This is a genomic window from Dyadobacter jiangsuensis (assembly GCF_003014695.1).
GTDB lineage: Bacteria > Bacteroidota > Bacteroidia > Cytophagales > Spirosomataceae > Dyadobacter > Dyadobacter jiangsuensis.
The window spans coordinates 115,343-173,013 of sequence record NZ_PYAS01000008.1 but is presented as its reverse complement, the minus strand read 5'-3'; the positions used below and the strand labels follow the sequence as shown (position 1 = coordinate 173,013).

Annotated in this window: 51 protein-coding genes and 2 riboswitches (2 of these 53 running past the window's edge); of the genes, 36 read left to right on the top strand and 15 right to left on the bottom strand. The window is 51.3% G+C overall.

The genetic code is table 11. The annotated features are described in order from the left end of the window. From CLV60_RS17650 to CLV60_RS35190, 10 genes are all read left to right on the top strand, one after another. On the top strand, positions 1-1,385 hold the 3' portion of the coding sequence (locus tag CLV60_RS17650) for a DUF7133 domain-containing protein (RefSeq protein WP_106596696.1). 847 nt of this gene lie to the left of the window's left edge; only the last 1,385 of its 2,232 coding nucleotides appear in the window; the start codon falls outside the window, past its left edge; the stop codon is at positions 1,383-1,385. 29 nt (positions 1,386-1,414) lie between these two features. Further along, positions 1,415-3,634, top strand: a complete 2,220-nt coding sequence (locus CLV60_RS17645) for an outer membrane protein assembly factor BamB family protein (RefSeq protein WP_106596695.1) — start codon at positions 1,415-1,417, stop codon at positions 3,632-3,634. A 17-nt stretch (positions 3,635-3,651) separates the two neighbouring features. Further along, positions 3,652-5,016 (top strand): enolase C-terminal domain-like protein, encoded by a 1,365-nt coding sequence (locus tag CLV60_RS17640; RefSeq protein ID WP_106596694.1) that lies wholly within the window; start codon positions 3,652-3,654, stop codon positions 5,014-5,016. 211 nt (positions 5,017-5,227) lie between these two features. Continuing rightward, entirely contained in the window at positions 5,228-5,728 is a 501-nt protein-coding gene (locus CLV60_RS17635) for an RNA polymerase sigma factor (RefSeq protein WP_170118808.1), read from the top strand. 60 nt (positions 5,729-5,788) lie between these two features. After that, entirely contained in the window at positions 5,789-6,799 is a 1,011-nt protein-coding gene (locus tag CLV60_RS17630) for a FecR family protein (RefSeq protein WP_170118807.1), read from the top strand. A gap of 36 nt (positions 6,800-6,835) precedes the next feature. Then, complete coding sequence (locus CLV60_RS17625; protein ID WP_170118806.1) at positions 6,836-10,249, top strand: SusC/RagA family TonB-linked outer membrane protein; 3,414 nt, start codon at positions 6,836-6,838, stop codon at positions 10,247-10,249. A gap of 28 nt (positions 10,250-10,277) precedes the next feature. After that, positions 10,278-11,810 carry a RagB/SusD family nutrient uptake outer membrane protein gene (locus tag CLV60_RS17620; protein WP_170118805.1) on the top strand — a complete coding sequence of 511 codons (1,533 nt, stop codon included), beginning with the start codon at positions 10,278-10,280 and terminating at the stop codon, positions 11,808-11,810. A gap of 86 nt (positions 11,811-11,896) precedes the next feature. Next, complete coding sequence (locus tag CLV60_RS17615; protein ID WP_211302251.1) at positions 11,897-13,933, top strand: SGNH/GDSL hydrolase family protein; 2,037 nt, start codon at positions 11,897-11,899, stop codon at positions 13,931-13,933. 72 nt (positions 13,934-14,005) lie between these two features. After that, positions 14,006-14,233 (top strand): UPF0175 family protein, encoded by a 228-nt coding sequence (locus CLV60_RS17610; RefSeq protein WP_106596689.1) that lies wholly within the window; start codon positions 14,006-14,008, stop codon positions 14,231-14,233. After that, on the top strand, positions 14,217-14,369 hold the full coding sequence (locus tag CLV60_RS35190) for a PIN domain-containing protein (protein ID WP_510185971.1): 153 nt from the start codon (positions 14,217-14,219) through the stop codon (positions 14,367-14,369). Before CLV60_RS17610 ends, CLV60_RS35190 begins: the two co-directional genes overlap by 17 nt. A gap of 2 nt (positions 14,370-14,371) precedes the next feature. Here CLV60_RS35190 and CLV60_RS17600 read toward each other — a convergent pair whose 3' ends face one another. The 4 genes from CLV60_RS17600 to CLV60_RS17585 are packed head-to-tail and all read right to left on the bottom strand — an operon-like array spanning position 14,372 to position 17,296. Then, the gene (locus tag CLV60_RS17600) at positions 14,372-15,079 is read right to left on the bottom strand and encodes a LytR/AlgR family response regulator transcription factor (protein ID WP_106596688.1); all 708 of its coding nucleotides are present in this window, start codon (positions 15,077-15,079) and stop codon (positions 14,372-14,374) included. Between the two features lie 26 nt (positions 15,080-15,105). Further along, a complete protein-coding gene (locus CLV60_RS17595; protein WP_146151568.1) occupies positions 15,106-15,654 on the bottom strand; it encodes a copper resistance protein NlpE N-terminal domain-containing protein in 549 nt (182 codons plus the stop codon). A gap of 16 nt (positions 15,655-15,670) precedes the next feature. Then, on the bottom strand, positions 15,671-16,195 hold the full coding sequence (locus tag CLV60_RS17590; RefSeq protein ID WP_106596686.1) for a copper resistance protein NlpE N-terminal domain-containing protein: 525 nt from the start codon (positions 16,193-16,195) through the stop codon (positions 15,671-15,673). A gap of 12 nt (positions 16,196-16,207) precedes the next feature. Further along, a complete protein-coding gene (locus CLV60_RS17585) occupies positions 16,208-17,296 on the bottom strand; it encodes a sensor histidine kinase (RefSeq protein ID WP_106596685.1) in 1,089 nt (362 codons plus the stop codon). Positions 17,297-17,515: 219 nt separating this feature from the next. On the opposite strand from CLV60_RS17585, the gene CLV60_RS17580 reads away from it, so the two are divergent. The 6 genes from CLV60_RS17580 to CLV60_RS17555 all read left to right on the top strand — a co-directional run bounded on the left by CLV60_RS17580 (position 17,516) and on the right by CLV60_RS17555 (position 25,120). Then, entirely contained in the window at positions 17,516-18,364 is an 849-nt protein-coding gene (locus CLV60_RS17580; RefSeq protein ID WP_106596684.1) for a CHRD domain-containing protein, read from the top strand. A 233-nt stretch (positions 18,365-18,597) separates the two neighbouring features. Beyond that, entirely contained in the window at positions 18,598-19,527 is a 930-nt protein-coding gene (locus CLV60_RS17575; protein WP_106596683.1) for a nuclear transport factor 2 family protein, read from the top strand. Positions 19,528-19,660: 133 nt separating this feature from the next. Further along, positions 19,661-22,876 carry a SusC/RagA family TonB-linked outer membrane protein gene (locus tag CLV60_RS17570; protein ID WP_106596682.1) on the top strand — a complete coding sequence of 1,072 codons (3,216 nt, stop codon included), beginning with the start codon at positions 19,661-19,663 and terminating at the stop codon, positions 22,874-22,876. Between the two features lie 12 nt (positions 22,877-22,888). Beyond that, the gene (locus CLV60_RS17565) at positions 22,889-24,373 is read left to right on the top strand and encodes a SusD/RagB family nutrient-binding outer membrane lipoprotein (RefSeq protein ID WP_170118804.1); all 1,485 of its coding nucleotides are present in this window, start codon (positions 22,889-22,891) and stop codon (positions 24,371-24,373) included. A gap of 58 nt (positions 24,374-24,431) precedes the next feature. Next, positions 24,432-24,917, top strand: a complete 486-nt coding sequence (locus CLV60_RS17560) for a hypothetical protein (protein WP_106596680.1) — start codon at positions 24,432-24,434, stop codon at positions 24,915-24,917. 8 nt (positions 24,918-24,925) lie between these two features. Continuing rightward, positions 24,926-25,120, top strand: a complete 195-nt coding sequence (locus CLV60_RS17555; protein WP_106596679.1) for a hypothetical protein — start codon at positions 24,926-24,928, stop codon at positions 25,118-25,120. 15 nt (positions 25,121-25,135) lie between these two features. Here the strand turns inward: CLV60_RS17555 and CLV60_RS17550 are convergent, their stop codons facing one another. The 3 genes from CLV60_RS17550 to CLV60_RS17540 form a co-directional block, all read right to left on the bottom strand. Then, positions 25,136-27,340, bottom strand: coding sequence for a TonB-dependent receptor plug domain-containing protein (locus tag CLV60_RS17550; protein WP_106596678.1), 2,205 nt, complete (start codon positions 27,338-27,340; stop codon positions 25,136-25,138). Between the two features lie 2 nt (positions 27,341-27,342). Further along, entirely contained in the window at positions 27,343-27,975 is a 633-nt protein-coding gene (locus CLV60_RS17545; protein WP_106596677.1) for a hypothetical protein, read from the bottom strand. 103 nt (positions 27,976-28,078) lie between these two features. Beyond that, positions 28,079-28,260, bottom strand: a riboswitch (cobalamin riboswitch). Positions 28,261-28,624: 364 nt separating this feature from the next. Continuing rightward, positions 28,625-28,957: a type II toxin-antitoxin system RelE/ParE family toxin gene (locus CLV60_RS17540; RefSeq protein ID WP_106596676.1), complete on the bottom strand. Its 333-nt coding sequence runs from the start codon at positions 28,955-28,957 to the stop codon at positions 28,625-28,627. Between the two features lie 200 nt (positions 28,958-29,157). Between CLV60_RS17540 and CLV60_RS17535 the strand changes: the two genes are divergently transcribed. The 6 genes from CLV60_RS17535 to cbiB are packed head-to-tail and all read left to right on the top strand — an operon-like array spanning position 29,158 to position 40,097. Next, on the top strand, positions 29,158-30,516 hold the full coding sequence (locus CLV60_RS17535; protein WP_106596675.1) for a cobyrinic acid a,c-diamide synthase CobB: 1,359 nt from the start codon (positions 29,158-29,160) through the stop codon (positions 30,514-30,516). Beyond that, on the top strand, positions 30,513-34,793 hold the full coding sequence (gene cobN, locus CLV60_RS17530) for a cobaltochelatase subunit CobN (RefSeq protein WP_106596674.1): 4,281 nt from the start codon (positions 30,513-30,515) through the stop codon (positions 34,791-34,793). The genes CLV60_RS17535 and cobN overlap by 4 nt, the downstream gene beginning before the upstream one ends. Before the next feature lie 23 nt (positions 34,794-34,816). Continuing rightward, on the top strand, positions 34,817-36,661 hold the full coding sequence (locus CLV60_RS17525) for a magnesium chelatase subunit D family protein (RefSeq protein ID WP_106596673.1): 1,845 nt from the start codon (positions 34,817-34,819) through the stop codon (positions 36,659-36,661). 5 nt (positions 36,662-36,666) lie between these two features. Beyond that, positions 36,667-38,142: a cobyric acid synthase gene (locus CLV60_RS17520; protein WP_106596672.1), complete on the top strand. Its 1,476-nt coding sequence runs from the start codon at positions 36,667-36,669 to the stop codon at positions 38,140-38,142. 3 nt (positions 38,143-38,145) lie between these two features. After that, on the top strand, positions 38,146-39,168 hold the full coding sequence (locus tag CLV60_RS17515) for a pyridoxal phosphate-dependent aminotransferase (RefSeq protein WP_106596671.1): 1,023 nt from the start codon (positions 38,146-38,148) through the stop codon (positions 39,166-39,168). Further along, positions 39,147-40,097, top strand: a complete 951-nt coding sequence (gene cbiB, locus CLV60_RS17510) for an adenosylcobinamide-phosphate synthase CbiB (RefSeq protein ID WP_106596670.1) — start codon at positions 39,147-39,149, stop codon at positions 40,095-40,097. Before CLV60_RS17515 ends, cbiB begins: the two co-directional genes overlap by 22 nt. Here cbiB and CLV60_RS34715 read toward each other — a convergent pair. Continuing rightward, a complete protein-coding gene (locus tag CLV60_RS34715; RefSeq protein WP_229211017.1) occupies positions 40,054-40,464 on the bottom strand; it encodes a hypothetical protein in 411 nt (136 codons plus the stop codon). The two genes, cbiB and CLV60_RS34715, sit on opposite strands and share 44 nt — an antisense overlap. Before the next feature lie 36 nt (positions 40,465-40,500). Next, positions 40,501-40,950, bottom strand: coding sequence for an RpnC/YadD family protein (locus tag CLV60_RS34710; RefSeq protein ID WP_229211016.1), 450 nt, complete (start codon positions 40,948-40,950; stop codon positions 40,501-40,503). Between the two features lie 50 nt (positions 40,951-41,000). Further along, a riboswitch (cobalamin riboswitch) is annotated at positions 41,001-41,182 on the top strand. Between CLV60_RS34710 and CLV60_RS17500 the strand changes: the two genes are divergently transcribed. The 7 genes from CLV60_RS17500 to CLV60_RS17470 all read left to right on the top strand — a co-directional run bounded on the left by CLV60_RS17500 (position 41,182) and on the right by CLV60_RS17470 (position 46,436). Next, a complete protein-coding gene (locus tag CLV60_RS17500) occupies positions 41,182-42,384 on the top strand; it encodes an ABC transporter substrate-binding protein (RefSeq protein ID WP_229211015.1) in 1,203 nt (400 codons plus the stop codon). It overlaps the preceding riboswitch by 1 nt. Then, positions 42,385-42,969 carry a cob(I)yrinic acid a,c-diamide adenosyltransferase gene (locus tag CLV60_RS17495; RefSeq protein WP_106596669.1) on the top strand — a complete coding sequence of 195 codons (585 nt, stop codon included), beginning with the start codon at positions 42,385-42,387 and terminating at the stop codon, positions 42,967-42,969. It begins immediately after the preceding gene. Beyond that, on the top strand, positions 42,966-43,478 hold the full coding sequence (locus CLV60_RS17490) for a bifunctional adenosylcobinamide kinase/adenosylcobinamide-phosphate guanylyltransferase (protein ID WP_106596668.1): 513 nt from the start codon (positions 42,966-42,968) through the stop codon (positions 43,476-43,478). The genes CLV60_RS17495 and CLV60_RS17490 overlap by 4 nt, the downstream gene beginning before the upstream one ends. A 2-nt stretch (positions 43,479-43,480) precedes the next feature. Then, a complete protein-coding gene (cobT, locus tag CLV60_RS17485) occupies positions 43,481-44,515 on the top strand; it encodes a nicotinate-nucleotide--dimethylbenzimidazole phosphoribosyltransferase (RefSeq protein WP_106596667.1) in 1,035 nt (344 codons plus the stop codon). Between the two features lie 12 nt (positions 44,516-44,527). Then, entirely contained in the window at positions 44,528-45,313 is a 786-nt protein-coding gene (locus CLV60_RS17480) for an adenosylcobinamide-GDP ribazoletransferase (protein WP_106596666.1), read from the top strand. Then, complete coding sequence (locus CLV60_RS17475; protein WP_106596665.1) at positions 45,298-45,825, top strand: histidine phosphatase family protein; 528 nt, start codon at positions 45,298-45,300, stop codon at positions 45,823-45,825. The genes CLV60_RS17480 and CLV60_RS17475 overlap by 16 nt, the downstream gene beginning before the upstream one ends. Positions 45,826-45,872: 47 nt before the next feature. Then, the gene (locus CLV60_RS17470) at positions 45,873-46,436 is read left to right on the top strand and encodes a DUF1572 domain-containing protein (RefSeq protein ID WP_106596664.1); all 564 of its coding nucleotides are present in this window, start codon (positions 45,873-45,875) and stop codon (positions 46,434-46,436) included. 12 nt (positions 46,437-46,448) lie between these two features. Here the strand turns inward: CLV60_RS17470 and CLV60_RS17465 are convergent, their stop codons facing one another. Continuing rightward, positions 46,449-46,793 carry a hypothetical protein gene (locus tag CLV60_RS17465; protein WP_106596663.1) on the bottom strand — a complete coding sequence of 115 codons (345 nt, stop codon included), beginning with the start codon at positions 46,791-46,793 and terminating at the stop codon, positions 46,449-46,451. A gap of 23 nt (positions 46,794-46,816) precedes the next feature. Next, on the bottom strand, positions 46,817-47,119 hold the full coding sequence (locus tag CLV60_RS17460; protein WP_106596662.1) for an RNA polymerase sigma factor: 303 nt from the start codon (positions 47,117-47,119) through the stop codon (positions 46,817-46,819). Between the two features lie 245 nt (positions 47,120-47,364). Between CLV60_RS17460 and CLV60_RS17455 the strand changes: the two genes are divergently transcribed. After that, the gene (locus tag CLV60_RS17455) at positions 47,365-47,769 is read left to right on the top strand and encodes a DoxX family protein (RefSeq protein WP_106596661.1); all 405 of its coding nucleotides are present in this window, start codon (positions 47,365-47,367) and stop codon (positions 47,767-47,769) included. A gap of 304 nt (positions 47,770-48,073) precedes the next feature. Here the strand turns inward: CLV60_RS17455 and CLV60_RS17450 are convergent, their stop codons facing one another. Further along, a complete protein-coding gene (locus CLV60_RS17450; RefSeq protein ID WP_106596660.1) occupies positions 48,074-50,581 on the bottom strand; it encodes a phosphocholine-specific phospholipase C in 2,508 nt (835 codons plus the stop codon). Positions 50,582-50,704: 123 nt separating this feature from the next. Between CLV60_RS17450 and CLV60_RS17445 the strand changes: the two genes are divergently transcribed. Next, positions 50,705-51,466 carry a DNA alkylation repair protein gene (locus tag CLV60_RS17445; protein WP_106596659.1) on the top strand — a complete coding sequence of 254 codons (762 nt, stop codon included), beginning with the start codon at positions 50,705-50,707 and terminating at the stop codon, positions 51,464-51,466. Between the two features lie 29 nt (positions 51,467-51,495). Here the strand turns inward: CLV60_RS17445 and CLV60_RS17440 are convergent, their stop codons facing one another. Continuing rightward, positions 51,496-52,464: a 3-keto-disaccharide hydrolase gene (locus CLV60_RS17440; RefSeq protein ID WP_106596658.1), complete on the bottom strand. Its 969-nt coding sequence runs from the start codon at positions 52,462-52,464 to the stop codon at positions 51,496-51,498. A gap of 43 nt (positions 52,465-52,507) precedes the next feature. Beyond that, positions 52,508-53,620 carry a Fic family protein gene (locus CLV60_RS17435; RefSeq protein ID WP_106596657.1) on the bottom strand — a complete coding sequence of 371 codons (1,113 nt, stop codon included), beginning with the start codon at positions 53,618-53,620 and terminating at the stop codon, positions 52,508-52,510. 252 nt (positions 53,621-53,872) lie between these two features. Here CLV60_RS17435 and CLV60_RS17430 point away from each other — a divergent pair, with 252 nt between their 5' ends. From CLV60_RS17430 to CLV60_RS17420, 3 genes are all read left to right on the top strand, one after another. After that, positions 53,873-54,607: a metallophosphoesterase family protein gene (locus tag CLV60_RS17430; protein ID WP_106596656.1), complete on the top strand. Its 735-nt coding sequence runs from the start codon at positions 53,873-53,875 to the stop codon at positions 54,605-54,607. A gap of 281 nt (positions 54,608-54,888) precedes the next feature. After that, complete coding sequence (locus CLV60_RS17425) at positions 54,889-55,728, top strand: helix-turn-helix domain-containing protein (protein ID WP_106596655.1); 840 nt, start codon at positions 54,889-54,891, stop codon at positions 55,726-55,728. 30 nt (positions 55,729-55,758) lie between these two features. Beyond that, complete coding sequence (locus tag CLV60_RS17420) at positions 55,759-56,367, top strand: c-type cytochrome (RefSeq protein WP_106596654.1); 609 nt, start codon at positions 55,759-55,761, stop codon at positions 56,365-56,367. Positions 56,368-56,372: 5 nt separating this feature from the next. Here CLV60_RS17420 and CLV60_RS17415 read toward each other — a convergent pair whose 3' ends face one another. Then, a complete protein-coding gene (locus tag CLV60_RS17415; protein ID WP_106596653.1) occupies positions 56,373-56,669 on the bottom strand; it encodes a DUF1330 domain-containing protein in 297 nt (98 codons plus the stop codon). A 178-nt stretch (positions 56,670-56,847) separates the two neighbouring features. Here CLV60_RS17415 and CLV60_RS17410 point away from each other — a divergent pair, with 178 nt between their 5' ends. Then, positions 56,848-57,531, top strand: a complete 684-nt coding sequence (locus CLV60_RS17410; RefSeq protein WP_106596652.1) for a T9SS type A sorting domain-containing protein — start codon at positions 56,848-56,850, stop codon at positions 57,529-57,531. A 125-nt stretch (positions 57,532-57,656) separates the two neighbouring features. Continuing rightward, positions 57,657-57,671, top strand: the start of a protein-coding gene (locus tag CLV60_RS17405; RefSeq protein WP_106596867.1) for a ribosomal maturation YjgA family protein. 411 nt of this gene lie beyond the right edge of the window; only the first 15 of its 426 coding nucleotides appear in the window; it begins with the start codon at positions 57,657-57,659; the stop codon falls past the right edge of the window.

Sequence of the window (57,671 nt, the reverse complement as noted above, 5' to 3'; positions counted from 1 at the left end):
CGATTATTAAAACGCCTGACGTGGAAGGCGGTCTGAAACGTCTGCGCTCCGATACGACGCTCAATCATTTCACGGCCAGTTGCGGGCAGGTGATATTCCGCGGAGATAAGCTCCCTGCCGATCTGCAAGGCGACCTGCTGATCAGCGAGCCCGTAGGAAGGCTGATCCGCCGGGCGAAGGTGATCAACAAGAATGGCAAAATCACGTTGGAAAATGCATATGATAAGGAAGAATTCATTGCTTCCACAGACATGAACTTCCGCGCGGTGAATATGTACACCGGTCCGGACGGCTGCCTGTACATTGTCGATATGAACCGTGGAATTATTCAGGAAGGTAACTGGACCGGGCCAAAAAGCTACCTGCGCCCGCAAATCAAGCGGTTGGGGTTGGATAAAAACATCCAGCACGGTCGCATTTACCGCCTCGTTCACGACGGCATGGCGCCAGGGCCGAAGCCTAAAATGCTGGATGAGACTTCGAAAAAGCTGGTAGGGTACCTGGGCCATCCCAATGGCTGGTGGCGTGATAATGCGCAAAAAGAACTGGTCGTGCGCAACGATCAATCGGTGGTACCGCTGCTGAAAGCGATAGCGGCAGGTGAAAGCAATGAGGTGACCAAGTCGCCATCGGCGCTCGCACGCCTGCATGCATTGTGGACGCTGGAAGGACTGAATGCATTGGATCAAAACAGCATTGTCCGCGCATTGAAGGACAACGATTTCGAAATCCGGAAAGCGGCCGTGCGAATGACAGAGCCCTATCTGAAAAAGAACGACGCGATGATAGAAACACTGGCAGCATTGAAGTCAGACCCAGTCGCCGATGTACGTATGCAGCTTATTTTCTCACTGGCGTACAGCGAATCGCCGAAAGCGAAAGCATTGGCAGGTGAAATTGTCAGGAATGCCAATGGGGCGGAAGTGCTCGCCCGTGCACAGCGCAGCGTGGAAAAGAATGAGGATGCCAAGAAGTTCGGGATGAAACTGGGACGGCTCGATGCACCGGACAGGACGTTGGTCATGAACGGCTCTGTGATCTATAAATCGCTGTGCGCTACTTGTCACGGTGCCGACGGAAAAGGGCTGACCAGCAAAACCGCACCTCCGCTTGCCGGATCACGCCGGTTGAACCGGAACAACACGCAGGCCTCCGTGAGGATCCTGCTCCACGGCCTCTCCGGACCGATCGAGGGTAATAGTTACCCGACTGAAATGCCTTCAATGAAGGATAACGACGACGAATGGATCGCTTCCGTGCTCAGTTATGTGCGTTATGAGTTTACGAACTCGCCGCCCGTGCGCCCGGCCGATGTGAAAACGATCCGGGAACAAACTGTATCACGTGACAAAGCATATACCCTGGACGAGCTGTCGATCCAATAACTGAAACTTTAACCGAAACTTTGAAATTAATGGGAAGCGAGCAGTTTTTGCAGTTGGCGCTTTGGAAAAAGGGCATTGGCTTGTCAGTGGGTTCATTGTGCGTGGCAGTTATGCTGGGCAGCAGTTTTTCGGGCCAGGTACCGGCCGGACAGGTGGGTCCAGGAGCGGATTGGCCCAATTACGGTGGCAACAAGGCCGGAAACCGTTATTCGCCGCTGGATCAGGTTAATATTGATAATGTGAAGAGCTTGCAGGTAGCGTGGATGTACGACGCTTCCGAAAAGCCCGATCCTGCGAACCCCGGCCGCCAGCGGAACAGGGCCATTCAGTGCCAGCCGATTGTGGTCAATGGCGTGCTTTACGGTACCACCCCGGAGTTGAAGCTTTTCGCCTTGAAAGCGGGCACCGGAGAACAGATATGGAAATTTGAGCCATTTAAAGACGACCGGCTCAATTCCAACAGGGGTGTGGTGTACTGGGAGAATGGCGATGATAAACGTATACTGTACACGGTCGGGTCGAGCTTGTACACAGTGAATGCCGTTACCGGAGAGATTGTCAGGGGTTTTGGAAAAGATGGTCGGGTGGATATTCACGCCGGTTTGCAAACGGGCCTCGATCATGATGTGAGCAAGCTCTCCGTGAATGCAACGAGCCCCGGGATTGTTTTCAAAAACACATTCATATTAGGCTCCGCCGTTTCCGAATCGGGTGACGCTGCACCGGGGCATATCCGCGCATTCGATGTCGTGACCGGTGATTTAAAATGGGTTTTCCATACCATACCGCAACCGGGCGAGTACGGTTACGACACCTGGCCGAAGGATGCCTATAAGAAAATCGGCGCTACCAACAATTGGAGCGGGATGAGTCTCGATGAAAAGCGTGGTGTGGTGTATTTTGGCACAGGATCACCAGCCTCCGACTTCTATGGCGGTGCCCGCAAGGGTAGCAACCTTTTCGCGAACTGCATTATGGCGCTCGATGCCGAGACGGGCAAGCGGAAATGGCATTACCAGACGGTCCACCATGATCTCTGGGATCGCGACCATCCAAGCCCGCCCAATCTGACAACCATAACACACAATGGCAAGCGGGTGGATGTGGTAGTTCAAAGCACGAAAGACGGCCTGGTTTACGTCCTGGATCGTGATAAGGGAACTTCTATTTTTCCGGTGGAAGAGCGAAAAGTTCCCGTCAATGGTCTTCCGGGTGAGCATCCTTACCCAACCCAGAAGTTTCCGCTGAAACCAGCCCCGCTTTCACGGCAGGTGTTTACAGAAGCGGATATTACCGATATTTCTCCCGAGGCGCATGCCTATGTGAAGGAGCGCTATCTCAAAATCAAAACAGACCACAAATTCGCTCCGCCCAGCACTACCGGCACATTGTTGTTCGGTTACAGCGGAGGGGCCGAGTGGGGTGGTAATGCGGTCGACCCCGACGGAGTTTTCTATCAGAATGTGAATGAAGAGCCCTGGGAGTTGATTATGATCGACGCAGCGCAGAAGAAATCCGAAGCGCCGCGAACGCTGGGCAACTCGTTGTACCTGGCCAATTGCGCGGCCTGTCACGGCCAGGATCGCAAGGGCAGCGGCCCGGAGTTACCTGCATTGGTGGATATTGGCAAAAAGCTAAGTCCCGTGCAGATCAAAAGCATTCTCAAAACGGGCAGCGGCCGGATGCCTTCTTTCGGTCATTTGTCTGATAAAGAGCAAAATGCATTGATCGATTTCCTGCTGAACCGCGAGAGGGAAGGGGCGGCGCCCGTAAAATCGGCTGGCGCAGCCGCTAAGCCTGCCAGCAAGGACGGCTTCCCGTACATGCCCGCCTACGTAAGTAAAACCTGGCAGCGCTTCACGGATCAGAACGGTTATCCGGGTGTAAAGCCACCCTGGGGGACATTGAACGCCATTGATTTGAATACCGGCGAATACCTCTGGCGCGTGCCATTAGGCGAATATCCGGAACTTACGAAGAAGGGCATTCCCATTACCGGTACCGACAGTTACGGCGGCCCGCTTGTGACGGCTGGCGGCCTGGTATTCATCGCGGGTACCAAAGACGAAAAAATCCGCGCATTCGATAAGAAAACAGGTAAAACTGTTTGGGAATACCAATTACCTGCCGGTGGTTTCGCTACGCCGATCAGCTACCAGATCGATGGTAAACAGTACATCGTGATCGCCGCCGGTGGCGGCCGCGGGCAGAAAATCGGCGGGAATTACATCGCCTTTGCATTGAAATAACACTAAACCTGTACATAATGAGCAAGAAAGAAAACCCCACCGAAAACAGCCGCCGGAATGCAATGAAATTGCTCGCGGCAGGCTCTACGGCTGGACTGCTGTCGCTGTTCGACAGCCCCAAAGCCCGCGCCGAGCGCCATGTCACTCCGCAATACGCCAAAGGAATGGCACCGGTGACGATTACCAATGTAAAAGCGATTACCACCGCTCCCGGCGGCTCCAACCTCGTGATCGTGAAGGTCGAAACCTCCGAGCCGGGTTTGTACGGGCTGGGTTGTGCCACATTCACACAGCGTGCGATGGTGGTGATACCCGCAGTGAATATTTACCTGAACGAGTTTTGCGTTGGCAAAGACGTAGACAATATCGAGGATATGTGGCAGTCGGCATACGTGAGCTCGTACTGGCGCAATGGGCCGGTGCTGAACAACGCATTGTCGGGCCTCGACCAGGCACTTTGGGATATCAAGGGTAAACGTGCCAAAATGCCTGTTCATCAATTACTTGGCGGGAAAGCGCGCATAGCGGTGGATACCTACACGCACGCGAGCGGGCCTACGCCTGAGGCCATTGCGGATAAAGTGCAGCAATATATGTCGGAAGGTTTCCGTCACATCCGCATCCAGCAGGGCGGTTACGGCGGGGTGGGGGCTATGGAGGAAATCAAGCCCGATTTCAAAGCGGCAGGTTTTGGCCGGTCTACCGATGATTTCAGCGATCAGCGCACGTACCTGAAACGTGTGCCTAAAATGTTTGAAATGGTACGTAAGAGATGCGGCGAGGACATCGAGTTGCTGCACGACATGCATGAGTTGGTGGAGCCGATGGACGCGATCAATATGATCAAGGGTTTGGAAGAGTACCGCCCGTATTTCATCGAAGACCCATTCTCGCCCGAGAATATGGGCTGGTTCAAACAGCTGCGTCAGAGCACGACGGTGCCGATCGCGATGGGTGAGCTTTTCAACAATATCAACGAGTTCCGCGACCCGATGGCGCACCAGCTCTTCGATTATATCCGGTGTCACATTTCGCAGATCGGCGGAATCACGCCTGCTATGAAAGTCGCGCGGCTAGGCGAATGGTTTAATGTGAAAACGGCATGGCACGGGCCGGGCGACACTTCACCGGTAGGGCACGCGGCAAACAACAACATCGATATCGCTGTGTGGAACTTCGGTATCCAGGAATCGCAGCGTTTCAGCGAAAAAGTGCAGGAGGTCTTCCCCGGCTGCCCGACGATCAAGAACGGTTATTACTACGTGAATGAGACGCCGGGCCTCGGGATCGATATTAACGAGAAAGAAGCGGCCAAATATCCGATCGGAACCAAGTCCCGGTGGACGGTCCGGAAGAGCGATGGTACGCTTTTAAAGCCCTGATAACCAGTATTTAAATGCTAATGGCCAATTTATTATAGGAATTGTTTAAAAAAGCGGCCCGAAATGAGGCTTGTTAATGCTTTGTTAAGCTTTTTTTAAGGGTGGGATTTTAGGTTTGCCGGACTTATCGACCAATTTTCCGGCACCATTTCCTATGAATGATTCAGACTTGTGGAGAAGTTTCCGAAACGGGGATGAAACGGCTTTTTCAATGCTTTACAAATCCCATATCGACATGCTTTACCGGTATGGACATAAACTGACCGTCGACACACAGCTGGTCGAAGACTCGATCCAGGACATGTTCATCGAGCTCTGGAACAGCCGTGAACGACTGTCTGATACCGATAGCATCAAGTATTATCTTTTCCGGGTGTTGCGCCGCAAGATCACGCAGCACCCGCTAAACCGAAACGTAGCCGGTGCCGGGGTGGAGCTTTCCGCCTTCGAGCACCGGTTTTTTTCCCTCTCCACCGAAAGCGAGCTCATCGATACCGAAAACGAACTGGGTCGCTCGCGGTTGCTCGGACGTGCCTTGACGCTCCTGCCCCCGCGCCAGCAAGAGGTCGTAAACCTTCGTTACTACCACGAGTTCAACCACCAGCAGATCGCCGAAATCATGAATATCTCGCTGCAATCGGTGCATAACACGTTGCAAAAATCGATGAAAGGATTGCGGGAGCTGCTTTTTCAAAAAAACTTTCATTTCTGAGGGTAATCTACCCGCCTTCTCCCCATTTGTCTTTGGAGGATGAGAAAACCAGATTTTTCCATGAATTATTTGTCATTTGAGCCGGAGGATTTTGCGACCGATGCATTTTTTTGCAGCTGGGTGCTTCATCCTACTCCCGAAACGGAGCACTTCTGGCTCGACTGGCTGCGTAACAATCCTTCCAAAGCCCGGGACATCGAATGGGCGCGGCAGATGGTGTTGCTGGCCTCATCGGATGAAGGCATCGCGCCGGCTGCCGAATCCGTCGACCGTATCTGGCGGGGAATTGAAGAAGGCAAAAAAGACAAAGTCGTTGTTTTCAGGAACCGCGTGATCTGGGTGAAGGCCGCGGCTGCGGTCGTGTTGCTGCTGGTCGCATTTGGCGGCTATTTCTATCGGAAAGGACAGAGTCATGTTTACCACACTGCATTCGGTGAATCGCGGCGCGTGTTGCTGCCCGACGGCACATTGGTGACGCTGAATGCGAATTCAAGCCTGCGTGTGGCCGACCGCTGGGGCAGGCGTACGGAGCGGGAGGTTTGGCTGGACGGGGAGGCTTTTTTTAGTGTAAGTAAATTGAAAAAGGCAGGCCAGGCGATCAAATTCACCGTTCATACCCACGACTTGAATGTGGAGGTGCACGGGACGGAATTCAATGTGAATACCCGGCAGGACCAGACGCAGGTGGTACTCAGTGAAGGCCTCGTGCATTTGCGGCTGAATGACCGCCCGGGCAAGGAAATTCAGATGAAGCCCGGCGATCTGGTCGATTTTTCGAGAAGTAAACAACAGCTGCATATCCGCCACCTGCCGGATGCGAGCCCGATGTATTCCTGGAAGAACAATCGCTGGACTTTGAATGACGCATCGCTGGCCGAAATCGCCGTGCTGATTCAGGAAACGTATGGAGTAACCGTTACCATTGAAAACGATTCATTGAAAAGACAAACCGTGAATGGCGTGGTCCCGACCGACAACATGGGCGACCTGCTCAGCGCGCTGGAAAGTATTCTCCCTATTACCATTACACACCAGGAGCAACGGGTGACGATCCGTGGCCGCCCTAACTAACAGCTAAAATTTTTTCGAAACCTTCAACCAATGCTCATGAAAAAGATCAACTTACTCATGATGGGAATGCTATGCGTTGGCGGTTCTGTGGCCAATGCCCAGACGTTCGCCCGCGGGCAGGTCCCTCAGCCCCAGCGCAGCGAGCAGCCATCCTACCGAAGCCTCGATCAGGTCCTGCGTGACCTCGAAAAGCGGCATTCCGTATATTTTATGTATCACAATGACAAAATCAAGTCATTGCAGGTGCAATACCAAAGCCGTAACGGCGAGGGCATCGAGGAAACGCTCGACCGCATTCTGAAAGCCAACGGTTTGGAATACAAAAAGCACGGCAAGATCTACGCTATTTTCCCGAAAGACGCCGATGCGAATTCGATGCGTGAGCTGAAACAGAGCCTTAGACAAACCCAGCTGCCGCCGGCTAATACAGTACCTGCGAACGCAGAAAGCTCGCTGGATAATCAGCCGGGTGCAAGTACAATCAGCCCTGGAAGTGCTCCGCGAGTGATTAATATCCGTGGCCGAGTGACCGACGAGAAAAACGACGCATTGCCCGGTGTGAGCATTGTGCTCAAAGGAACGCAACGCGGTACCACCACCAATGCGGAGGGCCAGTATGAGCTCGAAATCCCCGACGAATCTATTTCCGGAGCGGTGCTGGTATACAGCTTCGTGGGCTATGCAAGCCAGGAGGTGGTGGTAGGCGGGCGCACGAGCATCGACGTGGGCATGCAGGTGAGTGAGCGCGGGCTGGATGAAATTGTGGTGGTAGGGTATGGCGAGCAGCGTAAAAGCGACGTTACCGGTGCTTCCAGCAGTGTTTCAGCGCGAGAAATTGCCAAGCGGCCGCTAGTGCGCGTGGAGCAGGCATTGCAGGGCACCACTTCGGGTGTGACGGTTTCCAGTTCGAGCGGGCAGCCGGGACGCGGGTTGAACGTCCGTATTCGCGGTGCTAACTCTATTACCGGTTCCAATGAGCCGCTGTATGTGATCGATGGTTTTGTGGGCGGTAATATCGAGTCCATCAACCCGAACGATATCGAGTCGCTGGAAATCCTGAAAGATGCGTCGTCGGCCGCTATTTATGGTTCGAGAGGATCGAATGGGGTGGTTTTGATTACGACTAAAACGGGTAAGGAAGGCAAGGCGCGCGTCAATTTCAGCACGTGGTTCAGCAAGGCGAGCATTCCAAGAAAGCTCGACCTGATGAATGCCTATGATTTCGCGCGGACCGTGAATGCGCAGTTCGCTTCAACCGGCAATGCGCCTGCATTCTCCGATCAGCGTCTGTCCGAGCTGAAAGCCAGTGGCGGTACGGACTGGCAGGATGAGCTGCACCAGGAACCCTGGATCCAGAATTACCAGCTCGACGTATCGGGTGGTTCTTCCAATGTCCGCTATTTGTTTTCTGCCAACTACCTCGATCAGCCCGGTTTGATTTTAAACCAATATTATAAAAGGACTACCCTGCGTGCGAACATCGATGCAAAGCTGAACGACAAAATCGATTTGAAATTCAATGTCGCAGCGATGCTGCCGAAAAGCCGTAATAATGGTTATTCCGGCGACCTGGTCGATCCGTTCACCCAGGCTACCGAATGGGACCCGACCTCACCTGTGCGCGACCCGGCTACCGGTCAGTTCATTTACACGGCGCCGTATGGTTCTATCCAATATAATCCTATTGCGAGAGCGACGAATCAGCAGTTCGATAACCGCCAGGCGAATGTGACCGGAACGGCAATTTTGACCTATCGTATTTTGAAAGGGCTTTCGTTTACTACCATTAATACCTACGAAATCCGCACGGGCTTCACGCAGAACTTGTTCGGGCCGGGTACCAGCAACGGGGTATTGTATGCAGAAGGCAATGCGTCGCGGGGAGGTTTTTTTCAGAATAGTAATTTTTTGACTTACAAAAACACCTTCGGCGACCACTCGATCACGCTCACGGCTTTGTATGAGCAACAGAACGGGAACAACACTTCCATTAATGCGCGCGCCAATAATCTCTCATCCTACGCTTTGGGATATTATAACCTGAGCCTCGGTGCTACCCAGCTGACCAATTCGGGCTATTCGCAGGATGCATTGCAGTCGTACATGGGACGGGTTAACTACTCCTACAAAGACAAATACCTGCTCACCGCTGCAGTCCGTACAGACGGTTCCTCCCACTTAACCCAGAAATACAGCACTTTCCCGTCGCTGGCATTGGGCTGGAACGTGGCTAATGAGAATTTTATGAAGGATTCCCGCGTGTTTTCCGATTTGAAGCTGCGTGCGAGCTACGGACAAACCGGTAACCAGGCGGTAGGCGCCTATGCGACCATCGCGCAGATCAGCACAGGCGGCCCGCAACCGGCCTATTACTACGACGGTTCCACGCCGAGCGTGTCCACACCGCTGGGTGCACCGGTTTCGAAAAACCTCAAATGGGAGCGTACCGAGCAGTTTGACGTCGGTTTGGATGCATCCTTCCTCCGCGGCCGGCTGACGTTTACGGCCGATGCCTACAAGAAGAATATTTCCGACCTGCTTTATAATTACCAGGCACCATTCTACATGGGCGGTGGTGATTACCTGCGCAACATCGGAAGCGTGGAGAACCGCGGTATCGAATTCTCGGTGGGTGGAACGCCGGTAAGCTCGGGGAAACTACGCTGGACGACCAATTTCAACATTTCATTTAACCGAAATAAGGTAACCGACCTGGGCGGGCTTGACAATGTGATCGTGAACGGGATAGGCTCGGCGGGGAACAGTGCTTCCATTCTTCGCGTAGGGCGTCCATTGGGCGAGTTTTACGGCTACCAATTCCTCGGAACCTGGAAAACCAGCGAAGCCGAAGAAGCGACCAAGTACGGTATGAAACCCGGCGACGCCAAATATACCGATGTGGATGGCGACCACGCCTACACCGCAGCCGACCGCATGCCGATCGGGAATGGTACGCCCAAGTATTCGTTCGGGTTTATCAACGATGTGAGTTATGGTGATTTTTCACTGAGCTTCATGTTCCAGGGTACGCACGGGAATCAGATTTACTCGCAAACCCTTGCCTATCTCTGGGGCGGTTTGGGTGACCAGCGCAATGCCACTACGCAGGAGGCGCTCAACATCTGGACGCCGCAGCATGAGACCGACAATCCGGCTTTCAGCAATACCAGCAAGAACTTCAACAACAGCAGCCGGTACGTGTACAATGCAAGCTATATCAAGCTGAAAAACGTCTCGCTGACCTACAAGCTGCCTGCCGTGGTTTTGAATAAAATCAAAATCCGCAACCTGGAAGTGTACGTGAGCAGCCAGAACCTGTTCATGATCACGAAATACCCGGGCTATGATCCCGAAGTTTCAAATGGTTTCAATGCCATTACGCAGGGTTTGGAAATGGGTGTGATCCCGAACGCAAAGACTTACACGGCGGGTCTGCGGCTAGGATTGTAACGGTTTCATGACATTTAAAAAGAGCATTATGAAAATCAGATATTCAATATTATCGATTCTGTTGGGCGCGATGGCGTTCTCGGGGTGCCAGAACCTGACCGAGGATCCGAAGGCCAACCTGACGCCCGGGACCTATTTCAAAACGCAGTCGGACCTGGATGGCGCCGTGTCGGCGATCTACATCCAGTTTGCCCGTGATGGTGCCTGGGGCTTTACCAACCGGAGTACTTCTTACTTTGGCTCCGACGATTTTACGACCGATCCCGGTTTGAATAAAGAGGATTTCCGCCTTTTCGACCGCCTCAGCGGCGGCAGCGGTAACGGGAGTATGGTGGCGCAATGGCAAGGACCATGGCAGGGCATTTACCAGGCGAATAACGTGATCGCGAATTATGCGAAGGTGAATTCAACGGAGGAACAGAAAAATCAGTCGGCCGGACAGGCTTACTTCCTGCGTGCGCTGGGCTACTATTACCTCGTACGCACATTCGGGCCCGTGCCGGTGATCCTCACGCCGATCGACGTCGACGACCGTCCGGACCGCGACCCGATTGAGAAAGTGTACGAAGCCATTATCGCCGATTTGCAGAAAGCGAAGGAACTGCTGCCCGTCAAGTTCGATAATGCGCCCGGAAAGGCCGATCAAATGGCGGCCCGCTCATTGCTCGCTGATGTGTACCTGACCATGACCGGCTGGCCGTTGAACCAAGCCAGCAACTATGCACAGGCTGCGGCGGAGGCCGATGCCGTGATCAAATCGGGGCAATTCAATTTGAGCACACCTTATGCGCAGGTTTTTACGACCAATAATGGGCCTGAATCCATTTTTGGACTACAATACAATGTGAATGGCGGCTTGCCGTTGCGTAGCGCGGGCTCGTCGTGCGTACCCCTGGACGAAGTGGCTACGAACGGTTCGAGTGGCTGGGATGACTATTATCCTGAAATCAACTTTTACAAAAAGGCCCCGAAATGCAAGCGCACTGACGATACCTTCTATACGACTTTGAAACTGCGCCAGCCGGACGGTAAGACATTCAAACTTGTGCCGTGGGATTCGCCTGAAACGCATGCAAGGCATCCGTACTACAAGAAATTCCGCGCGGGTTTGAATGGCGACGGTGTGTCGGAAACGGAGACGGCCATTAATTCGATTAATCCGAGTACTAATAAAGTGTACGACATTATCCGCTACCCGCTCGTGCTGCTGGCTTATGCCGAAGCGTCCGCGATGTCGGGAGGCGGCCCGACGCCGGCCAGCTATGCAGCTATCAACGAGGTACGGAAGCGGGCGGGTTTGCCCAACCTGACGCCGGGGCTTTCGGCCAATGCGTTCCGCGATTCGGTCGTGTATGAGCGTGCGTACGAGTTTGCGGGTGAGTTTGGCGTGCGCTGGTTCGACATTGTGCGTTTGCAGCTCCTGCCCAAAATCGTAGCAGAGCGCAGCCCGGAAGAGAACCCGATCCCGGCCAATACCAACTTCGCGCAGAAATACATCGCACCGATCCCGGTAAACGAGATGGCGCGGAATCCGAAGTGGAAACAGAATGACGGTTATTGAGCGGGTACCGTCAGCCTGAGCGTAGCCGAAGGCATCTTGCACGACGCCTTCGACTACGCTCAGGCTGACATGGCGCGTGTCAACAAATGGAGGGACAAAACATCCAACATGAAAGACGTAACCGCACACTGGTGTTCAAAATCATCAGCGTTGCGGTTCCTTTTTGCCTTTTGGCATTGCTCGAATGCGGCCTGCGGCTGTTCCATTATGGGTACGACCTCAGCCTTTTTATCGAATACCCGAATGACAAAAATTACCTATACCTAAACCCTGACGCGTCCAAACGATACTTCATTAACCAGAAGAATGCGACGACCGGTAACGTGGAGCCTTTTCGAAAAGAGAAGGCGCCCGGTACCCGTCGCATTTTCGTTTTGGGCGAGTCGACCACCATTGGTTATCCCTATTTTCACAATGGCTCCTTCCATCGCTGGCTGCAATACCGCCTTGCTCATACATTCCCTGACCAGCATTTCGAGATTATCAACCTGGCACTGACGGCTGTGAACTCCTACACCGTGCTCGGTTTTGCGCGCGAGCTGGTTGATTACCAGCCTGACGCGGTTTTGATTTACACCGGACACAACGAGTATTATGGCGCCATGGGCGTGGGCTCTACCGAGCAATTTGGCGGGAATCCCGCTTTGGTAAATGCCGTTTTACGATTACGCTCACTCAAAATCATGCAGCTGACTGCTGATTTATATCAAAAGGCATTGGCACTAGGCTCGTCGCAAAAACCGCAGAATGACGGTACGCGCATGCAGCGGATGGTGGCTGAGCAGCAGATTCCTTACCAGTCGGAGTTGTATAAGCGAGGCGTAGCGCAGTTCCGGACGAATATGAGCGAAGTGCTGAATATTTTTGCCCGGCAAAATGTGCCTGTTTTTATCAGTAACCTCGTCAGCAATGAGCGTGACCTTAAACCTTTTGTAAGCTTTCCGGTTGACAGCACACGTTTCCCCGGCTTCGCGCAGAACTATCGCATGGCACTGGATTTTCTACAAAAAGGGGACAGTACGCAAGCATATCATTATTTCAAAAAAGCGGCTGGGCATTACCAGTCACATGCGCTCTGCCATTATTACCTGGGGCAACTCGAAGCTGCCCGAGGCAATGCGGCGGGGGCACGCGGGCATTTTTCGATAGCGCGGGATCTGGACGGACTTCGTTTCCGTGCACCGGAAGAATTTAATCAAATCATCAGACAGCTTGTTGGCGGGTATTCCAATGCGCATATGGTGGATGTGAAGCATATTTTTGAAATGGCATCGCCCCATGGCACCATTGGTAAAGAGCTCATACTAGAACACGTTCATCCTGACCTGAAAGGTTATGCATTAATGTCTGATGCATTTTACGAAGCATTAAAAAAGGCGAAATTCATCAGTCCGGTGCCAGATTCGGAAATGTCTTTTGCTCAACTGCGGAGGGAAATGCCGGTGCCGTCGATCGACTCGCTGGCTGGGGTTTATAAAGTAGCCAATCTGAAAAGCAGCTGGCCATTCAATGCCGCATTGGATCGGGATTCGGTCAGAACGGAGACCTTCGAAGAGCGTGTCGCATTTGACCTGGCTTACCGGCGTATTTCGTGGGAAAATGCGATGGATCAGGCCTATAATCATTACATCGAAGGGCAAAACTACCGCGAAGCGCGGGAGATCGTGGAGGCGTTGATCCTCGAACAACCGGGAGATGCTGCATTGTATTCTAAATCCGCCATGCTGAGCGGCCAGCTGGGCGATGAGCGAAGTGCCTTGTTTAGTTTTCAAAAGGCGTTCAGTATTGTACCCTCGTTCGAGACGGCCCGGTACCTTTTCGTATTACTCCTCAAAATGGACCAGCCGGAAAAAGCCATTCCCTATCTCGACTATGCGATTCGTTACAACACATCGGGCCTCAACCTCACGCCAGTACGTGCGCTTGCGCAGGAGGTCGTTGCGCTGCGAGCCAGTTTTTCAACCGACTCCGCCAACGTTTCAGTTCTGAACCGTATCGCTTCGGCATATTATAAAATGGACAACCGGGACGGGGCGTTGTTGTACGCTAGAAAGGTGCTGCGGTTGAATGCGCGGAATGAGGCTGCGTTGCAGTTGGTTACGTTGCTTAGGCTTCCGCGCTGAGGTAACGGTTATCTGCAACAAATGGATGGATTTGAATTTGTCAATGCTTGCCGAGTTTTGTATTTTTAGCATATGACAACAATCACACTACAAGTACCCGACAGCCTCGGGGAACATCAAAATGACACCGTCCGATTCATCGCTGCCAAGTTGTATGAATCGGGAAAGCTATCATTAGGGCAGGCGGCTGAGATGGCCGGACTGACGAAACGTACATTTGCAGAGCTATTGGGGGACTATGGAGTTTCATTGTTAAATTATCCTGTCTCAGAAATAATAGCAGATGCAAAAAGAATATGAAGTAGTCATTGCAGACACCAGCTGCCTCATTCTTTTAGACAAAATCGGAGAACTGAACCTCCTCAGATCCATCTTTGGGCGTGTCATCGTAACGCGGGAAATCGCAATGGAGTTTGGTAGCGATTTGCCCGAATGAGTTCATGGGCTAATCACCCGCATCACCTCCTCCTTATAATTCCGCCCGATCGGAATCTGATAACTCCCCCATATAATCCGGTTACGCTCAATGCGCCTTATTTTATCCAAGGCCATAATGAATGACTTGTGCACCCGCAGGAAGCGAGTGGGCGGGAAGATATCGAGCATGGCCTTGACGGAACCTTTGATGACTACTTTGCCGGTAACGGTGTGGATGATGGCGTAGTCTTTCAAGCCTTGTATATGGGAGATATCGTCGAAAGCGAGGCGGACGCGCTGAACGCCGCTTTTGACAAATACAAAGTCAGGTTTGTCTTCCGAGAGGTTCTGTTCGAGGTTGGTATTCTGCTCTTTGAGTTGGAGGAAATCGCGTACTTTTTCGAGGGCGTGTCCGAAGCGGGGAAATGAAATGGGTTTTAAAAGAAAATCAATGACGCCGAGCTCGTAGCCCTCGAAGGCATAGTCGCGGTAGGCGGTGGTGAAGACGGTTACGGGCGGTTGTGCGAGTGATTTCAGGAAGTCGATGCCGTTCATTTCCGGCATTTCGATGTCCAGAAACAGAACATCGGGCTCGCGCGTTTGCAGGTACGTGAGCGCGTCGCGGGCGTTGCCGAACTGAACAACGCCCGTAACGCCCGATTTGATCAGGTACCCTTCCAATATTTCTCTCGCGAGAGGTTCATCGTCGATGATCACGCATTGCAGCATACGTCACGTTTTTGTCCAGGAAAAAATCAGTTGTTGGCCCGGTCGGAGACCCGGTTGGAGACCCGGTTGGTAACCCGGTTGGAGACCCGGTTGAAAGTATAGCTCAGGTAATCTCCTCCTACCATGAGTTTTTTTGAACCATCGAGTATAAATAGCACATTTTCGTCGCCTTTCAACAGGAATATCGATTTTTCGGGTTGGTCGGGGTCGAGCTGAATCACGGTGGCGTCCGGGTTTTCGGCAGTGCCTTTCACGAGCGCCCATTTGCCGGTTCTCGGTTTGTCGCGAAAAAGCGAACCGTCCCACTGGTAGGTCGTGGGTTCTTTGGTTTGTGGGTCCTGATAGAATGTGAATCCCCATTTCAGTTTTTCGCAATTGGCCTGGACGGAAACATGCATGACGGGCGCCATCGGCTGGCAGGGTACGCGGCCATGGAATACGCCCCACACATCCGGCCCCTCGGCAACGGGGTTGCGGGTGGTTGTTTGGGAAGGTACGTTAGCAGGTACCACGGATTGAGCCATCACGTTTTGAAACGTTAAGATGCATGCAGCGAGGAAGAATAAGGTTTTCATGGCTAACGGACGTTTGTTACAGATTCGCATTCTGTTTGTTGAAGGTATAACTGAAACCCGCATTGCCGATCATTAAATTACCTTGTGTATCCAGCAAATGCAGCATGCGGTCGCTCATTTGCAAAAGGGTGATTTTGCTTTCGGATGCAGTTGGCTCCAAGGTGAAAATCTGCTTGCCGGGTGTTTTGCCGGTGTTTCCGGAAATAACCCATTTACCCGAAATCTCTTTGCTGAAACCATCGTTCATGAAGCCCTGCGTCCCGGGCTTGGTGATGCCGTAGGTGTATTGGAGTTTGAAATCGTCGCGGCCGAGGTTACGTGGGTCGCGGCGTAGCGTGAGGCGCCATTTAATCATTTCACAATCCAGATTGTCAGGAATGGCCAGCAGGTGCCTCGGAACGGCATCGCAAGGGGTGGCGGCAACAAATACCTCAGGCTCGGGTGAGACCAGGTATGCGGGTGCGACCCAACCGGGTGCGGTCCAACCGAGTGCGGTCCAACCCATGAGCAGTAAAAGTGAAAACCGGATGGATCTTTTCATGACTGATTCTGATTATACATTGGCCAAATTGATTTCCATAAAAACACTGAAACGCTCCTGTTGATCATCGATCCGCAGGCTGTGGCGCGAGGGGTACAGCAGTTCCAGCCGCTTGCGGAGGTTGGCGAGGCCGATGCCCCCTTTACTATCATTGGCCGCGGCGTTTCGCGCGGGACTCGATTTACTGTTTTCAATCGTCACTTCCAGGGCCGAAGGACCGATGTGAATCTTGCCATGCAACCAGCCTTGTTCCGACTTGCGGCTTACACCGTGCTTGAATGCGTTTTCGACCAATGGCAATAGCAGGAGCGGGGCGATTTCCTTTCCGTCGGTGTTACCGGCTACTTCCAGCGAAATGTCCGGATTATTATCGTAGCGGATCCTTTCGAGTTCGATGTAGTTGTGCAAATAGCTGATTTCCTTGTCGAGCGAAACCGTACTGTCGTCGCTGTCGTAGAGCATGTATTCCATCATTTCGGATAGTTTCAGTACCACTTCCGGCGCCAGATCCGATTTCTTCAAGGTTAATGCATAGAGATTGTTGAGAATGTTGAAAAGAAAATGCGGGTTCACCTGCGAGCGCAGGAAATTCACTTCCGCATTCAGCTTTTCGACCACGATCTTTTGCAGGATACGCTGCTGCTCGTACCAGTCGATGCTCAGTTTGAGGGCGACCATCAGCGCCAGGTACCACAGGGTGCTGAAAAAGTTATAGGACAGCGCTTCCACGATGTTGCTGTTCCGCATGGGGCCGATCACGTACCCGTACAGATAGTAGTCAAAGAAAGATTGAATGAAGAGATACCCGAGGATGGATAGCAGCACCATCCCGAAATACTGACCGTACTTTTTCCCTGACAGGTATTTGGGCAAAAAGTAATGGAGGTTCAGGTACGCGATGACGATCAGCAGGATCACACGGGCGGCCACGCAGATCGCGAAATAGTTAAGGCTTGCCTTGAAAATCAGGTAGCGCTTTTCATACAGGAAAAAGCCCGTCACCAGCAGCCAGTAACAGGCATGCACCAGTGCATATTTGACTGAAACCGTCCGGTTCGAGAACGGAAGCCGTACTTGCTTTTCCAGGAAGGCCGTGTCCATAGGCGTGTTTTTGAAATGATGTGGTAAATGAATGGAAAAGATCGGAGGAGCTGAAATTATATCGACCAACGCCCGAAAAAGTAGAGGAAATGCCGGAATGCCGCAAGTCACTATTTCTTAACGTTTTATTGATCCGGATTTCCTGCAACTATGCTTATTTAATTGTAATTTTAAAGGAATACTTTATATAAATCTTTCAACTCAACCCAACAAAACCAAATGATGAAAGTTCTATCTAAGTTTGGACTGGTATGGCTGCTTGTCGCGCTGTTCGCAGCATGTGACGACCACGATACCCCGCAGGATGTTGTCAGGCAAAATGGTTTACCGCTGAGCGGTTCGCAGGAAACGCCGGCAAAAGAAACCCAGGCTACCGGCTGGGCCGATGTATCGTACAACAAAACGACGCACTTGCTCACATTTACGCTCAATTGGGCCAATCTGACAGGCATTCCTACGGGTGCGCACATACACGGGACCGCGGCGCGCGGAACCAATGCAGGTGTCAAATTCGATTTCTTTTCGGCTATTCCGAAAACAACAACGGGTATGTACTCGACTTCGGTGGTCGTAGATGGAACGGCTATCAACGAAAGTGACCTGCTGAACGGGCTCTACTATTTCAATATTCACACACCTACCAACCCGGGTGGCGAGATTCGGGGGCAAATCGAGTTTTACGACCAGCCGCATATTGTGGTCGCCAAGGGTTTGCTGCTCCAAGGATCGCAGCAGGTGCCGCCCGTTGTTTCCGCCGGAACGGGAACCGTGGACGTGATGTACAACAAATCGACCAAATTGCTGAGCTATTTCATCAAATGGAAAGACCTGGAAGCGACTCCGACAGGCTCCCACATTCACGGTACAGCGGCGCCGGGCGCCAATGCGCCCATTCAGCACGACTTTTTCACCAATTTCCCCAAAACCTTATCGGGAGAATTCTCCAATTCGGTGATAGTCGACGGCGTGAAGATCAAGGAAACCGAGCTGCTGAACGGGCTGTATTATTTCAATATCCATAATGTGCTCCATCCGGCCGGAGAAATCCGCGCTCAGATCGTGTTCTGATCTTTTCGGGGCATTTGAATGCAATCCCGTTCCTGGTCTACTGGGGCGGGATTGTTTGTTTAAATACATCAAAAAAACGACGAATGGCGCATTGAGGCAATAGTACGACATTTTTATTCTACAAATGCATTTGGCCGATACTTGGGGTCGTTCGTCGACAGTGCGGTTCGCTGCTTTTACTATTCCGTAAGATGCTGTATCATTGTGTTATAACTCCTGACTAGATCGTTCCAATGTATCCGTTCCTCCTTATTTTGCACCATGCCGCCCGGTCCTTACGCCGGTGTCGGCCGCTTTGCGCTGCATTGGTATTGGGTTGCGTATATAGTGCACAGTCACAGCAGGTTGATCCGAATGTCATCTCGCTGATAGCAGAGGAAAAAGCTTTTGCGGCGAAGGCCGAGGCCACGGATGTACCCACCGCTTTTCTGGCTTACCTGGATAGCTCGGGAGTTATCTTTAACGGAGAAGGAGCCGTGAATGGCATCGCGGAATACGGCAAGGCGCCCAAAGGCAGTAAGCAGCTGCTGAAATGGTACCCTATCATAGCCCAGGTTTCGCGGAACGGCGATATTGGTTTTACTTCCGGGCCTTTCCAGTTCATTGCCGAGCGCGGGCAGAATGCCGTCGGCTCGGGGTATTTCTTTTCAATTTGGAAAAAGAACGCCGCCGGCCAGTTCAAGGTCATGCTGGATGGCGGTGTGATCCATTCCCAGGATCGAAACCACGTGGAGGCATTCCGGAGCGATCCGGAGCCTGAACGGGAAACGGATTACGACTATATTTTGCCGGCGGGACAAGGGAAAGACGGAGACCCGCTCCCCTGGAAAACGGAAGATGCATTTCTGTCGGCAGCTGGCAAGGACGCCGGACAGGCCTACCAACAATTTTTGGCCGATGAAGTTGTGTTACTAAGGAGCGACCGGCCATTCGGAAAGACCAAGGCGGAGGCGCTTGGTACAATAACCCAGCAGGAGATTCAATCATACCAATTTATCAGGTCAGGACAAGGAATTTCCAAAGCAGGTGACCTCGCTTATTGTTTCGGCAAAGCCAATGCCGTGAAGGGCGATAAAACTGTGGAAGGATTCTTTACCCGCGTCTGGCAGCACCGGCCCGAAGGCTGGAAGATCGTTGCCGAGCAGGTTAGCCTGTTTCGTTAAAAACTAACGCATTTCATTTTACACCGGCCACACCGCCGGTGCAGGGGAGCATTTTGCCTGTTGCATTGCTTCACTCCTCGCCGCGTCCTACCCGCCGGCATACGTGCGTATTTTTTATCAATCCATATATACCATGAAAAATATCTATTCACTATGGTGCATGCTTTTGCTGCCGGCAATGCATGCTATCGCTCAGGAGAGGACGGTGACCGGCTCGGTGACTGCCCAGGACGACGGGACCCCGCTTGCGGGGGTTAACATCAAGGTCAGAAATGCAAACATCGGGACTCAAACAGACGGCAACGGCGCATATTCCATTAAGGCGGGAGGGGATACTACTGTGCTGGTGTTCAGTTACATTGGTTTTGTAACCCAGGAAATCAAGGTGGGCAGTCGTTCGAAGCTGGACGTCACATTGGCGGAAGACACGCGGCAGCTGGGCGAAGTGGTGGTAACCGCGCTGGGGATCAAGCGGGAGGAAAAATCGATCGGTTTCGGGGCGCAGAAGCTCGATGGGGGAGAACTGAGCAATGTACGGGAAGCCAACCTCGTGCATTCGCTCTCGGGTAAGCTCGCGGGCGTACAGGTAGCGGGTAACACCGGCTCGATGGGCGGCTCTGCGAAGATCAATATCCGGGGTATCAACACGATTTACGGGAACAACAATCCGCTCTTCGTGGTGGACGGCATGCCGATGGAAAACCGGAACACCAACTCGCTTGAACAGCAGCGCGGTGCGGGAGGCTATGATTTCGGAAACTCCATTCAGGACCTGAACCCCGCCGACGTGGAGAATGTGACCGTGCTCAAAGGAGCGGCTGCAACAGCTTTGTACGGAAGCCGGGGCGCGAACGGAGTTATTGTAGTTACTACCAAAAAGGGAGGTAAGTCGGCCAAACCCAATCTGTCCTATTCTTTTGGGTATAATATCGATAAAGTATACAAGCTGCCCCGCTACCAGAACAAGTATGGCGGTGGCTTTGCTTTTCAAAAGCTTTATTACAACCAAAACCCCGAAGCATTCCCGGCCGACCGGAAGGGTAGCTACGACGACAACGATGGGCGCGGCCCGTATGATCTGCTTCCGGAATATGCGACGGACGAATCGTGGGGGCCGAAGTTCGAAGGACAGCTTTACCGACCTTACTGGAGCTGGGACAAAGACCACGGCAACCCCGATTTCGGTAAAGTGGTGCCCTGGGAAGCGCAGCCCAACAATATCAGGAGCTTTTTCGAGACAGGCGGCACATTTAACCACAACATTGCGCTCGACGGGGCCACCGACAAAGGCTCCTACCGCATTTCGTATTCTAACTTTGACCAGAAATTTATCCTGCCCAATTCCAAACTGGTGCGCCATAATGCAAGCATTAATGCCAGTTACCAGGCCATCAAGAACCTGACTATTTCAGGTTCGGGTAATTTTGTAACGCACTCGGCCAAAGGCAGGCCGGGTACCGGCTATGGCGACGACGGCGGGAATGTGATGGTACAGTTTACCCAATGGGGCCAGCGGCAGGTTGATTTCAACAAAATGAAGGAGTACGAGCTTCCGGACGGTACGCAACTGACATGGAACCGCTCATCTTGGTTCAACCCGACGCCGCGGTTTTCGAATAACCCGTACTGGGTAAGGCACAAAAACTACGAGACGGACGGCAGGACGCGCGTATTTGGGAACCTCGGCGCCAGTTACCAGCTGGCCCAAGGGCTCACCGCGGAGGTGAAATATATGACGGACACCTATTTTGAAACACAGGAAGAGCGGGTGGCCATTGGTTCGCAGTATACTTCGCAATACTGGCTGAGTAAATACAGCCATTTGGAAAACAACTTTCAAGGGTTACTGTCCTATAATAAATCGTTTACCAAAGACTTTTCCTGGAATGCGAATGTGGGTGTGAACCGCATGACCCGCAGTGGCTCCACGCATATTTCGAAGACGGTGGATGGCCTGAGTTCGAATGTTTTCAGCCTCGAAGCATCGATCGGACGGCCGGATATTACCGATTTGAAAACCAAAAAGCGGATCAACTCGGTATTCGGGAGTTCTTCATTAGGATATAAGGATATGCTCTTCCTAGATCTGGGTGCGCGGAACGACTGGTCGTCGACCTTGCCGGTGAAGAACAATTCCTATTTCTATCCGTCGGGCTCGATATCCTGGATCGCATCCAGCCTGATCGACGCCAACTGGCTGAATTTCCTGAAACTCCGAGCGGCGCTGGCACAGGTGGGTAACGACACGGATCCTTACAATGTGACGCTCGCATACCTGCTCTACCAGCCCTTCGGTACTTATTCGCGCGTGGCGGTCCCCAACACGTTGCCAAACCCGGACTTGAAACCCGAAATTACCTCGGAGTATGAGTTTGGTACTGAATTCAAAGTCTTTAATAACCGCCTGGGGTTAAACTTGTCGTATTATAACCGCCGTACGCGTAACCAGATCATTCCGTTGAGCCGCTCGGCAGCCACAGGGGCTACTTATAAGTATGTGAATGCGGGTTTGCTCGAAAACAAGGGTATTGAGCTTAGCCTGAATGCGTCTCCGGTTTCTACCGAACAATTTAAATGGGACATTACGCTTAACTGGGCGAAGAACAACAACAAAATCGTGCGGCTCACTGCCGATCAGAAGACGATGGTGTTGGCCAATGCGTCATTTGCGGTACAGCTCGAAGCGCGTGAAGGGGAATCGTTCGGCTCCATTGTGGGGTATGATTTCATGTACAATGACAAGGGGCAGAAGGTGGTGAATGAGGAGGGTATATACCTGCGTTCCGATGACCAGAAAGTGCTTGGCTCCGTGCTGCCTTCGTTCACGGGCGGCGTGATCAACGCATTCCGTTACAAAGGTTTCAATCTTTCGGTCCTGATCGACTTCCAAAAAGGCGGGAGCTTTTTCTCAACCACCCAGATGTTTGGCCGTGAAACCGGTATCCTGGAAGAAACCGCGACCGGAAGCATTCGTGAGGACGGGATCATTGCCGAGGGCGTGAAAGAGGACGGTACGCCCAACGACGTCGTGATTTCGGCCCGCGATCATTACAGCAGCAATGGAAACGGGGGGTATAACATCAATTCGATCGACGTGATCGACGCGAGCTACATTTACCTGCGCGAGATCAACCTGGGTTACAGCCTTCCCGCTGAATGGGTTTCCAAAACACCGTTCAGTAAAGTACGTGTGTCGCTCACAGGCCGGAACCTGTGGCTGATCAAATCAAATTCCAAACACGTGGATCCCACCGCGATCACTAACTCCATCTCCAACTGGCAGGGGCTCGAAGGGGGTGCATTGCCGTCCGTCCGTTCGATGGGCGTGAATGTTTCTTTCGGATTTTAAATGAAACTACCTATGAAAAATTTCAGGAAAATAACCATTGCTTCGCTGCTGGTGTCGACATTAGCTTGCACCGACGGTTTTGAGGAAATCAATAAGGATCCCAATCGGGCAGTGGATGTCACTTCGGCTCAGCTGCTCACCAATGCCCAGTACAATTTTTCCAACAACATTACCGACGAGTGGAACAACGGCCGTTTCGGAATGTACTACGCGCAATACTGGTCGTCGACCTACTATTCCGACGAAAGCCGGTACCAGATCCGCGAGAATACGAACCAGATCATGTGGAACACTTTTTACACCGATGTGCTGAGTGAGCTGCAAGAATCACAAAAGGTGGAAGAGAAGTCGAAATTCCCTGGTTACAAGAACCGGATCGCGATTTCAGAGATTGTGAAGGCCTACACCTACCATTTTTTGACGGACATTTACGGCGGTCCGATTCCTTACACCGAAGCGCTGAATGCCGATGAGGTTACCCCGGCCTACAATACCGGCGAGGAGGTGTATGCCGGCCTGCTGGCCACGCTGGACGAGCAGGTGAAGGTATTGGATGCGAGTGAACCAAGCTATGCTACCGGCGATGTGTTATATGAAGGTGATGTAAATGCCTGGAAGCGTTTCGCAAACTCGCTCCGCATGCGCATTGCCTTGCGGATGATCGACGCGAAACCCGCCGAAGCGACCGAAGCGATCAAAAAATCGCTTGATCCTGCCAACGGCGGCATTATTACAACCCAGGAGCAAAGTGCGCTGTTTCGCTGGTTGTCTTCTCCGCCTAACAACAACCCGATGAACCAGTCGTTCAAAGTGCGGGTGGATTTCTCGATGTCCAAGCCGTTCATCGATTACCTCAAACTGTACAACGACCCCCGGCTGCCTTTGTTCGCGCAACCGCTTTTGAATACCAATGACTACGTGGGCGAAGCGTACGGTATGGCAAGCAGCGGAGCGAGCTCCAACGGCGACCCGACCGTAGTGAGTTTACCTTCGAACTACGGGGTAGGCGCCACCGCCCCGACGATCTGGCTGGATCTGGCCGAAGTGAAATTCATGCTGGCCGAAATCCAGGCCAGGGAACTGAAAGTGGGGCTCACCGGAACGGCGGCTCAGTATTACCAGGAGGGAGTGTCGGCGTCTATGCATTTCGCGGGCGTAGGCGAGGCAAACATTACGGCCTACCTCAAAAAAGTACCCTACAATGCGGCCAAATGGAAAGATAGCATTGGCTCCCAGAAATGGATCGCTATGTACACCCAGGGCATTCAGGGCTGGCTGGAACGCCTCCGTCTCGATTTCAAGGACCCGATCACGGGCAAGGCCATTTTCGCCCTCCCTGCATCCGGTTCTCTCGACCCGGACGTTACGGATATCTCCAAACGCATGACTTACCCCCTCGTGGAAGCCTCTCTCAACGGCGCGCATTACCGAACGGCATTGGAGAAACTGGGCGGTAGAAATAGTAAGGGGGCGAAGAACTGGTGGGACAAATACTAATTATCAGCCGGTCGCAGCGACAACCGTTCGTTGCGACCGGTTTCGGTAATTTTGTTCCATGAAGAAAATATACACACTATCATCAGCTTTCATATTCAATGCGACGGGTGAAAAGGTCGATGCGATTGCGTCACCTGCGAGCCACAAGGAATTAACGGCTTCACGGAATGCATTCCATTTTGATTTCAATGCCCTGATCAGACAATTTTCTGTTTACAAACTTCAAACATTGCGTGACCCTACAATCCAGGGATTGGTAGCATTCAGACCGGAGATTGGAATTCTCGAATGCACAAACATGGAGATTTGTCACGCAAACAAACATGGAAATCCAGTATATAATGGCGTGGGAAAGGCTATGGTTGCGCTATGTTGTAAAATATCTGTGGATCAAGGTATGGATGGCTTCATTTATTTCGATGCTAAAAATAGATTGATGCCCTATTACCAGCGGTTTGGAGCGAAACATATGTTCGGGCTTCGAATGATTGTCGAGTCTGATGCTGCCAGGAAATTGATTGATTTGTACTTTAAAAATGATTAACTTCAACTATGAAACGACTACTGAATAACATGAAACCTGAACCATTCGTGGAAGACGAGGATATGCAAGATCCGGTTGGCCCGATGATGGTTTGGAATGGTGAAAGATCAAAAGAGGATCGGCAATTTATGAGCGATTGGGCAATGGCGAGGAGAGTAGAACTCGCGAAGGAAGCAGCCCGATCGGCTGAAAAAGCCGACTAGGCTGCATTATCTGTTTTAAAAACTCTTCACATACCGCACCGACAACGCCCGTCCGGGTAGGTTGTAGCCTCGTTTTTCGTAATAATTTTCGTCAGTTACGTTGTTTAACTTCAATGCGATGGTATGACCGCCAGCGATTTTGAATTGGGCGGCGAAGTCGAGTACCATATATTGCGGGTATTCGATTTCGGGATTGATCGGGTCGGTGTAATCGATGTCCTTCCTTGTCCCTACTGCTCTCCCTGAAAGCCGCAATTGCAGCCAGTTTAAATTATCATAAGCCACTCCGAAATTGAAAGTATTGCGGGCGACGTTCTGAATGTCGCGGCGTATTTCGGAGGCGTCGGTACCTACGATGAGCTCTTTCGCTTTTATTATGGAATTACCGTTCCAGAATGCCTTCAATGAATAGCGGTAGTCGCTTTTTGCACCGAAATCATAAGACAACTCGGTTTCAAGACCCGTGATTTCGGCATCGGCTGCGTTGACAAATGTAGCCCGGGAGGTAATCACGTCGCCGTTTTCCAAAGGTTCGTTTACAGTTTTGATGATTTTGGCAATGCGGTTATCGACCTTGGTGCTATAAAGAGTCACATTAGCTGCGAAACCGGATTGGGGTTTGTTGAAATCCAGACCCAGATCCCAGCTCAGGCTGCTTTCGTTTTTCAGATCGGGGTTACCGGCTGTGACGGCAACGCGGCCTTTGGAATCACGGATTTCATTGTATCCGGCTACGCTGTACGCATCGGTGGTGACGAACGCCCGGCCTATATTGGCTTTCGCGCGGAGCGATGGCAGCAGGGCGTAGGTAATACCCAGGCTGGGGCTCGTAAATGGTGTTGTCTTTTTACCGGCTTTGTAGGTAGGCAATAGCGGCGTTTCGCGCACATCGAAGGTAATATGATCAAGACGGATGCCTGGTTGCAGGGTCAGTTTCCCGATGTTCAATAGTGCTTGTCCGAAGAATGCACTGGAAATCAACGCGTATTCAGGCTGGGTAGGGGCGCGCTCGGTGGTGTCGTTGGTCCAGCGACGGCTATTGGTAGACGCATTGAGATAATCGTAACCCAGTATTACCGAGTGGCGACCAAGTTTCCAGACATCTTTTACCTGAATACCCTTCCATGCGTTATGCCCCTGTGCGGAACGGAATGGCACGACTGGCTTGCCGGATACATTCTGGGTGTAGTTTTTGGTGTTTTCTTCCGAGGCATACACTTTCACGCTCGGACTGTGTTGCCCGATTTGCCCGGTCAATGAAACATCGATGGCCTGGCGGTCAACGTCCTTGGTACTGGCTTCGGTGCTTCCGGAGGACAGTTCGCCTGGCGATTCCACATCCCGCGCCTGAAATTGCTCCCCGCGCACATCCACACGCCAGCGATCGTTGATCTGATAGCCTAGCCTTAGTGCGCCAGAGAAATAATGCAGTTTGGTAAATGGCCTGCGGTTGCCGTCACCGGTTGTTTCGTCGGTTTCAACGACCGGGCGATCGGCGTAGTTTTTCTGAGCGTGCTTGTAGCCGAATGCATTACGCAGCCAGTTGTCCTCGCCGATCTTGTAATCTTTCGACCTTTCCAGATAGCTGAAAGACAGGTCGTAATCCAGTCTGGATGTGATGTTGCCTCCTGTATTGAGTCCCGCCTGCAATGTTTTGAAACTACCGTATTCCAGGAATGCATTGCCGCCAGGGGTACCTTTGGAGCGTTGGGTAATGACGTTGATCACGCCGCCCATTGCCTGCGAACCGTACAGTGACGATGCCGGACCTTTCAGCACTTCAATCCGTTCGACGCCATTCAAATTGATCTGTGAAAGGTTGGTAGCACCGGCGGGGCGTCCATCGATGAGCAATAGCGTCCTTTGATTTAACCCCGAAAACTGCGGACGAAACCCCCTGATGCCGATTCCGGAGGACAAATTGGGATACTGGATCACATCCACCGCAGCCGATTTCCGGACAATGTCGGTCAGGTCGTTGGACGGCGTCATTTGAATATCCTCTTTGGAAATGATGTCGAGTTTCTGAGCGATCTTCTCCTTTTTAGCTTCGAAACGGGTAGCCGTTACCACGACCGGATCGAGCAGTTTTTTGCCGGAGGAATCAGCGCTGCTTTCCTGAGCCGATACTATCGAGGTTGGGACCGCTGAAATGGCCAAAATTGAAAGAATCAGTCCGCCAGCTGAAATGCGGGTGGGGCGGTAGAATGGAATATGCATTGTTAAAATTGAAATGATTCAAAGAGAGTTATCGCGCCGATCAGGATTGAGAATGCACCGACCACGTAGTTGACGATCATCAGAAAACGCTCGCGTTTCCCGGCAAAGCGGCCGATGGAAAAGGCGAAAAAATAGCCATAAGCCGACATGGAGAGGATAATGCCGATGCTTTGCATGACAATAATCCATACGGCCGTCATGGCATCGCGCGCGGCGAGGGTGAGTGCTACGGCACACGCGCCGCCCGTACCTGCGAGGCCATGCACCATGCCCACCCAGAACGAACGGCTTACCTTGCGTTCAGTAGGGGCGGATGCAGTTACTTCGTCTGCTTTGAAATTCCGCCGGATCGCCAGAATGCCCAGCCAGACCATCAGTGGGCCCACCAGCATTTCTACCTTGTCGGCAATGTGCAGCGACAACGTCGATTTGAGCAGGAGTACCAGAACAGCAAATAAAATCAGCGTCAGCGAATGTCCGAGGGCCCAGTGAGACGACCGCCAGATGAGCTTCCATCGCAGTGCCGGATTTTTGTTTTCTTCTGTTGACAGGACCGAAACCGCAGCCATATGGTCGGGTTCGAAGGAATGCTGCACACCAAGGAGCAGGGAATCGATAAGCAGATACTGAATCATTTGGTTTTCCGCATAAATTAGAAATTAACTTATGGGAGAATGCAGGGAGTAGCGTGGCCGCAATGCAGCCTGCCGTTTCCTCTTGCCTTTCTTCCCGAAAGCAAAACCGGATTATTCAACGGCAGGTCTTCTGGCTCGTTCAGCTCTTGCGCCTTCCCGGGAACATCCCAGTGACATCATACAAGAGTATTGTTTTGAACTTACAGCAGCGGGTACTGCTCCGGATTTACACCGGATTCCCTTTTAATCACGCCGGAGGCGCGAACCAATGAATATGCAAAGCTAGGTGTTTTTGTCGGAGATAAACCAGAAAAATAACCGAATACCGCTAACTTTACGGCATTAAAAGTTCTTTAACATACTTCTCCAACAGGAAAAGGGATTGCGTATCAACGCATTTCAGGGGAATCGTTACGGCCGTTTATGCGGTCAATCACGAGCTGTCGCGCAACTGTAAGGGGCTTATGCCCGAGCCAGAGCACCTGTCTTTTCCTTGTTGACAATGCTTTCGCGGTATGAAGCAGGGTCTGGTTTGGATATTTGTTGGGCTTCTTTCACAGCGGCGGTCCGACAATCGCCTGGTAGCGCCGCTGCCGGGTAATGCCTTTCTACTTTCCTGCCGATTATTTTGACGACCTGTCAGTGCGCCTCAAATCTTGATTTTTCTGGTGGCTTTGATTTTGGAAGGACTGCGACTGCTGTGAATGATGTTCAGGACTTCAACACGTTCCGGTTTGACACGGTATACCACCAGGTATTTGCCATGTTGTAAGTTTCGGTAAATGCCGGTTTTGGTCGGAACAAAGCGACAAATAGGATGATGAAAGTATTCGACCGAAAGTTGATTGATGCGAACGTAAAGTTCTTCTATGAAGAGCGTCGCGGAAGCGTAGGAAAATGTTTCGAGGCCGTATGTGTAGATGTTTTCCAGACTTTCGATAGCCAGATCGCTAACGACTACCGGGCGAATTTCGACTTCCATTCAGCGATTTTCTGTTTTAGATCCTGCATAGAATGAAATTTCCCTTGTTGAGTTTCTTGAAGCATGCTTTTCACTTCCTCGTCGGTCATAGGCTGACCGGGAAGTGCGTAATTGGTTTTGAATGTTTTGGTTTTTCCCATAATCAAAAATAATAAGGATTTGACTCAAAAGAAAATAGGTGTCCGGAAGATAACTGCATCATGACCAATACAAAATCCAGTTTCCTCATCTCTGCGCCATCGAGCAATTCGGGTAAGACTACGCTGACGCTGGGGCTGCTGCGTGCGTTGAGAGACCGGGGGCTTGCAGTGCAGGCGTTCAAATGCGGGCCGGATTATATCGACACGATCCACCATACCACTGCTTCCGGCAGACCAGGGCTGAACCTGGATACTTTCATGGCTTCGGACATGCATATGCGTGACGTGTATGCACACTATGCGTCGCGCGCGGATGTGAGCGTGACCGAGGGCGTAATGGGCCTTTTCGATGGCGCCGATAAAATGAAAGGCAGCAGCGCAGAGATAGCGGCATTGCTGGATATCCCAGTGGTGCTGGTGATCAACGCCCGATCGATGGCCTATTCGGCGGCCCCGTTGATTTATGGGCTGAAGAGTTTTTATCCCGGCATTCGCGTGGTAGGCGCCATATTCAATTTTGTGAGCACCGAATCGCATTACCGGTTTTTGCAGGATGCATGCGTGGATGCCGGCGTGGAAGCATTGGGATATTTACCCAAAAATGAGGATTTACACATTCCATCCCGGCATTTGGGGCTGCATATTTCGGCCGAGACAGATTATGAACAGATTATCCAAAAGCTCGCAGCGATTATCCCGCGAACAGTGAATCTCGACAGGCTAGTGGAACTTACCGCTGTACATTGCAGCGGCGAACCTGGGTCGGTTTTAAATCCCCAAAATCAATCATACCATAAAAGTAATCCCCGGAACCTGCGCATTACCGTTGCCAAGGACGAAGCATTTACCTTCCTGTATCAACAGAATATCGAATGCTTACGTGCCTTTGGAGAAATCCAGTGGTTCAGTCCTTTACATGACGGCGATTTGCCAGAAACCGACCTGCTTTACCTCCCGGGTGGCTATCCCGAACTATTTGCCAAGGCATTGTCGGAGAATCGGACGATGCTGGAAAGTATCCGGAACTACTGCGCGAATGGCGGATTGGCCTATGCGGAATGCGGCGGGCTGATGTACCTCGGCAGGGGAATCATCGACGGCGAAGGTAGTGCTTTTAATATGACAGGCGTACTCGACTTGTCGACAACGATCCGGCATTCGAAAATGACGCTTGGTTACCGGGTCATGCATTGGGAAGGGCTGGAAATCAAAGGACATGAATTCCATTACTCTTCATTGAAGGAACAATTGATACAGGCGCCGCTTGCACCAATGACCAATGCGAGGGGTGTTCCGGTTGATACGCAGTTTTTTAGAGTAAAGAACACTTTCGCGACATACGCACATTTCTATTGGGCCGATAAGCTTGAATTCATTCAGCACCTCATCAACAAAACAAATATTGAAAATCCACAATGAAACGCCAGCGAGTAACCAGGTCCGACGGAAAGTCCATTAACCTCGTCCAGCGGCGCGGGCATCTTTCCTATTGTTACAATGCATGTTGCTGCGGGCGCGTCGATCGCGGGTATGCGCCCATTCCCGTGGAATTGTATAAAAATGAATGGCTGAGGCGGAAGCTACGGAATGTGGTGCATATGACCAAGGGCGGCTGCCTGGGTCCGTGCACGCTGGCTAATGTGGTGACCCTGCTATTCGATGGGCATTCGGTGTGGTTTCATTCGATCAATTATGAATGGCAGATCATCGCGATTTTTGATTACATAGAAAGCATGGTAAAGGCCGATCGGTACCTGGTGCCGCCCTCGGATCTGGCCGAATATGTATTTCAGTTTTACACCTGGAAAGGCTCAGAGGCTTCGACCGAACTTGGTCAAACGGCCATTCCTACTGACGGGATCGTGTTCCTCACACACGCGGATACGGACTTGCTCACGCTCGACCGCGCGATGCAGCTCCTGCCGGATGATTTCCCCAAGACGACGGGTATCAGCCTGATGGCGATCAAAAGTGAGGAGCAGATGCAGCAGCTGTTGCAGCGCGAAATCGCCGAGGCGAAAATCATTATTATCCGCATTCATGGGCGGCTGAGCAGTATTCCTGGGTTTAATGAACTGGTAAAATTGGCCGGGCAGCGGGGCCAGCACCTGATCGTGGTGAGCGGTACCGGAGAGCTGAATCCCGAATTTGCCGCCGTATCAACGGTTTCGCCGGATATTTTGCATGAAACCCTGGCCTATTTGCAGGCCGGCGGTTATAGTAACCTGATTTCACTCCTGAGCTACCTTTCGGATCACTTGTTGATGACCGGCTTCGGAGCAGAGGCACCCGTTAGCTTGCCCGAGCAAGGTATTTATCATCCCGATTTACCTGAATTTGCAGACCAGTCGGATTGGCTGAAATACCGTAATCCGGATCGGGCGACGATAGGCATTACCTTTTACAGGGCGCACTGGCTGAGCGGAAATACCCACTTTGTAGATGCCATGATCCGCGCGCTTGAAGAAGGCGGTGTGAATGTGCTGCCTGTATTTACTTCTTCGCTCAAATCGGTCAATGCTGAAACCGGTAAGCCGCTTGCATTTGAATTTTTCGAGACGGATGCGGGGATGGGAATCGATGTACTGGTCAATACAATTTCGTTTGCGATGACGGATATTCAGCCGGTAGGGCAGGGTAGTGAGCCTTCGCAGGCGTTACTGGACCTGAACGTGCCGGTTCTGCAGGCGATCACGAGCGGTATGGGACGTGGCCCGTGGGAATCCTCGGCACGCGGACTCAATCCGCTCGATACTGCCATGAATGTGGCTATTCCGGAGTTCGACGGCCGCATTATTACCGTTCCTGTTTCATTTAAGGAGAAAGGAAAAGATACACGTGGGTATGAGCCGCTGGATAACCGGGTTGATCGTGTCGCTGGATTAGCTATCCGGTTTGCACGTTTAAGGCATTTGCGGAATGCGGATAAAAAGGTTGCATTCATATTTACCAATTCCAATACGAAAGCTTCGCAAATCGGCAATGCAGTGGGGTTGGACGCGCCGGCTTCGCTGATGAATATATTGCGGGCAATGCAGGACGAAGGCTACCGCATCGACAACCTGCCCGCTACGGGAACGGAGCTTATCCATGCTTTGATAGACCTGTGTGCCTATGATCAGGATTTCCTGACGCCGGGCCAGCTTGCACAGGCCGCAGCCAGAGTTCCTGCCGCGCAATATGCGGGCTGGTTTGAGGAATTACCGGAGGCAGCCCGGCAAAAGATGCTGAAACAATGGGGCGCCGCGCCCGGCGAGACTTACGTGCACGACGGCCATATCGCATTGGCCGGCCTCGATTTGGGCAACGCATTTGTGGCATTGCAGCCGCCGCGGGGCTATGGTATGGATCCGGATGCGATCTATCACCAACCCGATTTGCCGCCTACGCATCATTATTACGCATTGTACAGATGGCTCCGCGACGGCTGGGGCGCCGATGCCATTGTGCACGTGGGTAAGCACGGAACGTTGGAATGGCTGCCCGGAAAAGGAATAGGGCTGTCGGAGAACTGCTTCCCTGATGCATTCCTGGCCGATTTGCCATTGTTTTACCCATTCATTATTAACGATCCCGGCGAAGGTTCGCAAGCCAAACGGCGCGCGCATGCTGTGGTTGTCGATCATTTGACTCCCCCGATGACGTCCGCGGACACCTACGGTGAATTGGCGCAGCTCACGCAGTTGGTGGATGAATATTACCAGGTTGAGAGCCTGGACCCTTCCAAATTGCCTTTGCTGCAAAGACAAATCTGGGATCTGATCAAACAGACCAACCTTGACGCTGACCTTTCGGCCATGTTGAGCCGCGATCACGGAGATCATAAGCATGACTGGGACGACGATATGACGCCCGAAGGCGTGCCGGTTAGCCTGGCGGAAATGGATGGAAAGGATATTGCGCATTTGATCGAGGATATCGACGGCTATTTATGTGAGCTGGGGGCCGCGCAAATCCGTAACGGGTTGCATACGCTGGGTGAAATGCCGGAAGGCGATGCCTTGCTGGATATGCTGCAAGCGCTCACACGGCTTCCAAACGGGCCTGTACCCGGGATGCAGGCTGTTTTAGGAAGTATGTATGGTTTTAATATTGATACACTTCATCAACAAAAAGGTCAAAAACTCCTCGTGCCTGGCGATAACCTGGCGGCATGGGCTGGCCGACCGGTCGTAACGGCGGCGGATGCGCTGGAAGTCCTGGATGAAATGGCGGCGCACATGGTCAGGCTGTTTGAACATTACCGATTTGACGGAGCGACGATTGACCGGGTCATATTTGAATCGATCGGGTGCAACCCGGATTTGCAGGAAGCGGCAGGCCTTCGCAAGATACTGGCATTCATATCGGAAGAGCTTGTCGCGAACCTGGCCCGCACGGACGAGGAAATTACGAATCTCCTGCATGGTCTCTCGGGTGGGTACTTACCTGCGGGCCCCAGCGGCGCGCCCACGCGCGGGATGGCGCATATCCTGCCTACGGGAAGGAATTTTTATGCCGTCGACCCACGGGTGTTGCCGTCGAAAGCGGCCTGGGAGGTGGGGCAGCAATTGGCCAAAGAGGTGTTGGACCGTCATTGGAAAGAGGCCGGGAGGTATCCCGAAAGTGTGGGAATCAGCATTTGGGGAACAAGTGCCATGCGTACGCACGGTGATGATGTGGCCGAGGTGCTGGCATTGCTGGGTGTACGGCCCCTTTGGCAGGAGGAAAGCCGTCGGATCAATGGTTTGGAAATCATTACTTTAACGGATCTAGGCCGTCCCCGGATCGATGTGACGACACGGATCAGCGGCTTTTTCCGGGACGCATTTCCGCACCTGATCGAATTGATGGATGAGGCGGTGCAGATGGTAATTGCCGCCGATGAGCCATTGGAAGAGAATTTTGTGAAAAAGCATTATTTGGAAGAACTCGCCGAACTGCAAAAGGACGACGCATTATCCATCGAACAGGCCGAGGAGCGGGCTGCCTACCGCATTTTCGGAGCGGCGCCCGGCAGTTACGGGGCCGGCATATTGCCTTTGATCAATGAAAAAAACTGGCAAACCGATGATGATTTTGCGCAGGCATATATCAATTGGGGCGGCTACGCGTATTCGCGCAATGTGCAGGGCACCGATGCCCGGAAGGAATTCACCCGTCGCCTTGCAGGCGTGGAAGTGGCGTTGCACAACCAGGATAACCGCGAGCACGACCTGTTTGACAGCGACGATTACCTGCAATTTCACGGTGGGATGATCGCCACAATCCGTAACCTGACAGGCCAGCAGCCCAAGCATTATTTTGGCGATTCGCAGGATCCTGCACGGCCGGTAGTAAGGGACTTGAAAGAAGAGACTTTGCGTGTTTTCCGTTCGCGCGTCGTAAACCCGAAATGGATCGAAAGCATTCAAAAACATCGTTACAAAGGTGCCCTGGAACTCACTGCCACCGTCGATTACCTCTTTGGCTATGATGCCACTGCAGGGGTAGTCGATGACTGGATGTACGAGAAAGTCGCCGAAACTTACGTGCTGGACGCTGCCATGCAACAATTTTTCGAAGAAAACAGCCCGTGGGCGCTTCACGCAATCGCTGAGCGCTTGCTGGAAGCGGCGCAGCGGGGACTTTGGGAAAAACCATCGGAAGAAGCTTTGGAAGGTTTGAAGGATTTGTATCTAAAAAGTGAAGCGCTGCTGGAATCACGAAGCGAATAATGCCTTTTTAAATGAAAAATGAAATGAATTTATACCCGTTTTCCGCGATCGTCGGGCAGGAGAAACTGAAAAAGGCATTGCTGCTGTGCGCGATCAATCCAGGCATCGGCGGAGTGCTCATCAAAGGTGAAAAAGGCACGGCCAAAAGCACCGCCGTGCGCGGTTTGGCGGAGGTAATGCCCGCATTGGCACACACCGGCGAACCGGTACCATTCGTCGATTTACCGCTGGGCGCTTCTGAGGACCGGGTACTCGGTAGCCTGGATATCGAGGCGATTCTTTCCAATAAGACTAAAAAGCTGCTTCCGGGCCTGCTCGCGAGTGCGCACGAAGGGATTTTGTATATAGATGAGGTGAACCTACTCGCCGATCACCTGGTGGATGTGCTGTTGGATGTAGCGGCGTCGGGAGTTAATACGGTTCAGCGGGAAGGGCTTTCGGTGAGCCATCCGGCACGGTTTGTGCTGATCGGGACCATGAACCCCGAAGAAGGAAATCTCCGTCCGCAATTTTTGGATCGCTTTGGGTTAATGGTGGAGGTTACGGCTCAAACCGATGTGCAGGCCAGGACCGAGGTTGTGCGGAGGAGGATTGCATTCGAAAGCGATCCGGCTGCGTTTGCAAGTCGATGGATGAGTGGGCAGGAAGCCGAGAGAGAAAAAATAAGCAAGGCCAGGGCTTTGCTTCCGTTTGTCCAAATGCCGGACGGATTGCTTAAAATGATCAGCCAGCTTTGCATTGAATGGGACGTGAGCAGCTTGCGTGCTGATATTGTGCTGTTCAAAACAGCGATTACCATTGCTGCATTGAATGGACGGACGGTAGTAACCCCGCAGGATATACGTGAAGGAGTCGAGCTGGTTTTGACTCACAGGAGGGGTAAAAAAGCATTGCCGCCACAAACTAATCCGTCGATGGATGATCATCAGGATAGCTCCGGCGAAGATGATACCGGGCAGCAAGATGAACGGCCTTCAAACCACCCAAAAACGGCGGCAAGTGACCAGGAAAAAGGCGAATGCGGCGAAGGAAATTGCGAGACGGAAGGCAACGAGACTGTTGCTGGTGTTGATTTTAGAATGAATATTCCAGAATTGTCAAACGCTGAACCTGTCACCCTACCGGTTACTAACAATGGCCGGGCAGTTAAAGCCAGGCAAAGCGAGAAAGGCTTTCAGGTAAGAGCCGTCAAAAGCGATACCACTACGGACATCGCTTTAACTGAAACGGTGGTACACGCCCTGGCGCGCGATCCTGACCAACTACATATTGGTAGGCAGGATCTGCATCAGAAAGTCAGAAATGGCAAGGCTGGTCACCTCATTATTTTTGTGGTAGATGCCTCGGGATCAATGGCAGCTGGTAAGCGCATGGAGGCCGTCAAAGGAAGCGTGATGCATTTGCTGCAAGACGCTTATCAGAAACGTAATGAGGTGGCGGTGATAGCCTTTCGCGGCGTGGAAGCGACCGTGCTGCTTGAACCGACCCGGAGTACAGAGCTCGCAGAGTTGGCTTTGGAAAAACTGCCGACAGGGGGGCGCACGCCATTGCCGCACGCATTGCAACTGGCGGGGAAAATGATCGCCGCTATGGCAAAAAGTGATCGGATTCAGCCGTTTCTGGTGATATTAAGTGATGGAAAGGCCAATGTACCTTTACAGGGAGCGGGCGGGGACGCCTGGGGGCAATCGGTGCAACTGGCCGGAAACCTAAAATATCCCGCATTGGTGCTGGATACCGAAAGCGGCTACGTCCGCTACGGAAAAGCGAAAGAACTTGCGGCGGCGCTGGGTGGCGAGTATTTGTCTTTACAGGGACTTTCGGCCAGTGAAATTACAGGCTCGATTGCAGGTCGGATTGATATTTAAATGCAATGAATACTAAGAAATTACGCCCGATCATGTTTGTGGGGACGGGCTCGGATGTCGGAAAAAGTGTGATCACCGCCGGTTTTTGCAGGATATTCAAACAGGATGGCTATCAGCCGGCGCCATTCAAGGCGCAGAATATGTCGCTTAACAGCTTTGTGACAGCCGATGGCCTCGAACTTGGACGTGCGCAGGCGGTACAGGCAGAAGCGGCCCGGGTTCCCTGCGAGTCGGATATGAACCCTGTGTTGCTTAAACCGACGAATGACAAGACGTCGCAAGTCGTTTTGAATGGTAAACCCGTTGGTAACCAGTCGGCCTACGAGTATTTTATGGCGAACGATCGCCGGGAGCTGTTTTCGGCCGTCAAGGAGGCGTTCGACCGGCTGGCTGCCCGGTATTCGCCTATTGTGATGGAAGGAGCGGGGAGCATTTCGGAGCTTAACCTCAAACACCGGGATATTACGAATCTAAGAATAGCCGCACATGCCGGAGCGGCTACCTATCTGATCGCAGACATTGATAAGGGAGGCGTTTTCGGCAGCGTTTATGGAACCATCGCATTGCTCACGCCCGAGGAGCGCGCGTGTATGAAGGGAATTATTATCAACAAATTCAGGGGAGACGGGCGATTGTTCGAAGAAGGGAAAAGAATGCTGGAAGACTTGACGGGACTGCCTGTGGTGGGTATTTTGCCGTATTTCCGGGATATTCACATCGAGCAGGAAGATTCTGTTTCGTTGGAGCTCAAATACCGGTCGGCAGTGGAAGGCAAGGTAAATGTGGCGGTGATTCTGCTGAAAAGGCTTTCGAACTTCACGGATTTCGACCGCCTTGAAAAGGACCCGAGAGTGAATTTGTACTATACCAATGAGCCCTCTGAAATTGCCAAAGCCGCGGTGATCATTATTCCCGGAAGTAAAAATACGATAGGCGATATGCTGGCGATCAAGAACAGTGGTGTGGCCAAGGCCATTTATGATGCACATAAATTGGGAAAGACTGTGATAGGCATTTGCGGAGGCTATCAGATGCTCGGCGAAAGCATTCTCGATCCGCACCATGTTGAAAGTGATATGGAAGAATTGCCGGGGCTGGGATTGTTGCCTGTAAAAACTATCCTGCAATCTGAAAAGACGACGTTGCAATGCACATTCCGCTTCCGCCAAAGTGACGAGCAATGCTCCGGTTACGAGATCCACATGGGCGAAACCACTGCATTGCAGCCTGGGGAGCCCGTTGCCGTATTCTCCGACGGCCGTCACGACGGCTACTTTCGCGATGGACGCACGTGGGGTACTTATCTTCACGGTATAATGGACAACCAGGTGGTTATCGATCATATTTTAAGCCCTTACACTAATGAAGAAGGCGTCCGGTACGACTACCAGGAGTTTAAGGAACAGCAGTACGACAAGCTGGCGGAATTGTTGCGCGCGCACATTGATATGGAATTGATTTATAATAGTATAGCTGAGTAGGATATGTTAAATGGGCACGGCGACGATGGTTATCGGTATGGCAAGAAGATCGTCGCGGATTTCAGCACGAATGTCTGGTACGGAGGTGAACCGGCCGGTTTGAAAGACTATGTTTTCGAAAGATGGAGTGAAATTAATCGCTACCCCGAGGTGCTTTCGGAGAGTTTGCGGGAAAAGATCGCCGGACACCATCAAATGCCCGTCGAGCGGCTGCTCGTATGCAGCGGCACGACGGAGAGCATTTACCTGATCGCGCAGTTGTACTCCGGGAAGCGGACGACGATCGTCACTCCCTCATTCGCCGAATACGAGGATGCGTGCCTGTCGTTCGATCATGAAATAACCGGTTTGAGCTGGCAGGAAGCGCTGGAATTACCAAGATTGAAAGCGGACCTAGTATTTATTTGTAGTCCGAATAATCCTACCGGGCTTATTTTTAATGACTTACAGTATTGGCTCAAACTAAACCCGCAATGCCTCTTTGTGGTAGACGAGGCCTTTATTGATTTCACTGACGGTGCAATTTCGGCTGTTTCGCTTATGCAACGGTTTTCGAATCTGCTCGTTATGCGTTCGCTCACAAAGGCATACGCGATTCCAGGGCTACGTCTTGGTTATCTGCTTGCGGGAGAGGAAATCGTTGAATCACTGGTGAACATTAAACAACCCTGGACGGTCAACACGCTGGCTATGGCGGCGGGGCATTACATTTACGATCATTTCGATCAGGTTCAGCCACCGGTTTCGCAACTTATTAGCGATAAAAGAACGCTCGTTCAAGAATTGCAGAAACTGGAATGCATAGAAGTGCTGGATAGCGACACACATTTCTTTTTAGCCAGAACGTTAGTGCGGAACGCGGCCCAATTAAAAGACTTTCTGATCGAAAAACATGGCCTGCTTATCCGCGACGCGGGCAACTTCCGTGGCCTTACGCGACAGCATTTCCGCCTTGCTACACAGCGGGCGGAAGATAACCAGAAGATGATCAATGCATTGAAAGAATGGCAGAAGTTGTACTATTGATTGTGCCGCTCATTGCGGGCTATCTGCTGGATCTGTGGCTCGGTGATCCGGACAACTGGCCGCATCCCGTCCGGGCGTTCGGCAATGCCATCGCATTTGGCGAAAAGTGGTTGAATCGGGGCCGGTACCGTTTTGCGAGAGGGGCGATGTTGAGTGTTGTGTTAGTCGTAATGGTGTTTGCATTTTTTTACGGGCTTAATGTAATGCTTTTGCAATTACCGGCATTGTATCTGATCGTTAATAGCATTTTGGTTTACTATGGCCTGGCTAACCATTCGCTGATCGCCGAGGGTAGGAAGGTATTTTCAGTTCTGGAAAATGAGGGCCTGGAAGCTGGCAGAAAGCAGCTTTCCAGGATTGTCGGAAGGGATACTTCAAAATTGAATGCACAGCAAGTACGCATTGCGGTGCTGGAAACGATGTCTGAAAATCTCAGTGACGGAGTGATTGCACCGCTTTTTTACTACGCGCTGGCAGGCATTCCGGGCATGATGGCTTACAAGATGATCAACACGATGGATTCGATGCTGGGGTACCGTAGCGAGCGATACGAGTGGTTCGGGAAATTTGCTGCAAGGCTGGATGATGTGGCGAACTTTGTTCCTGCGCGGCTGACCGCCTTGCTGATGGTTTTGGTGACAGGAAGCGGGCGTGGACTTCGGTTTGTTTTCAAATTTGGCCACAAGCACAAAAGCCCGAATGCCGGGTATCCCGAGGCAGCGTTAGCAGGGATTTTAGATTGCCGCTTCGGCGGCCCTAACGTGTATCATGGGAAGCTAATGGAGAAGCCGTTTATCGGCGAGAACGACCGGGTGATCGAACCGCAGGAAATAATGAGAGCGGCACGCGTGAACCAATGGACATGCCTGATGATGGTGGTGATAGTTAGCTTAACACTTCTGGGTTTGGGCGCTGCATATCATCTTTGATTTTTTGAACAAATTCTGTCGATACACCAACTATTCGGGCGATTTTTTCAATAGAAAAAGAACTCTCCCTTAGCAGGTTTTCGGTTGTTTCAATAGCAAACTCCTCTTTAAATGCGCTCTTAACAAGTTCCTCGATACCCATAGACTTATTTTCTTGTATTAGATGATCGACTGCTTCTTCAAATTTAACACCACTTTCACGGTTTTCAAAGCGAATGTACAATCGCAGAAAGCCTAGTAATCTTCTGATTTTCGTTTTCGAAAGTTTTCTTTCCAAGAGATTTTTGGCTATCTCAATTTTTAAATTAAGTAGTTCATCCTCAGTAATGCGTTTGCGTTTCAAGATGACTTTTACCGTCAACGCCACAATCGCAAACGGATTGTCGCTTTGCCCCAGGATTTCCTAATCCTGTTCCATGATTTTGAATGTATTATACCGGTACAAAACGCTCGTACCCATAAATTCACGGTAGTATTCACAAGGTTTGAATGCCAGATTGTTCTCCGTGAAAATGGCAAATGCAGTGATCGGCTTGTCATATTTATCCAATATCCGCGAATAGTAGGTGAACATGCGCCGACCAAAATCAGGGTCATGGTAACCCTGCACCTCGATATGAACGAGTATCCATTCGTTGTCACCGTTTTGACAATGCACTTTTACAAGTTTGTCTACAAACCGGGTCTGGTATAAGTTATCCTCCGGCGGGAATAATTGTTCAAGCTCTTTGTCGAGGTATTCGAAATCTTTGGAGAAATCGAAGAAGGAACCTGCGTCGGGGTAGAAGAATAACAGGAAGTCTTCGAAAATATCTTCGAGGATCGATTTCCAGAGGGTATCGTCGCGTTGCATGAAGGGTGTGTGTAAATGAAGCTCTGCAATGATAAGCAATAAAATATTGCTAGTTTTGCGGTCATCCAGGTACGCGCTTCACGCGTGATTAAAAGGGAATCCGGTGAGAATCCGGAACAGTCTCCGCTGCTGTGAGTTCAATACGAGGCTCTTGTAAAATGCCACTGGGCTGAGCCCGGGAAGGTGCAAGGGTTGAACGAGTCAGAAGACCTGCCTGCAAACATTGTTAATATGGCTTTCGGAAGAAAGGCCGGTGACTACATGATTATCAGAAAAACACTTGCATTCCTGCTGCTGTGCGGCTTGTTGGCCGGTTGCAGCACCTCTTCGTCGCTTTACGAAAAAGGCGAATCCCATTATTCAGGTCCCGATCTGTTTCCTGAAAAAGCCAAAGTGGCCCACGCCAAAGGCTTTAAAATCTCCTACCATAAATACTACAAGGTAGTCAAGATCATGAGCCCGTTCGAGAAATCGACGGACACGCTTACGTACGTGCTCGTGCAGCGCGGTAAGCCGCGGCCCATCGGGTATAAAGACAGCCAGCTCATCGAAATTCCGGTACGGAGCATGGTAGCGATGTCGTCGCTGCACATCGGGTTGATTGGTTTTCTGGGTTGTGAGGATATTCTTACGGGTATGGGTAACCTCAAATATGTTTCCTCGGCCAAGGTGCGTGATCGCATTAAGTCGGGCAAGATTTTCGAAGTAGGGAAGGACCAGGGACTCAATGAGGAATTGCTTGTGAGCATGCATCCTGACCTCATTATGGCTACCGGTAGCCCGGTTTCGAAGGTAAGCCGGTACGAATCGTTGCATCAGGCGGGGATTCCGGTCATGGTCAATTCGGAATGGGTGGAGACAACGCCGCTCGGTCGGGCGGAGTGGGTGAAGCTCCTGGCCGCGCTGATCAATAAGGAAGCGGAGGTGAACCGGAAATTCGCCGGTGTGGAACAAGAATACGGACGGCTGGCCCGGCTGACCGCGAAGGTTAAGGTACGTCCAAGCCTGATTACCGGAATGAATTCCAAAGACGCCTGGAATGTTCCGAACGGAGACAGTTACGTGAACCGTTTTTTCCAGGACGCGGGAGCCTCTTATCACTGGTCCGGCACAAAGGCAACCGGAAGTCTGCCCCTGAGTTTTGAAACCGTTTATCCGATTGCATTGCAGGCCGATTTTTGGCTGAACGTGAGCATCGGGAATGTACAGACCAAGAAGGATGTCCTCGCACGTGACGTCCGCTATGCCGATTTCAAGGCATTTAAAACCAATCACATTTACAGTTATAACAATCGCATGAATGCGCAGGGAGCGAACGATTACTGGGAGTCCGGTGCCGTAAATCCGCATCTGGTCCTGGCCGACCTGATCCGCATCATTCATCCCGAGCTGTTGCCGAATCACGAGTTGATCTACTATAAATCAATTAATTAAATGAAAATATATACCAAGAAGGGCGACAAAGGCACCACAGGGCTATTTGGCGGAAGCAGGGTAAGTAAAGACGACGTTCGCATCGAATGCATCGGAACGCTCGATGAAGCGAATTCGACGATCGGACTTTTGCGCGTAAAGCTGGGAAGCCAGCATGAATGGCAGCCCAATTTGCACAAAATCCAAAAAGACCTGATGGACATGATGTCGCACCTGGCGCGACCTTCGGATGCCAAAAAGGAGAACAAAAACCCGATGCCCGTGGATGGTGCCACTTTTTGTGAAGAGTGGATCGATTCGCTGGAAGCTGCTATGACCTCGCCATCGGACTATTTTCTGCTGCCGGGCGGGAATGAGGTATCGGCGCTTTGCCACATCGCACGTACGCAAATGCGCCGGGGTGAGCGCCGGTTGGTATCGCTGATCAAAACCGACGAGGTGCATGAAGCCATTCCAGCCTACATCAATCGCCTTTCGGATCTGTTTTTCACGCTCGCACGCGCCGAAATGGATAAGGCAGGTGTGGCAGAAGAAAAATGGCAGCTGTTCCTGTATAAACGCTTCAAAAGTGCTGAGCCGTCATGATCATCTACGTGACGGGGGGAGTCCGTAGCGGGAAGAGCCGCTTTGCAATGGATCTCGCCTTGCAAAAAAGTGCCCGGCCGGTGTACGTGGCCACTTCCAGGATTTGGGACGAGGATTTTGCCCGGAGGGTGAAACGGCATCAGGACGAGCGCGGGCCTGAATGGGCTTCGCTGGAAAGCGAGCGGGATATTCACCTGCTACCGCTCACGGGAAGCGTAGCGGTGATCGATTGCGTCACATTGTGGCTCACCAATCTGTTTGTCGCGTTTGAATATGATGTTGAAAAAGCGCTGGCGGCATTTAAAGCGGAAATCGATGCGCTGTCGGCTGTTGACGCCACTTTGATCATCATTTCCAATGAAATAGGCATGGGCGTCCATGCGGAAACGGAAGCGGCCCGGAAATTTACGGATTTGCAAGGCTGGGCCAATCAATATGTGGCCGCTGTCGCGCAGGAAGCGATTATGATGGTGTCGGGGCTTCCATTAACCTTAAAAACAACAAAATAGCTATGCATACTGCTACAATTACTACCCAGGAAATTCAGGCTAAAATTGATTTGAAAACCAAGCCGCTGGGGGCATTGGGGAGTCTCGAAAAACTGGCATTTCAGATTGCTTCGGTGCAGGATACCTTGTCGCCGGAGCTTGTAAACCCGCATATCATCGTTTTTGCGGCCAGTCATGGAATAGCTTCGGAGGGAGTAAGTGCCTATCCGTCGGAGGTAACGCCGCAAATGGTGCTCAATTTCATCGGCGGCGGTGCGGCGATCAACGTTTTTACGCGGCAGCATGGCATTAACCTGCTGCTGGTGGATGCCGGCGTGGATTATGATTTCGGTCAGAATGCAAAGCTGATCGACGCGAAGGTCAATTTTGGGACGAAGAGTTTTGCGCAACAACCTGCGATGACCGCGACAGAATGCCGCCAATGTCTGGAAAAAGGGGCCGAGCTGGTCCGGAAAGTGCAGCAAACGGGATGTAATGTCATCGGTTTTGGAGAAATGGGCATTGGTAACACTTCTTCGGCCTCGGCGATCATGAGCCGCTTGCTGAACATCCCAATATCCGAATGCGTAGGCAGAGGTACCGGGCTCGACGAGGCGCAGCTGGACAGGAAAGTGGCAGTGTTAACCGCCGCATTGAAACATCATCAGCAAGTGCCTGACGATGCCGAATCGGTGTTGACGGCATTTGGCGGGTTTGAGATTGCTATGATGTGTGGTGCTATGCTGGAAGCTGCGCGACTGGGCATGCTTGTGCTGGTCGATGGCTTCATTGCGTCCGTCAGCTATTTGTGTGCATCAAAAATGGATCCGTCGGTCGAGCGGTATGCCGTGTTTTGTCATCAATCCAATGAAAGAGGTCATCGTTTGCTGCTTCAATCATTGGGCGTGGATGCATTGCTGAAACTGGATATGCGCCTGGGCGAAGGAACCGGCTGCGCGCTCGCTTATCCGCTGTTGCAAAGCGCGGTCGCGTTTTTGAATGAAATGGCGAGTTTCGAAAGCGCGGGCGTGAGCCAGAAAACGGAAACGCCTGCTTAAAACCGATAACCGATGTCCTACGCCCGTCACCAGTTGGATTTGTTTTTCACGGCATTGCAATTCTATACCCGATTGCCAGCGCCAAAATGGCTGGTTTACCGGCCCGAAAACCTTAGCCTCGCTACGGCCTACCTGCCATTGATCGGCTGGGTCGTGGGCCTGACTGCCGGAGCGGTTTGGTTCGCAGCAGATTATCTCACAAACCCTTCGATCGCGGTCCTATACTCGATGGCCTTTTCCATTCTATTGACCGGGGCATTTCACGAAGACGGTTTTGCGGATGTATGTGACGGTTTCGGAGGAGGATGGACGCGTGAAAAGATTCTGGAAATCATGAAGGACAGCCGCGTGGGTACTTATGCTTCCGTGGGGCTGATATTGATTCTTGCATTGAAGTTCGCCTTGCTGCAATCCATCGCAGGCCGGGAAAGCATCATCATGGGCGTGCTGGTTAGCGCGCACGCATTGAGCAGGCTCATGCCGGTTTTTGTCATTTATATGCTCCCTTACTCACGCGATACCGACAGCAAAGCGAAACCCGTCGCAGAGAAGCCGCCTTTTTCGGTACTTGTTTGCGCCATTGTGTTTGGGGTATTGCCGTTATTCGGAATGGTGGTGTATCTGGGACAACCGCAACTCTTGGTGGCAATCCTGGTTTTAGGGTTGATCACGATCCTGCTGGCGCGGTATTTCAAAAAATGGATCGGTGGCTATACCGGTGACTGCCTGGGTGCTATTCAGCAGGTTTGTGAAGTTGCATTCTATTTTTTTATCGTCGTGCTATGGAAGTTTATCTGATCCGCCATACGACGCCGGTCTTCGAACCGGGGCTGATTTATGGACGGAAGGAGCTTTTGTTGCACAATGATTTTCCCTCGGAGCTGGAAGCCGTCAGATCTCAACTCGATAGGGATTTTGATATAACCTATTCCAGCCCGGCATTTCGATGTACCGAACTCGCCCGCGCACTTTCTCCCGCATTTGTGACTGACAATCGCTTGCAGGAACTGGATTTCGGAGACTGGGAGGGGAAAACCTGGGACACCGTCGATCAGCAAGCATTACAAGCATGGATGGACGACTACGTGAATGTATGCACACCCGGAGGCGAGAGCATGATCCAGATGCGCGCCCGCGTGAGCGAGTTTTGGGCTGAACTAGGGGCGTCGGGGTACAAGAAAGCCGCCATTGTGACGCATGCAGGTGTAATTCGCCTGATCCTATCGATCGTCAATGAAATAGCGCTGACCGATATTTTCGATATTAAAGTAGCTTACGGAGAGGTGATCCGGGTTGGCATAAGCGAATAGCAATTTGTAATTTGGGGAATATATCTCAAACCCAAAATCACAACGCCATGACTCAGGAATACATCGAAAGCGTCAGGAAACAGTTTGAATACTATAAAATGCTGGGTGAAAAGACGATCGCGCAGCTCAGCGACGAACAGCTTTTCTGGAAATACAATGAGGAAAGCAATAGCATTGCTGCCATTGTGAAGCATTTGTGGGGTAATATGTGCTCTCGCTGGACTGATTTCCTGACAACTGACGGGGAAAAAGAATGGCGCAATCGTGAAGCCGAGTTCGAGAATGATATCAGTAACCGGGGCGATCTTCTGGCGAAATGGAATGAGGGATGGAGCTGTCTTTTCGGAGCCCTCGACTCACTGAATGCGTCGAACTGGGACACCATTGTTTACATTCGGAATCAGGGGCATTCGGTAATGGAAGCCATTAACCGGCAACTGGCGCATTATCCGTATCATGTCGGGCAGATCGTATTTATAGGGAAAATGGCGCTGGATAAAAAATGGGCATCGCTTTCGATCCCGCGCGGCAGATCGCAGGACTACAATAGCGAGAAATTCGCCCAACCCAAAGCCCGAACGCATTTTACGGATGAGTATCTCAAAAAGTAGGAGTAGTTCGACTCACGCCATGAGCCAGTAAGCGGCCAGTGCAGCCAGGAGTACCAAAGTAATTGCAACAATTTGTATAAACGAACCCTTACGGTAGAACGGGAGCGGCTGCTCGTTCAGGGTTTCTTCTGCGACCATACTTTGCCGCAAGCGTCCCAGGAGCCGGCTGGATACCGCCGGTTCGATTTCTTCGCTTTTTGTAAAGATTTTACCAGCCTCCGAGGTCATTACTTCATCAAAAACCCACTTGCCTGCCGGCGTTTGCAGGTGTCGGAGCAGTTCGTCCTGCTCGTGCCCATCGCATTGGTTCGAGATGTATTTGTAAACGAGGTTCCTGATATGAATTTCTTTATCCATTGATCTGGCCCGGTTCGGAATGGTCAAAGTTGCAGCACAGCCTGTTCCTTGCCCGCACGTGTAAGCGTGTGGAAAATGTGGCTTTTGCAAATTTTAAGCAGGTAGCATTTCAGCGAAGACTCATTATTCAATCCATCGCGATTCTCCCATAATTTCAGGAATACATCGTGTACAGCTTCTTCGGCATGTTCTGTGGATTTCAAAAACCGTAATGCAAAGCGGAACAAATAGGCGTGATAGGTTTCGTAAACCCTTGTAAAAGAGGGTATGTCGCCATTTCGGATGCTTGCTGCAAGGATATGATCCTGCATGATCGGTTCTTTCATATTTCAGGTTTTGCGGGCTACGTTTGAATTTCAGATATAAGCAAGTTACTAATAATTTCTACTTTTTGTAACCTACAACGCAGTAGAAACGAATCCAATTGTGTCGAATTATACATATAACGTTCTGACGGTGGCGCAAACGCCCCCTAATACTGCCGTTTTTACACAGCGCCCAACCTTTTGGCACCTATTAGTTTTGTATCAACCAATCAATCAAACAAAACCTTTATAAACCAAAAGAAATCATGGAAGCTGCATTCGTTCCCCCAGTCACAAAAACTCGTATTGATAAGGCCGCGCTCACCGGCAAGATCATCAGCGCATTATGCATTTTGTTTCTCCTTTTCGATGCATTAGGGAAAGTATTCAAAGAATCGCATCATATGGAAGGCTCCGTTGCGCTCGGCTGGCCGGCAGACCAGGTTCAGAGCATCGGGATCGCGCTGCTGATCTCCACCATCCTTTATATTATTCCCCGCACATCCATTCTGGGAGCCATTTTGATCACCGGGTACCTCGGCGGGGCGATCGCGGTGATGGTGCGCGCAGGGCAGCCGCTGTATTTTGCGTCCGGGTTCGGTGTCCTTGTGTGGGCGGGCTTGTACTTGCGCGACGAGCGGGTGCGTGCAATGATTCCGTTTAAAAAGTAGCAGTCAGATTACATTTCATCGACAAAATTTATGAGGCCGGGAGCATTCGTGTTTTCCGGCCGTTTTGTTGTTACATACCTATGGCATTTCGGTGATCTATATTGGCATATTGTTTTCTACCAAATTTGCATCGCTAACGCGATTTTACGGTCCGGTCATATGACTGCGCAGGTTATTCCGTCGGGTAATGTCCGACATGACTGAAACTGACAGTCGCCGAGTGCCGTTAGGCACGTAATATTGGTAGCAAACATATTTGCGACACGATTTCCAAATGCCGTAGGCATGCAACAACAAATCCTGGTTAAACAACGCCACCCATCAGCGGGTCGGTTTTCGTAACGGCGCCGGTTTCGACGTGTCCAGCGAAACGTTCTTCGTAATCGTCATAACCTTTCACTTTGACGCTGAAATCGTACCATTGAAATGATTTGCCCAAGTCCAGCACGAGCGAAGCCTTGCCGCCGACGGCGAAAGTTTTGTTCTTAACAGCTGCTTTATAGCTATTATCCCCGATGGATACTTCATGTGATTTGGAATCCAGGTTTTCGATTGTTACCACCACATTACCAGTCGGTTTTGAGAATTTCAACTCGTACTCGCAGCTCACTTTCAGCTTCGGGTTGGCTGCATTGCCGGTGAATTCGCGGTAGAAACCATTCGGTCCGTAAACGCGCAGGTGATAGGCATTGTTTTCAAAGTCGGCCAGTTGCCAGTCGTCGGTGAGTTTGTCGCCGGCAGCGACGCTGTAATCCCAGGAGCGGAGCGCCTCTTTGCGGTATGGATTCATCGCATACACACGATACGGAATACCGCTGGCCCTGGTACCGAAAAGCTGATTGCCCGCCTTGAACGACAGCTGCAATGCATTTCCGCCCTTACTAAGCTGCGCATTCACGAACGGTTCGTACGGCAGCGCGCAGGCAGGGCGCACGCCTTTTTCCTGAACCGGAAATAGTGCCGACTTTCGCGTATCCTTATTCAATTCAGCCAATTCGGTGGTGCCAAGCTTTTTGAAATTTTCGGGAGCCTGTTTGAACTGCGCCTGGTGAATGCTTTCGATGAACTGCTTTTGTTCCAGAAAAACCGGTTTTTCGATTTTTTCCCCGTTGTAAGGCCGGAACACCGACGTGAGGTCGCCGCAGATGGTGCGCCGCCATTGGGTGATATTCTCTTCGTGGACCTTTTTATTAAACTTCTTTTCCAGGAAGTTTTCCAGGAATTGGAGTGACGAGGTGTGGTCGAATACTTCGGAATTGACATAACCACCTCTAGACCAGGGTGAGGCGATGATCATCGGCACGCGGTAACCGAGGCCGATAGAGCCTTCGCGGATGCTGGCCGGATTGGCCGATGGGTTGGTTTGCTGGTCAGCCAGCGCGAAATCCATTTTCGGATCGATACTCGCTGATACTTTGCCGGTGTTTTCTTTATAAGGATTTGGGACCGTAAAGGGTGGCAAATGGTCGAAATAGCCGTCGTTTTCATCATAGGTCACGATGAAAATAGTCTTTTTCCAAACCTCCGGATTTTGTAGCAAAATCTCCATCGCCTCGCTCACGTACCACGGCCCGAACCACGGCTCACCCGGGTGATCGGAGAAATGCGCAGGCGGCATCAGCCATGAAACGGTGGGCAGTGTGCCATTCTTCACATCTTCCCGGAACTGGTGGAACACGTCTCCCTTGGGCACTTGCAATGTCCTTTCGGTACCATTGTCGGAGTACTGCATCGAAGTGAGCTCATGGAAATGGGGATCTTTGATGTTTGTGCTGAATGCCTTGTCATTCAGTTTTTTATCCTTGTCTGAAAGGCTGGCGTAAGTGTCTTTGTTAAATTTGGTCTGGGCTGTTTCGATGTTTTTCAATAACCTTTTAGCTGCCGCAAGTTTTGTGGCCACGCGGGAATCGTTAGCCGCCTCTTTTTCGAGGTCTGCAATGGTTTGGACTATCGTCTGCCGTTTGCTTTCAAGATTGGCGATCCCGCCTTCATGGAACCGCACATTGTAAGCTTTGAAATACTCCAACACGTTGGTGCCAAAGTTGCTGAGCCACGCGCTTTCCTCCCCTTTGAGGCCGTAACCCATTGTGAGCTCGTTTTGGTACACTTTCCAGTTGATGCCGTGCTCTTCGAGGCGTTCGGGGTAGGTTTTCCATTCGAGTTCGGGGTATTCGTAATTGCTGATATTCCACAAATGCGCGAGGCCGTTGGGTTCGTTTTTCTCGCGCACGGTGCCCGTCATCCAGTAATAGCGGTTCGGGTGTGTACCGGTGATGCTCGAACAGAAATTGTGGTCGCAAACGGTGAATGCATCGGCCAGGGAGTAGTAGAACGGGAAGTCCGAACGGTCGCAATAGCCCATGGTGAGCGGGATATGCGCATATTGTTTGTTGCGGGGCGCTTTCACGTCGAGCCAGCGGTCGTATTTGCCGTTGTTCATTGCGTCGGTCTGGTCGGTCCAGCCGTGGGGAATGGAGCCCATCCATGCCACTTTGGTATCTTTCACATTGAGCCGGAAAGGGCCGTAAGTTTCGCCCGCTTTGTTGGTTTGGAACCAGACCTTGTTTTTATCGGCCAGGTCGATGGCCCGCGGATCGTTAAAACCCCGCACACCTTGCAGCATACCCAGCTGGTGGTCAAACGAGCGGTTTTCCTGCATCAGGAACACAATGTGCTCGGCATCGTAAAACGTACTGCCCGGTGCGGGATCGATGGCCAGGGCTTTTTGTATAACCGGCGGGAGTGTGTTCGCCATTGCGCCCGTGCCCGCGAGCAGGGCCGCTTTTTTAAGAAAGTCTCTTCTCGAATCCATTAAATCGGTGAGTTTAGGATGTCAAAATTACCGGCGGTACCGTTACCGGTTGTTACCCGAGGGTTATGATTTGATCATTTTTATATCGTTATATTTGAGAAAAGCACTTTCAACAGCATATCTATGGCAGCCATCGAATTAATTAGGGAAAAACCGCTGAATCCAACGGCCGGGCAGTTCATTGAGCACATCGAAGCATTCCGTTCACCGGTTGAGGCCATGAAGTTGATGCGCTATTTTAAAACCGGCGAGGGGCAATATGGCGAGGGCGATGTGTTCATGGGCGTGCGTATGGGGCAGATTTTTGAAATGGCGAAAGCCTATATTCATATGCCTTTGGAGGAAATCGAGGTGCTGCTTCAAAGTCCTGTTCATGAAATCCGCACGGGTGCATTGAGCATTATCGATAAGCAGGCCAGAAGTAAAAAGACCACGCTGGATCAGCGGAAGCTGCTATATGAGTTGTATTTGCGTAACACGCACCGGATCAATAACTGGGATCTCGTGGATATTTGCGCGCCGCATGTAGTAGGAGGGTATTTATATGTTTCGGGAGAGCCGAGAGATGTGCTTTACAAACTGGCGGTGTCCGAAAATATCTGGGAACGCCGGACGGCCATCGTTGCCACGGGTCATTTTATCCGAAAAGGGGATATCGGAGATACTTTCCGAATCGCGGAGCTGCTGTTAAACGACCGGGAAGATCTTATTCACAAAGCTACCGGCTGGATGCTGAGGAGCGCCGGACAAGTGAACCGGGCTCAGTTGCAGAAGTTTCTGGATAAATATGCCGCTACCATGCCCCGAACCCTCCTGCGTTACGCAATCGAGCATTTCGATACGCCCTTGCGCAGTCATTATATGGGTTTGAAAAGGGCAGGGTAGCGGCTGTTGAATGGTTGCCTCCTGGCTGGTTACTTCGCTGGTGTGATTACGATGTTGCGGTATTCAACCGGACCGTGGTCGCCCTGGATGTAAAGCGGGCCCGCTTCGCCTTCATTGCTGTCCAATGCACCACCGGTAATGCCGGGGATTTCCTGGTTGCTGATCACCGTTTTGCCATTCGCCACGAGTGTAAGCATACGGCCCACCAATGTGATATCGAATGTGTTCCACTCGCCGGCTTCTTTGGCTACCATTTCGCTTGGCGTAATGAAACCGTAGATGGCGCCCATCTGGTCGAGGGCCGGCTCCATGCCTTTGCCGTCGGTGATTTGCACTTCGTAGCGGCCGCGCAGGTACACGCCGCTGTTGCTGCCTTTGGGAATGCGGAATTCGATATGCAGTTTGAAATCATTGAATTTTTGGTCGGTAACCAGGTTAGCACCCGATTTCGGGCTGCGGAGAATGCCGTTTTCGGCAATCCACTGGTTTTCGCTGGTTGCGTGCCATCCCTTGATTTCGTTGCCGGCCGTCAGTTTGATCGGCGTTCCCCAGGCGGGTGTAGCTTTTCCGCGCAACGACGGCGCGCGTACGCCTTTGTAGCTGTACGTCTTTCCATCGGGTGTGGTCAATGACCCTGTAATGGCATCGCCCGAAACGGTTCCTTCCACTTTCAGGTCGCTTTCCCCACGTTCCCACTGCGGCGGGATCGCGAAATCGAATTTACCTTCTTTGAAATGGATTACGGAAATAGGCCGCGCGCTGCCCGAGAAACCGGTAAACTGGCCTACGAGCGTTTTGGTGCCTGAGTGGCGCACTTCCAGCCACGACGGCAATACTTTGCCGTTCGCATCTACGGAAATGTCCCAGCGCCCTTCGATCGGCGAGGCAAGGGGAGCATTGTCAGCTTTGGTCGAAAAGGTTGCCATCAGCAGAGCACCTGCTGAGAGCATCAAGTTCCGGGAAATCCGGTACAGGTTGGTTTGGAATACTTTCTTCATAAATTTTTTAGGTATTAAAGGGTGGGAAAGTTAGAGATAAAAATCAATTTTCAGGAATACTTAGGCGATAACTGGTACTGCGACCGCCGCCGGAAGAGACAATGCATTGAATTTCTGCCAGGTGTTGCAAGTCACGCGTAGCCGTGGCTTTGGAAGTCTTTGCGATCGACATGTATTTTTTTGCAGTCATGCCACCTTCGAAGCCATCAGGGCCGGTTTCGAGCATTTTCTGGATAACTTTCGCCTCCCGGTCGTTGAGTAAATCCTTGAACTGATCGAAAAACCGGGTTTTCTTCAAGGTAAAGTCCAGCATATTCCGTGTCTCGACCTGGGCGTCGACAATGGTTTGTGCGAAATAGCGAATCCACGCGGTAATATCGATGTTCTTTTGTGCTGTTTCCAGTGACTGGTAATACTTTTTACGCTTCGCTTCAATGGTCCGCGACAGGCTGAGCGTAACCGGCCTGCCGAGTGTTTGCGACAAGGCTTTTTCGGCAATTACGCGCCCGATCCGACCGTTACCATCTTCAAAAGGGTGAATAGTTTCAAAATACAAATGCGCAATGGCCGAGCGAACAGGCGCTTTGGTGATTTCTTTCGAGCCGCCTGGCGCGGTATTATTGAACCATTCGATAAACCGCGCCATTTCAACAGCTACGCGCTCGGAAGGAGGTGCTTCGAAATGCACTTTTTCCTTACCTATTGAGCCGGAAACCACCTGCATAGGAGCTGTATCCTTCCGCCAGGCACCGGTGGTGATGGTTTTACTGTCTTTCAGGAGTGTGTTGTGCCAGGAAAAAAGCATTGCTTCCGAGAGTGGCTCTGCATAGGAATTCCGCGCATTCACCATAAGCTCGGCAGCGCCTTGCGCTTTGCGATCTTTGACGGGTTCTGGTTTTTGCGGAATGCCAAGGTTGTTTCTGATAGAGGAAACTACGTCTTGCCGACTCAGGAACTCGCCTTCGATTTCAGAAGTTTTGATGGCTTCGGCAACAAGTGTGTTGATCAGCGTTTCAATTTGAAGCGCATTAGATGCACCCTTTAAAATTCCACTGATATGCCCCGTTTCTTCGGCAAAAACGAATAGTAGATCCTCCATGCCGGTCAAGTCATATAGGAATTCAGGCCATTCAGGATGTTGCCAGATATAAGTCATGAGCCAAATAGGAATCTTATTCGGCTCAAATATAGATAAAATTTGAGCCGAATAGCTCAATTATTCGGCTCAAAAAAATCAAGCAGGAACTTGATAGCGAGGAACAGTACACTTATCTATCTCCGACAATACCTGCCTATTCCAGATAACATCTGACTCCATTACCATGATATTGGCACCTCGTAAATCGCTGGATTGGATCAGTTATTGCAGGAATTTTCTGACGAAATTTGAAGTAACAAACTGACAGCTATGAAACAGATTGCGCAGATAACGGATATTCATTTGATGGAGGAATGGTCGGCCAGGCATGGGGCTGATACGGATTCGAACTTAAAACTGATTTTGCAGGATGTGGGTGCGCGTGGGATCCGGGATGTGATTTTTACAGGTGATATCGGACATGCGGATGCCTACCAGCGATTTTTTGCATTGCTGAAAGACTTTCATTTTACAGTTATTCCAGGCAATCACGACAAGTTTGCCGACATTAAGCCGCATTATTTTCCGGAGTATCTGAAAACGAAACCTGAAATGTTCCATTCCACGGAGGATGAGCATTTTAAATACATTTTCCTCGATTCTTCGTCCGATTCCATCAGCGCGATTCAATTGCAATGGCTGGAAAATGAATTGGTTACGGCCAAACACGTGCTGCTTTTTATTCACCATCCCGTTTTGCAGGTCATTACGGCCGTAGATTTTAAATACCCATTATTGAACCGCGATGCGGTGAAAGAAGTGCTCGTGCGCAGCGGGCGCGAGGTCACGATTTTTTGCGGGCATTATCATACCGACGATTTTACCAAGGAAGAGAACATTACCCAATACGTGACGCCTGCGGCATCAGTGCAAATGGAAAAGAATCCGTTGGAAATTGTGATCCACAGCCGGTACTATGGCTACCGCATTATAGAGCTGGAAGGCAGGGCGGTGAGCACGCACGTGGTGCTGAACCATGGAAAGGGGTTTGATGTGGTTGATTAAAGCAAAGGGACACGATACTGAGACAGGGGGGCCTTGCATTGCGGTTCGGGGGCGTTAGGGGTGTTTGGTGAGCTTTTGGGTACCCGGGACTGAAGGCCCGGGTTAGAAAATCGGACGTGCCTCCGGCACTTTGCGAGTTTTCAACACCGCTTACTAACTGCAATATCCAATAATGCATTGGTTTTTAGGTAATTCGCAGTGGGATGTCGCTTTTTTACAATACAGGCGTCAGGAATAAGCCTAGTTTTGTAGCGTCAATGTAAAAGCCCTTTTCGCAAACGATGAGCTCAGGTTATCAGGAATTTAAACCATCTGCCGAATTACAGCCCTATGTGGAGTGCTACTGGCTACACCGGTTCGAAACGGTGGGCGAGTGTGAGTCGCCGGTACAGCGCTGCATGCCGTTCGGTACGTTGGAGTTGATTCTTCACCTGGATGATAACCGTTGCAATGCGTTTTTCGACGGGCAGTGGGAGAAGTTACCGCCCGCGTTCCTGGTAGGATTGTACCGCGATGCCGTGCAATGGAAAACGGTCGGGTCGTGCAGGAAATTCGGGATACGGCTGCGGCCGGAAAGTGCGCTGGAATTGTTCCGGATACCAATCGCGCCGCTGTTCAACCAGTTCACCGATGTCGAGAGCTATTTCGGAAGCGAGATAAACAGACTCGTGGACGACGTATATGGAGTACAGGACATGGAAGAGGTCGTGCGTATTACGGAGAAGTTCCTGTCCGGGCTTTTGAAAAACACCCGTTCGAAGGAGCACCATATTTCACAAGCTTCGCGGCTGATCCGTCAAACGCAGGGCCGAATATCCATCGATACGCTGAGCGAGAATTTATACATCGGCAAACGTCAGCTGGAAAGGATTTTCAAGGACCATTACGGTACGACGCCCAAGATGTACCAGCCTATTATCCGTTTCAGGAACGCGTATGAATCGTTTTCAGGCATGTCGTCGACGCCCAACTGGGCCGAGGTTTCGTATAAATTTGGCTATTCAGACCAGGCGCATTTTATCCGTGACTTTAAAGAATTTACCCGGGAAGTACCAACCAATATATTTCAGGATCAATATCAGTATTTCAGGTTGCCCGACAAGCAGGTGCGGTTTGCCTGATCCCAGTTTTTAACTTTAAATCTATTTACCATGAAACTTGTTTATTTGGCTGCTTCGGCGGCTGTATGGTCCATTTGTGCTTTTACAAAACAACGGGAAGCACCCAAAAGCGTAATGCTTGCCCCGGCTGAAAGCGTGTCGAAGCCAACCGTTGCCGATTCGAAAGACGACGTTGTGAAAAGAGGACAATACCTCGTTACCATCATGGGCTGCGCGGATTGCCATGCTCCCAAGAAAATGACGGCGCAAGGCCCCGCACCGGATATGGACCGCTTTTTGTCGGGACACAATAGTGCCCAGCCACTGGGTACGTTTGACAAAAGCATTCTCAAAACCGGTGAATGGGTGGTGTTCAACGGGCAGAGCACGGCGTTCGCAGGGCCCTGGGGTATGTCGTTCGCTGCTAACCTGACGCCCGACGAAACCGGTATCGGTAACTGGTCGTTCGAGCAGTTCAATACCGCGATGCGCAAAGGGAAGTTCAAAGGTCTGGAAAACAGCCGCCCGCTCATGCCGCCAATGCCCTGGTTCAACTACGTGAATATGGCCGACGGTGATATGCGCGCCATTTTTGCTTACCTGAAATCCATTAAGCCGGTCTCGAATGTTGTACCATCGTACATTCCGCCGGCGCCCTGAGTGGGTTACGGCTGTTTGACAGTCATTACTTTCAGTACCGAATCCTCTTTTAAATAGAGATATTGTTCGCGGATCTGGTCGGCCATGTAGGCTTCCAGGTCCGCCTCCGATTCAAAACTGACCAAATGTACTTCATAAGGCGCGTCAAGCTCGCCTTCTATCAACTGCTCCGGGCCGGTGCGCAGCCTCAGGAGCAGTTTTCCGTTATATCGGGGTATCAAGGGCAGCACCATTGACTCGAATTGCTGGAAAATATCCTCCTTACCTTCTTTGATATAGACAAATTGTGTGATAGTTACCATGGTCGTTCGGTTGTTTTGTTACCCAATCTCGAAAAGAATTTACATTCGCTGCAACTTTCATATTTGAAACGTCCTCTTTGAAACAAATTGATGGCCATCAATCAAAGGAATGGGAAAGCTCTTCCCATTGAGTACTTTTTGTGTTTTTGTTCAAAAAATATTCCACCCCTTGATAGCCATGAAAACGAAAAGAATCCACTTTGCCCTTTTGCTGGCGCCCGCCCTCTGGCTGGCCAGCTTTGTACCTGCCGCCGGGCAGCTTACCGCCGGGCAGCTCGCCGCCGGGCAGTCCTATGTTGAATCCGATAAAGGTTACTGGCAGGTCCACACCGACCCGAACTCGCGCAACACCGTAGTACAGTTCTTCGACGGCAGTAATCAATTGTTGTACCAGGAATCAATGGCGCGCAAGTATGTTAAGCTGTCGAGGCGGAATGTCCGGCTTTTTGATGATTTGCTGGCCAAATTGATGGCGCGCGAATTGTTGTCAGAGAAGGTGAAAGCCTATGATATCGTGGCCGATAGCCGGACAGATTACCGGAGCATGTCGGAACCGGAATGGGCCGAACCCAGTGTAACCATGAAGACGGCCACTTCGAACGTGTATGTGGTGCAGAAGGGGAAAATGAAAGTCATTCTTAAAAACCCTGCGCAGGAAAGTTACGATATCCGAATTGTCGACAGCGATCTGCGCATGATTTACCACGAGCAGATCAAGGATCTCAGTTACGGGCGCTGGTTTGATGTGTCGAAACTCGCGGCAGGGACATACAGCGTGCACATCGCGAGTCCGAGGAAAAAATTGAATTACAAGTTGGTTGTCGACGATTTTCTCGGCTACCGGCTTGAAGATTTAAAATGATGTTGTAGTCAGATTTGTGAATTGAAAAACGGCCTCCGGTTTCCGGGGGCTCTTTTTTTGAAGGACCCGGGTATTGTTTATGTCAAAAGCATTAGTTTACTTTGTTATACAAAGTACTTTTTGTTATGCAATATAAAAGT

Coding starts and splice junctions, on each gene's coding strand:
- CLV60_RS17645 (WP_106596695.1), top strand. CDS start 1,415: ATGGGAAGCGAGCAGTTTTTGCAGTTGGCGCTTTGGAAAAAGGGCATT.
- CLV60_RS17640 (WP_106596694.1), top strand. CDS start 3,652: ATGAGCAAGAAAGAAAACCCCACCGAAAACAGCCGCCGGAATGCAATG.
- CLV60_RS17635 (WP_170118808.1), top strand. CDS start 5,228: ATGCTTTACAAATCCCATATCGACATGCTTTACCGGTATGGACATAAA.
- CLV60_RS17630 (WP_170118807.1), top strand. CDS start 5,789: ATGAATTATTTGTCATTTGAGCCGGAGGATTTTGCGACCGATGCATTT.
- CLV60_RS17625 (WP_170118806.1), top strand. CDS start 6,836: ATGAAAAAGATCAACTTACTCATGATGGGAATGCTATGCGTTGGCGGT.
- CLV60_RS17620 (WP_170118805.1), top strand. CDS start 10,278: ATGAAAATCAGATATTCAATATTATCGATTCTGTTGGGCGCGATGGCG.
- CLV60_RS17615 (WP_211302251.1), top strand. CDS start 11,897: ATGGAGGGACAAAACATCCAACATGAAAGACGTAACCGCACACTGGTG.
- CLV60_RS17610 (WP_106596689.1), top strand. CDS start 14,006: ATGACAACAATCACACTACAAGTACCCGACAGCCTCGGGGAACATCAA.
- CLV60_RS35190 (WP_510185971.1), top strand. CDS start 14,217: ATGCAAAAAGAATATGAAGTAGTCATTGCAGACACCAGCTGCCTCATT.
- CLV60_RS17600 (WP_106596688.1), bottom strand. CDS start 15,079: ATGCTGCAATGCGTGATCATCGACGATGAACCTCTCGCGAGAGAAATA.
- CLV60_RS17595 (WP_146151568.1), bottom strand. CDS start 15,654: ATGAAAACCTTATTCTTCCTCGCTGCATGCATCTTAACGTTTCAAAAC.
- CLV60_RS17590 (WP_106596686.1), bottom strand. CDS start 16,195: ATGAAAAGATCCATCCGGTTTTCACTTTTACTGCTCATGGGTTGGACC.
- CLV60_RS17585 (WP_106596685.1), bottom strand. CDS start 17,296: ATGGACACGGCCTTCCTGGAAAAGCAAGTACGGCTTCCGTTCTCGAAC.
- CLV60_RS17580 (WP_106596684.1), top strand. CDS start 17,516: ATGATGAAAGTTCTATCTAAGTTTGGACTGGTATGGCTGCTTGTCGCG.
- CLV60_RS17575 (WP_106596683.1), top strand. CDS start 18,598: ATGTATCCGTTCCTCCTTATTTTGCACCATGCCGCCCGGTCCTTACGC.
- CLV60_RS17570 (WP_106596682.1), top strand. CDS start 19,661: ATGAAAAATATCTATTCACTATGGTGCATGCTTTTGCTGCCGGCAATG.
- CLV60_RS17565 (WP_170118804.1), top strand. CDS start 22,889: ATGAAAAATTTCAGGAAAATAACCATTGCTTCGCTGCTGGTGTCGACA.
- CLV60_RS17560 (WP_106596680.1), top strand. CDS start 24,432: ATGAAGAAAATATACACACTATCATCAGCTTTCATATTCAATGCGACG.
- CLV60_RS17555 (WP_106596679.1), top strand. CDS start 24,926: ATGAAACGACTACTGAATAACATGAAACCTGAACCATTCGTGGAAGAC.
- CLV60_RS17550 (WP_106596678.1), bottom strand. CDS start 27,340: ATGCATATTCCATTCTACCGCCCCACCCGCATTTCAGCTGGCGGACTG.
- CLV60_RS17545 (WP_106596677.1), bottom strand. CDS start 27,975: ATGATTCAGTATCTGCTTATCGATTCCCTGCTCCTTGGTGTGCAGCAT.
- CLV60_RS17540 (WP_106596676.1), bottom strand. CDS start 28,957: ATGGAAGTCGAAATTCGCCCGGTAGTCGTTAGCGATCTGGCTATCGAA.
- CLV60_RS17535 (WP_106596675.1), top strand. CDS start 29,158: ATGACCAATACAAAATCCAGTTTCCTCATCTCTGCGCCATCGAGCAAT.
- cobN (WP_106596674.1), top strand. CDS start 30,513: ATGAAACGCCAGCGAGTAACCAGGTCCGACGGAAAGTCCATTAACCTC.
- CLV60_RS17525 (WP_106596673.1), top strand. CDS start 34,817: ATGAATTTATACCCGTTTTCCGCGATCGTCGGGCAGGAGAAACTGAAA.
- CLV60_RS17520 (WP_106596672.1), top strand. CDS start 36,667: ATGAATACTAAGAAATTACGCCCGATCATGTTTGTGGGGACGGGCTCG.
- CLV60_RS17515 (WP_106596671.1), top strand. CDS start 38,146: ATGTTAAATGGGCACGGCGACGATGGTTATCGGTATGGCAAGAAGATC.
- cbiB (WP_106596670.1), top strand. CDS start 39,147: ATGGCAGAAGTTGTACTATTGATTGTGCCGCTCATTGCGGGCTATCTG.
- CLV60_RS34710 (WP_229211016.1), bottom strand. CDS start 40,950: ATGCAACGCGACGATACCCTCTGGAAATCGATCCTCGAAGATATTTTC.
- CLV60_RS17500 (WP_229211015.1), top strand. CDS start 41,182: ATGGCTTTCGGAAGAAAGGCCGGTGACTACATGATTATCAGAAAAACA.
- CLV60_RS17495 (WP_106596669.1), top strand. CDS start 42,385: ATGAAAATATATACCAAGAAGGGCGACAAAGGCACCACAGGGCTATTT.
- CLV60_RS17490 (WP_106596668.1), top strand. CDS start 42,966: ATGATCATCTACGTGACGGGGGGAGTCCGTAGCGGGAAGAGCCGCTTT.
- cobT (WP_106596667.1), top strand. CDS start 43,481: ATGCATACTGCTACAATTACTACCCAGGAAATTCAGGCTAAAATTGAT.
- CLV60_RS17480 (WP_106596666.1), top strand. CDS start 44,528: ATGTCCTACGCCCGTCACCAGTTGGATTTGTTTTTCACGGCATTGCAA.
- CLV60_RS17475 (WP_106596665.1), top strand. CDS start 45,298: ATGGAAGTTTATCTGATCCGCCATACGACGCCGGTCTTCGAACCGGGG.
- CLV60_RS17470 (WP_106596664.1), top strand. CDS start 45,873: ATGACTCAGGAATACATCGAAAGCGTCAGGAAACAGTTTGAATACTAT.
- CLV60_RS17465 (WP_106596663.1), bottom strand. CDS start 46,793: ATGGATAAAGAAATTCATATCAGGAACCTCGTTTACAAATACATCTCG.
- CLV60_RS17460 (WP_106596662.1), bottom strand. CDS start 47,119: ATGAAAGAACCGATCATGCAGGATCATATCCTTGCAGCAAGCATCCGA.
- CLV60_RS17455 (WP_106596661.1), top strand. CDS start 47,365: ATGGAAGCTGCATTCGTTCCCCCAGTCACAAAAACTCGTATTGATAAG.
- CLV60_RS17450 (WP_106596660.1), bottom strand. CDS start 50,581: ATGGATTCGAGAAGAGACTTTCTTAAAAAAGCGGCCCTGCTCGCGGGC.
- CLV60_RS17445 (WP_106596659.1), top strand. CDS start 50,705: ATGGCAGCCATCGAATTAATTAGGGAAAAACCGCTGAATCCAACGGCC.
- CLV60_RS17440 (WP_106596658.1), bottom strand. CDS start 52,464: ATGAAGAAAGTATTCCAAACCAACCTGTACCGGATTTCCCGGAACTTG.
- CLV60_RS17435 (WP_106596657.1), bottom strand. CDS start 53,620: ATGACTTATATCTGGCAACATCCTGAATGGCCTGAATTCCTATATGAC.
- CLV60_RS17430 (WP_106596656.1), top strand. CDS start 53,873: ATGAAACAGATTGCGCAGATAACGGATATTCATTTGATGGAGGAATGG.
- CLV60_RS17425 (WP_106596655.1), top strand. CDS start 54,889: ATGAGCTCAGGTTATCAGGAATTTAAACCATCTGCCGAATTACAGCCC.
- CLV60_RS17420 (WP_106596654.1), top strand. CDS start 55,759: ATGAAACTTGTTTATTTGGCTGCTTCGGCGGCTGTATGGTCCATTTGT.
- CLV60_RS17415 (WP_106596653.1), bottom strand. CDS start 56,669: ATGGTAACTATCACACAATTTGTCTATATCAAAGAAGGTAAGGAGGAT.
- CLV60_RS17410 (WP_106596652.1), top strand. CDS start 56,848: ATGAAAACGAAAAGAATCCACTTTGCCCTTTTGCTGGCGCCCGCCCTC.